The sequence below is a fragment of the Methylomarinovum tepidoasis genome, from assembly GCF_030294985.1.
Classification (GTDB): Bacteria; Pseudomonadota; Gammaproteobacteria; order Methylococcales; family Methylothermaceae; genus Methylohalobius; species Methylohalobius tepidoasis.
Genome location: NZ_AP024718.1, coordinates 899,174 through 940,000 on the forward strand (window position 1 = coordinate 899,174; position 40,827 = coordinate 940,000).

The following is a 40,827-nucleotide window of genomic DNA, read 5'->3' on the forward strand; positions in this document are numbered from 1 at the left end:
CAACTGAGCTACCTGGCCAAACAGAAAGCAAGTATTAAACTAGGCCGTTGGGGTGCTGTCAAGTCCGATCGATGGTTTCCGGAGGTGGTGTGTAGCCTTCGGGTGTGGCGGTGCCGCCCCCGAAAAGGAACTTTTCCCGCTCTCGGGCCAGGAATTCCTTGGATTCCGGTTCGAATACCACCAGCCGATGCTCGTTGATGATCATGGTCTGGATCTGCAGCCATTCTTCCCAGGCCTGTTTGGAGATGTTCTCGTAGATGCGCTGGCCTTCCGGGCCCGGGAACGGGGGGGCGTCCAGTCCTTCGGCTTCGATCCCGAGTTTGGCGCATTTGACCTTGCGTGGCATGGTGAAAATCCTGTCGATTGAAGCGAATTCGATTATGTTAGCATGCCGCTGGGCCCAATTCGGTGATCAGGTTCCGAACCGGGGCAGGCAGGGCCAGATCCAGCGCTTCACGCGGGTGAAGCCAGCTTCCCGGGTGATCGTGACATTGGGTGAGCGAATTTGCGTTCGCGATGACCGGGCGGTAGTGCAACCGGAAGTGGGTGAACGTATGGCGCCGGGGGGGAAGCAGAGCCAGGGATTCGGGGGTGATGCCCAGACGATGGCAATGGTGCGTCAACGCATCGGAATCCGGCCATTCGGGGAAGGCCCAAAGACCGCCCCATACCCCGGCAGGTGGGCGTCGTTCCAGATAAATTCGCAGCTGGCCGTCGCGCAGGATCAGCCAGTAAGCGGTGCGTTGCGGCAGTTGGCGTTTGGGCCGGGGGATGGGGAGGCGGGTTTCGATACCGGCCTTTCTGACCTGACAGAAAAGCTCGAACGGGCATGCGTTGCAGCGGGGCCGGGTGCGCGTACAGACCGTGGCGCCAAAGTCCATCAGCGCCTGGGTATAGTCGGCAGCCCGGTATCCGGGCAGATGGGTTTCGCTGAGCCGCCAAAGACGGCGCTGGGTGGCGCTGTCTCCGGGCCAGGTGTCGATGCGGTGGAGGCGGCACCAAAGGCGCCTGACGTTGCCGTCGAGGATCGGGGCCGGCTGTTCGAAACCGAGGCTCAGAATCGCCCCGGCCGTCGAGCGGCCGATGCCGGGCAGCGCGGCTAGCGCCTGCGGATCGGCCGGCAGTTCGCCGCCATGCCTTTCGACGATCTGCCGGGCAGCGAGGTGGAGGTTGCGGGCGCGGGCGTAATAGCCCAGCCCGGACCAGAGGCCCAGTACCTCGTCGAGCGGCGCGTCCGCCAGGTCTTGGACATGGGCGAAACGGGTGGTGAAGCGCTCGAAATATGGAATGACGGTTGCTACCTGGGTCTGCTGCAGCATGATTTCCGAGATCCAGACCCGGTAAGGGGTGCGGGGATGCTGCCAGGGCAGATCCTTGCGTCCATGGCGGTCGAACCAGTCCAGCAGGCGGGTGGCGAATTCGGCCGGGGTCATGGTCCGAACAGCCCCTTCAGTAGCTGACCGGCGCCCGGTCCCAGTTTTTTCTCCAGTTTTTCACCAAGCTTCCGTTCCAGTTTGGTTTTGGTTTTCTGGATCTTTTCCTGGAATTTCTCCTGCGCCATCTGAACCAGGTCGAGGCGGTATTTTGGTTTGGCCAGGGGGCCCTCGATGCGGACGATGATGGGCAGGTTGCGGGCGATCTTGCCGAGTTTGCTGCCGGGTTTGCGGTTGCCGCTGGTGTGCAGAGCGCGGATGCGGTAATCCAGCCATTCGCGGACCAGGTCCACGGTGCCTGTGCCGGTGATCTTCAGCTTCGGATTGTCGATCAGCAGGCGCTCCGTTTGGATGATGCCGTCATCCACGTTGGCGAGAAAGTCCAGGGTGACGAAATCCAGCTGCTGAAGCGTTTCCGCCACCTGGGGGGACTCGCCCCGGGCCTGCCACCAGGCCAGCCCCTGTTCGAGCATCTGCAACAGTTCGATGTTGGCGAGACGGCCATCCTGCACCTGTAGGGCGATCCGGCCGTCGAGGCTCTGTTTCAGGTCCGTCGCCGTCTGGCCGTCTGCCTGGAGATCGAGATTCAGGGCCGCTGTTCCGATCAGAGGCGGCTGCTTGGCGAGATAGTCCTGCAGCAAGTCGCCGATTTTCACCCGCTCCAGTTGCGAAGTCAGGGTAAGATGCGGGGTTTTCCCCCGGGCGTTTATCTGCATCCGCCCCTGATAGCGTCCCTGATAAAGCTGTAGCGAGGGTGTGAGCGTCGTGATCCCGTGGTCGCCCTTGAGCTTGAGGCGCACGTTTTGCATTTGCAGGCGTTGGACTTTGAGGCGGTCTATCCGTACCACCCCGTCCACGCGCTGGGCGGCCAGGGCCGCCAGCGGCAACGGTTTTTCCTGGGCCGCTTTGGGGGCGGCGGCGGTCTTCCCGGCCGCTTCATCCGGTGCCGGCTTGGGAAGATAACGGTCCGCGTCCAGGGCGTCGGCCTTGAAGTCGAAGCGCACGGACGGTCGGGCGAAATTCGTCACTTTGAGCCAACCACCGATGGTGGTGTCGTCGAGTTTGGCCTGGAAGGCGTCGATGGCCATGTTCTGGCGGTCGGCCTGCAGTTTGAAGGCCAGTTGCAGCTGCTGCATCGCGTTGGGGTCGGCGGGAGTGACGGCGATGGCCAGTGCCGTCAGCGTTTCCTTAAGCGGCGCTTCCAGTTGGAAGCTGCCCTGGAATTTCGGCGCGTCCACGATGGCGTCGCCTTTAAGTTCTCCCCGGAGCTGTGCCTTGGCGGCGGAAAGCAGCAGATCCCTGGCTTCGAGGGTCTGCCGGGTCAGGTCGGCGGTGATTGCCGCGGCGGTCAGTTCGGCACGAAGCTGTTTGCCGGGCAGGGACTCCCCTTCGGTGTGGGAGTGGACTTCCAGTCGCGCCAGCTCGAAACGTTGCAAATCGGCGCTGACGGTGAGCCGGGTTTCCAGCGCCAGGGTTTCCTTGAGATGTGCTTGCGGCAATGTCAGCACGAAGCCGAGCGCGAGATCGGCAGGACGGCCGAATTCGAAATCTCCAAGATCCAGATTGACATGCGCCAGCTGGATTTTCTTGCCGCCTTGCCGATCCTCCCAGAAGATCTCCCCATCCTTGATCGTCAGGCCGCCGATGACCAGGGCTGGAAGCGGTTGCGGCCGGGCGCTTTTTTCCGCCGGGGCGGGCGGCTGGTTTTCGCCGGTAGAGAATTCCCAGTTCCCCCGTCCACGGGCGTCCTTGACCAGATGGATGCGGGGGGCTGCAAGAACGATGCGGTCCAGTTCCACCCGTTTGTGCAGCAGAGGAAGCAGCCTGACCCGGATCTCCGCCCCCTCGACCCGGAGCATGGGTTCATCCCCGAAACCGGGCGGATTGGCGAGCGCCAATGGGCCGGTTTGGATTCCCAGCCAGGGAAAGACGGACAGATGCAGTTCGCCTTCGATGGTCAGGGTGCGGCCGGTTTTTTCTTCGACCACCCTGGCGATGTCGTCGCGGTACGCATTGGGATCGACGAAAAGGATCAGTCCAGCGACGGCCACGATGATCACGAGTATCAGACCGGCGAGGACATACAGCAAATATCTCATGTTCCCTTCTCCTGCGGCGGGGATTCCAACGGAGGACATCATCGGTCCGCCCGGCTGAATTCCACCTGAAACTGCCCTATCATGTACGGGCTTATCATAACAGGCAAGAGAGGAGGCAGGTTATGCTCGGAGGACTCGTCGCCCTGGCGATCGCCATCTGGTTCTACCGCACCGCGGTGGAGATCGACGACCCCAAACCCTTCATGTGGGCGGCCAATGGCGTCATCGTCTATTACCTCGTCGTTTTCATCTGGTGGTTTCTGGTACTAAAACCAGCCAGCGAGGCGCTGCATCATCAGAGCCAAGCCATGCTGGCGGCCATCAAGTACGGCGGCATTCTGCTGGGACTGGGGGTCGCCTGGTTCGTCCGCAGCCGCTGGGTGGCCAGCCAGCGCAAGCAGGATTCGGAAGAATGAAAAAAGGCTGCCGAACGCCTGTTCGGCAGCCTTCCCTAAGGCGATGTGCAGGGATCAGAGTTCCTGCGCGTGCTTGGCCAGATATTCGGCCACACCCTGGGGGTCAGGCTTCATGCCTTCCTGGCCCGGTTTCCAGTTGGCCGGGCATACTTCGCCGTGCTGTTCGAAGAATTGCAGGGCATCGACCATCCGGATCAGCTCGTCCATGTTGCGCCCCAGAGGCAGATCGTTGATCACCTGATGGCGCACGATGCCTTCCTTGTCCACCAGGAAGCTGCCGCGATAGGCTACGTGGGCCCCTTCGGCCTCCACGTCATAGGCACGCACTACTTCATGGCCGATATCCGCCGCCAGGGTATAGCGCACCGGACCGATGCCGCCCTTCTCCACCGGGGTATTGCGCCAGGCGTTGTGGGTGAACTGGGAGTCGATGGAAATGGCGATCACTTCGGTGTTGCGCTTGGCGAACTGGTCCACACGGTGATCGAGGGCGATCAGTTCGCTGGGGCAGACGAAGGTGAAATCGAGCGGATAGAACACCAGAACGGCGTATTTGCCTTTGGTGGCTTCGGAAAAGTTGAATTCGTCAACAATCTGGCCGTCGGCCAGGACTGCCGGAACGGTGAAGTCAGGTGCCGGTTTGCCTACGAGTACGCTCATCGCAATCCCTCCAGATAGTTTTGGTTTCTTGTTGCAGGGTCCCTTCGTTACAGGGACGAACGGCTTGATTTTACACTAATTTAGTCTGAAATTCGCCGCTTTGCATATCAGATTTTTCTGATGTTTGCGCGCATCCAGCGATTTTTGTAAGATTATTCTGACAGCAGGCGACGTAAGTCGCCTGTCGTCCACAACAACAATAACCACTTAACTTTCAGGTTGGAAGATCATGGCTGAACATAAGCATATCACCGAGCCCGATCCGTTCGGGTATCAGGTGCGAATCGTACGCCGGGGGGTGGAACGGAGTCGTTATTTCTCCCACAAGCTGTGGGGTGGGAAGCGGAAATCCCTGCAGGCCGCCATCCGCTGGCGGGATCAGATGCTGGTGATCCTCAAAGGCAGCCGCACCCGCTTCATGAAGACCCCGCGCAATAAGATTTCCACCGGGGTGACGGGGGTGTCGCGGACGATCAAGTACGACAAGCGCAAGGACAAGAGCTACTTGTGTTACACCGTTTTCTGGATCAAGGACGGCAAACCGCGCAACAAGACTTTTCAGGTTGGAAACGTCAAGAGCGTGACTGCGGACCAGGAGCTGCACGCCTACCGGACCGCGGTGGCGTTCCGTAAGGCCTACGAATATGCGATCGACCACGACTATCCGTTCGACGACACGCTGTTCCGCAACTGGAAGCGGATCCGACTTTACGAGCCGCCGGAAGAAGGTGTGGTGCGAAACGATCGTTCTGCTTCATCGGGGGTGACGGTGCAATTCGCCAGCGCCTGACACTGGCGCACCCATGCCGCGGAACCGGCAGGTGGCAAAAGAAAAGCCCCGGCACCTGCAAATGGTGCCGGGGCTTTCTTGAAGCCTTTCGGATTCCGGTCAGGGAATCAGTCGGTCCACACAGCCTGGTCTTCGCCGACGCGGGCGACCGCCTGGTCGTAAACCTCACCGCACAGCGGCTTGCCAATCAGATTCAGGAAGCTGGCAAACACCTGAAGCAGCAGCCCCAGAATCGCCAGCGCAAACCACCCAAACACCACAAATCCGTAGTGCAGCGGCGCCACAAACAGCTCTTCCATGAACCAGAAAGTGTGACCCCATTCGTTCAGACCCACGTTCGGCAGAATCATGAACGGCCCCACCACCGAAATCAGATACGGCAGCGACAGACCCTTCTTCTGGTAATTCCAGTACGGAAGACGGGTGTGCGCATAAATAAACGCCGCAAAGCCAGTGATGATGTAGATCGGGTAGCTCAGATAGAACTCGATAATGTGGCTCGGCGTGAAGTCCGTGTCACGAACGATGGTCTGATGCCAGGTGCCGTCCTGTTCGGTGAAGTAGCTCGCACCCCAGTAAATCGCCCACGCATAGGCCACCAGCCAGACAAGATGGGTGAAATTGCGGCGCAGCTCTTCTCGCGTCCCGGCAATCGCTTCCACATTGCGGTCACGGGTCCGCCACAGATAGCCCCACAGCACCGAGGCCGTAATAACCTCAGCCACAATCTCGATGTACAGGAAGTTCATCCAGTAAGTCTCAAATTCCGGCGCAAAAGAGTCCAGACCGGCACTCCAGCCATAAACCCCTTCGTACCACCGGACCCAGGCGTAAAACACCGAGTAAATCAGAATCGCAAATGCCAGCCAGCGCACGTTCAGAAGCGGTTTTTCCTGGGCAGTTGCTACTGCTTGAGTTGTTGCAGCCATCTCTTACCTCCTTTGGGAAGTCTTGTCGGATCGACGACTCTGTGACCATCGATTTTCGAGAAAGTTCCCGAAAACGTCACGGGTCGAAATCTTCCGGCGGGGAGGACTGGTTGTCTTCGGTGGGCGGACCGGGGATATAGCGCTTTTCCGTCGCCCATTCCCCCAGGTCGATCAACTTGCAGCGCCGGCTGCAAAACGGCCGGTAAGGATTGTCGCGGCGCCATTCCACTGGTTTGCGGCAAATCGGACAGGGAACGTGCATAGCTCAGAAAAGGCAGCGGGTGAGTTGGAAGGGAATATCGGTCTCGGTTTGACACGGGCGCTCCTCGAACGCCGGTTCCATGAAGCGGATGGTGAACCGGTGCTTGCCGCCGCTGATTTCCGCGAAGACCGGCAGTTCCTCGTCAAGGGTGACGCGCAGCATCTGATACGGCAGGGATCGGTCCAGATTTTGCTGGAAAAAACCCGCCTGGGCCAGCTCGGCGGTCGGCAGGGTGCTGTGGCGGATGGTATCGAGCACGAAACCGAGGGCGTCCTGAATGGGACTGAAAGGGGCGATCCAGGCGCTGAGGTCGGCCTGGCGCCGGCTGGCTGGTTGCTGCAGCCAGTAGTGGTAGCCGGGGAGATCGAAGTTACAGGTCCCCCCGGGGATGGCGCTGCGCTGGGCGATGCTTTTGAACAGGCCGTTGCTGTTCAGCTGGGCGCTCAGTTTGCCGTTGATACCTTGCAGCCGTTTGCTGAGGGTGTCGATCTGTGCCACCACTGCCTGCAGCTTGTCGCGGTCGATTCCCTGACTGCGGGCGATGCGGGCCAGCACCTTGTAATGGCGTTCCAATTCCTTGAGCAGTTCGGAGCGGATATCGTTGCGGCTGAAGATGGCGAGGATGTCCAGCAGACCGTCCACCGCTGCCCGGCTGTCGTATTCGGAACCGCCACGGGCGAAATGGTGCACGTGTCGAAACAGTTGCTCCAGACGGATGAAGGTCCGCATCCGCTCGTTCAGGGGAAATTCGTAGGTGATATGGCCGTTCAACGTGACAGCGATCCGCTTGGGTATGGAAGGTGGATGGAAAAAAATTATTGTAGAGCCTTTTCCGGGCCGGTGCAGCAAACTTAGAGGTTGAAGTTTTCGCCCAGGTACACTTCCCGCACCTGGGGGTGGGCCAGAATCTGTTCCGGGGTGCCGGTGGTGAGAACCCGGCCCTGATTGATGATGTAGGCCCGCTGGCAGATCCCCAGGGTTTCGCGCACGTTGTGGTCGGTGATGAGTACGCCGATGCCGCGTTCGCTCAGATGGCGGACGATTTTTTGAATGTCGAGGATGGAAATGGGATCGACGCCGGCGAATGGTTCGTCCAGCAGCACGAAACGCGGTTCCAGCGCCAGGGCCCGGGCGATCTCCAGACGGCGGCGTTCGCCGCCGGAAAGGCTGGCGGCCTGCTGCGGGGCCAGAGGGCTCAGGCCGAATTCCTGCAGCAGCTCGGCGGCGATGAGTTCCCGCTGCCCCGGCGTCAGTTCGGGGCGCAGTTCCAGCACCCCCAGGAGGTTGTCCATCACGCTGAGACGGCGGAAGACCGAAGCCTCCTGGGGCAGATAGCCGATGCCGAGGTGGGCGCGGACGTGAATCGGCAGGGCGGTGATGTCCTGGCCATCGAGGCGGATCTTTCCGTCGCTGGGGGCGATCAGGCCGACGATCATGTAGAAGGTGGTGGTCTTGCCGGCGCCGTTGGGTCCCAGCAGGCCGACGATTTCCCCGCTTTTGAGGGTCAGCGACACGCCGTCCACCACAGTGCGACGACGGTAACGTTTGACCAGCCGTTCGGCTTCGAGCAGCGCCGCCATGTCAGTCCTTTTTCGGTTTGAGCAGGATCTTGACCCGCTTGGTGTCCGAGGTGGGTTCGCCGGCCCTGATCAGGCCCTTGATCTGGTCGTATTCGATGCGGTCGCTGGCGTATTTGTTGCCATCCTGCCAAACCACGGCATCGCCGATGAGGACGATCAGCTCCTTGTCCAGATAGTATTCGGCCTTTTTAGCGGTGCCGTGGATCTCCTCGTCGGGTTTGGGTTTCCGCCAGAAGCGGACCGGCTTGCCGTAGGCGATCACTTTCTGGACCTCACCGCCCGGGCTGTAGGCGACCAGTTTGTCGGCCTCGACCCGCAGGCTGCCCTGAATCAGGATCACCTTGCCGGTGTAGGTGCTGGTGTCGGTCTTTTCGTCGTAATGGGCGCTGTTGGCCTCGATGTAGACCGGCTTTTCCGAATCGTCCTCCAGCGCCGGCGCCAGGTTCGGCGCCAGCAGGGCAAGGCAGAGCAGCAGCCGCTTCATCGCAAATACTCCCCGATGGCCGCATCCAGGGTATGCTGTGCCGCCATGACGAGATCGCACACCTCTCGGGCCGCGCCCTGGCCGCCTGGCAGCTCGGTGACCCAATGAACGTGACGTTTGACCAGCGGGTGGGCGTCGGCCACGGCGATGGCCAGATGCACCCGGGTCAGCAGCGGCAGATCGAGCACGTCGTCGCCGACGCAGGCCATCGCTTCCGGGGCGATGCCGGTGGCCTGCTGCAGGGATTGCAGCGCCAAGCGCTTGTCCTCGTAGCCTTGATAGACGTGCTCTATCCCTAGACTCTCGCAGCGCAGCGCTACCGAGCGGGAGGTGCGGCCGGAGATCACCGCCGTCGCCACGCCGCTGCGGCGCAGCAGTTTGAGCCCGTGGCCGTCGCGGGCGTGAAAGCCCTTGTATTCCCGGCCTTCGTGGTCGAAGAACAACCGGCCGTCGGTGAGGACGCCATCGACGTCGAAGATCACCAGACGCACCCGGCTGGCCCGTTCCAGAATCTCGTCTCGCATCAGAACACTCCCGCGCGCAGCAGATCGTGCATGTTCAAGGCCCCCACCAGGCGGTTGTCGTCATCGACCACCAGCAGGGCGTTGATCTTACGGTCCTCCATCAGCTTGACCGCCTCGGCGGCGAGCATCCCCGGCGAGGCGGTGGCGCATCCTCGGGTCATGACCTCGCGAATGGGGGTGGTGTGGATGTCGCAGTCGCCTCGCTCGAACAGCCGCCGCAGGTCGCCGTCGGTGAAGATGCCCTGCACACGGCCGTCCCCGTCCACCACAGCGGTCATGCCCAGCTTCTTGGCGGTCATTTCCAGCAGCGCCTGATCGAGGGTGGCGGTTTCGGGCACCCTGGGGATGGCGTCGCCGGTGTGCATGATGTCATCGATCTTCAGCAGCAGCCGCCTTCCCAGGCTGCCGGCTGGATGGGAGCGGGCGAAATCCTCCCGGGTGAAACCGCGGGCTTCCAGCAAAGCGACCGCAAGGGCGTCGCCCATCGCCAGGGCCGCAGTGGTGCTGGCGGTCGGCGCCAAGCCCAGCGGACAGGCTTCCTGCGCGACGCTGACGTCGATGTGGACGGTGGCCTGGCGCGCCAGGGTGGAATCGGGGCGGCCGGTCATGGCGATCAGCGGTACCCCGAGGCGTTTGATCAGGGGAATGATGAAGACCAGCTCGTCGGTTTCGCCAGAGTTGGACAGTGCCAGGACCACGTCCTTGGGCGTGATCATTCCCAGGTCGCCGTGGCTGGCCTCGCCGGGATGGACGAAGAAGGCCGGGGTGCCGGTACTGGCCAGGGTGGCGGCGATCTTGCCGCAGATATGGCCGGATTTTCCCATGCCGGTCACCACCACCCGCCCTTCACAGCGCAGCATCAGCTGACAGGCGCGGGCGAAGTTGGCGTCGATGCGCGTCGCCAGGCGGGCGACCGCTTCCGCCTCCAGGCGGATGACTTCCAGTCCCAGTTGACACAGGCGCTGGCGTTCGTTTTCGGTCATGGATGCAGGCTTCGATAGAGCGTGAACTGGTAGGTGCAGAAACCGGCCAGCAGCACCAGGCCACCGAGGCGGCCGATCTGCGGGGAGCGGCGCCAGCCGTTGCCCAGGAGCAGCAGGGCGACGGTGAAGCCGAGCATCCAGGGGAAATCCCGCCGGATCACGACCGCTTCCAGACGGCCCGGGTGGATCAGGCCGGGCATGGCGAACACCGCCAACATGTTGAACATGTTGGAACCGACGATATTGCCGATGGCCAGATCGTCCTCTTGTTTGAGCACGCTGGCAAGGGATGCGGCCAGTTCCGGCAGGCTGGTTCCCAGGGCGACGATGGTCAGGCCGATGATCAAATCGCTGATGCCGAAGGTGTGAGCGATGCCGCTGGCCGACCACACCAGCAGCCTGGAGCTGAGCACCAGTCCGAACAGCCCGAAACCGAACCAGAACCAGGCCTGGCCGGTGGGAAGGGGGGGCGGGATTTCGTTTTCCACCTCCAGGGCCAGCGGGTCGGCGGCCGGTGCCTGGCGCGCAATCCATCCCAGCCAGCCCAGGAAGGCGATCAGGGCGGCCAGCAACAGCCCCCCTTCGAGACGGCTCAGTTCCTGGTCGTAGCTGAGGCCGAAGGCCGTCAGGCAGGCGGCGAGGAGCATGGGGATCTCCCGTTTCAAGGTGCGCGAATGCACCGCCACCGGCGCCAGCAGGGCGGTGCAGCCCAGAATCAGGCCGATGTTGGCGATGTTGGAGCCGATGGCGTTGCCCACCGCCAGGCCGGTGTTGCCGCGCCAGGCCGCCACCGAGGATACCAGGATCTCCGGCGCCGAGGTCCCGAAGCCGACGATGGTCAGGCCGATGATGAGAGATGGCACCCCCAGATTGCGGGCGATGCTCGCGGCTCCGATCACGAAACGGTCGGCGCAGTAAACCAGGGCGATGAGGCCGACGACAAGGGCGTCGGCATAGATCCACAAGTCGGTCGTCATAAGCCGGTCATTATAACCAGTTGCCTTTTCCTCCGTGGGAATTAAGATGACCGCACCATGACCGCAGGATTCCAGCCATGACCAATCCCCTGTTGGAAACTTACGAATTTCCGCCCTTTTCCCGCATCCGGCCCGAGCATGTGGAGCCGGCCATCACCCGCATTCTCCACGACAACCGCCAGCAGGTGGCGCGCCTGCTCCAGCACGGCGGTCCCTACACCTGGGACAATCTCATCCGTCCCCTGGAAGATCTGGACGACCGCCTCGACAAGGCGTGGTCGCCGGTGCGCCATCTCAACGCCGTGGTCAACAGCGAGGCGCTCCGGCAGGCCTACAACGCCTGTCTGCCGAAGCTGAGCGACTACGCCACCGACCTGGGCCAGAACGAAGCCCTTTACCAGGCCCACCAGGCCATCGCCGACAGTGAGGAATTCCAGCGCTTGGACCCGGCCCAGCGAAAGATCGTCCAGGACGCCCTGCGCGACTTTCGCCTGGCCGGCGTCGCTCTGTCTTCGGAGCGCAAGGCGCGCTTCAAGGCCATCGAGCAGCGCCTGTCGAAACTGGCGAGCCACTTCGAGGAGAACGTTCTCGACGCCACCAATGCTTGGACCAAACACATCACCGACGAAGCCCGTCTCCAGGGGCTGCCGGAAACCGCCAGAACGGTCGCCCGTCAGGCCGCCGCCGCTCGGGGGCTGGACGGCTGGCTCCTGACCTTGGAGTTTCCCTGCTACGCTGCGGTGATGACCTTCGCCGACGACCGCAACCTGCGCCGGGAGCTGTACGAGGCTTACGTCACCCGCGCCTCCGACCAGGGTCCCCACGCCGGCCGCTGGGACAATACCGAAGTGATGGAGGAGATCCTGCGTCTGCGTCATGAAAAAGCCCGGCTTTTGGGGTATGCCAACTTCGCCGAGCTGTCGCTGGCCACCAAGATGGCGGAAACCCCGCAACAGGTGCTGGATTTCCTCTGCGAGCTGGCGGCCCGCTCCAGACCTGTGGCCGAGCGCGATCTGGCCGAATTGCGCCGCTTCGCCCGCGATCATCACGGCATCGACGAAGTGCAGGCGTGGGACCTGATGTACTATTCGGAAAAGCTGCGCCAGCACAAGTTCCGGCTGTCCCAGGAGGAGGTCAAGCAATACTTCCCCGCCACCCGGGTGGTGCCCGGGCTGTTCCGGGTGGTCGAGCGCTTGTACGGACTGGACATCCGGGCGCTGGAAGGGATCGACGTCTGGCATCCGGACGTGCGCTGTTACGAAATCCGCGACGCCCGGGGCGAGGTCCGCGGCCGTTTTTATCTCGATCTCTACGCCCGCCCCAAGAAACGTGGCGGGGCCTGGATGGACGAGTGCGTCGCCCGCCGCCGGCTCCAGGGCCAGGTGCAGGTGCCCATCGCCTTCCTCACCTGCAACTTCACCCCGCCGGCCGGAAACGATCCCGCCCTCTTGACCCACGACGAAGTCCTGACCCTGTTCCACGAGTTCGGCCACGGCCTCCACCACCTGCTCACCCAGGTGGACTACAGTGGCGTTTCCGGCATCCGCGGGGTGGAATGGGACGCGGTGGAACTGCCGAGCCAGTTCATGGAGAACTTTTGCTGGCAGCGCGAAACCCTCGATCTGATTGCGGGCCACTACCGCAGCGGTGAGCCCCTGCCGGAGGCGCTGTTCCAGAAGATGCTCGCGGCCAAGAATTTCCAGGCCGGCATGATGATGGTGCGCCAGCTGGAGTTCGCTCTGTTCGATTTCCGCATCCACATGGAATACGATCCGGCCCGGGGCGGGCGCATCTACGAGATTCTGGAAGAAGTGCGCGATCAGGTGGCGGTGTTCAGGCCGCCGGCCTTCAACCGCTTCGCCCACAGTTTCTCTCACATCTTCGGCGGCGGTTACGCGGCCGGCTACTACAGTTACAAGTGGGCCGAAGTGCTGTCGGCGGATGCCTTCTCCCGCTTCGAGGAGGAGGGCATCTTCGACCCGGCCACCGGGCGGGCCTTCCTCCAGCACATCCTGGAAGTGGGCGGCAGCCGCCCGGCGCTGGAATCCTTCAAGGCCTTCCGCGGGCGCGAGCCGAAGATCGACGCGTTGCTGCGCCACAGCGGCATCAGCACCGAGGCGTGATTAAGCGTTACCCTGCTGCTGGCCGTCGCCTGTCAGCAGGGTTTTGACTTCCGCTTCAGGCACGTCGTACCAGTGGCGATAGGCTTCGGCCACGGCGTAGACCCAGCCGCTGCGGACGTTGGGACAGTAGATCCTGTCCACCAGTGGGGCGATGCGCCGCAATGCCTGCCGGTGGGCGGTGGGGACGGCGACGATGATTTTGCCGGCTCCCAGCTTCTTCAGTGCCCTGATGGCCACTTCCATGGTGTAGCCGCTGGCCAGGCCGTCGTCCACGAGAATGACGGTGCGGCCGCGCACCTCCGGCATTCCCGTTTCCCCCAGGAAGTTCCGGTAACGGCGGGCTACCTTGGCCTTGGCCCGGGCCAGACCTTCGGCGACTTCCGCCTCGCTTAGCCCCAGCCGTTCGACGGCCTCGGGGTTGATAAGCTCGGTGTCGTCGAAGGCGACGGCACCGAAGCCCACTTCGGTGTTCCACGAAGGCGTCGCTTTGCTGGTTACCAACAGCGACAGAGGCGCCTTCAGCTGCCGGGCGATGACCGCCGCTACCGGCACGCCGCCGGCAGGGATGGCGAGAACGATAGGTTTTTCCTCTGCCAGCTCGGCGAGCATCTCCGCCAGCACCTCGCCGGCTTCGGTGCGGTTCTCGAAGACGCCGACGGTGTCGCGCAGCTCCGGCTGGTCGATGACGTTGGCGGGCAGATCGGTCACGGCCGGTTCATTGCTTTCTTTGGGTGGTGGGTTGGGCCATGCGCCGCTCCGGCAGGTATTCCACCGTTGGCATGCGCTTGACCGGCTGTGGGTACAAGCTCATGAGCTGCAGGAACTCCTCCGGCATGTCGGTGTTGACCGGCAGCCCCATCCGTTTGGCCTCGTCGGCGGTGATAGGATAGTCGTGGGTCCAGGTGCCGGTGGAGAGAAGCTCGGCCAGTTCGCGGGCCTTGTTTTCCGGGAACTTGGGCCGGAGCAGTTCGTAGACCGCCTCGCGTACCTGACGGATGGCCTTTTCCGACTGGTCGGCAAGGATCAGGGTCTGATCGTCGACCTCGTTGACGTCCTTTTGCGATACCGCCTTGATGATGGAGGCGGCGGCGTACTGGCCCAGCTGGGGATCGACCGGGCCGAGGACGGCGTGCTCGCACAGGATGATTTCGTCGGCGGCCAGGGCGATCAGGGTGCCGCCGGACATGGCGTAATGAGGCACGATGACCCGCACCCGGCCTTTGTGGCGGGCGATGGCGCGGGCGATCTGGAGGGCGGCGAGCACCAGGCCGCCGGGGGTGTGGAGCACCAGATCGATAGGCACTTCCGGATCGGTCAGATGGATGGCGCGGATGACCTCCTCGGAATCGTTGACGTCGATGTAACGCACCACGGGGAAGCCGAGGAAGTTCATGGATTCCTGGCGGTGGATCATGAGGATCACCCGGCTGCCGCGCTTGGCCTCGATGCGTGAGAGTAGGCGGGCCCGACTGGCCTCCAGCATGCGCTGGTGAATGACCGGCTGCAGCGCCGACAGAATGAAGAACAGCCAGAACAGGGAAGCGAAATCCATCACGAGTCTCCTTTGAGTTTTTCTTTGGGTTCGTCCAGCGCCACGTCCCAGGCGTTCTCGAAGGCAAATTCATCCTTGTAGAAGTGTTGACGCCGGTTGGGATCGAGAAACGGCTTGCACAAAATCATGCCGGCGATGAAACCGCCGATGTGGGCCCACCAGGCCACCCCGCCCACCTGTTCCGGCCCCAACAGGGCGGCGACGCCGGAGAACAGCTGGGAAAAGAACCAGATCAGGATGAAGGTGGCCGCCGGCAAGGCGACGAAGAGCGGGTAGAAGAACAGCGGAATCAGGGTGATGATGTGCGCACGCGGATAGAGCAGGAGATAGGCGCCCATCACCCCGGCGATGGCGCCGGAGGCGCCCACGGTGGGCACGGTAGAATCCAGGTTGGTGGCCCAGTGGACAATGCCGGCGATGACGCCGCACAACAGATAGAAGATCAGGAACCGCCACGGACCCATGCGGTCTTCCACATTGTCGCCGAAGATCCACAGGGCCCACATGTTGCTGATGAGATGGAGCCAGCCGCCGTGGAGGAACAGGCAGGTCAGGAAGGGCCAGTAATTGTCCACCGGCAGGCCCAGAATCATGGCCCATTCGGGATGGGTGTAGCGGGCCGGGACGATGCCGAACCAGTAGAACATCGCCTGCAGCTGTTCCGGCGGCAGCGCCAGTTCGAACAGGAAGACCGCACAGTTGGCGCCGATCAACGCCCAGGTCATCAGCGGCGGTGAATGGCTGGGAATGGTGTCGCGTATCGGAAACATGGACGTGCCCCCTTATTTGTCGTTTGCCTGCCATTGTAAAGCAGACCGTCTTATTTCTTGGCCTATAATTTCGACCTTCGTGACATTCGAGCGGAGCATCATGTCCGACTATCGCCGCGCCCCTCTGACACCCCCTTCCCCGGCCAACGCCTGGCTGGCGGAGCACACCGAACGGCTGCGGTGCAGTTTCCATCACTGGACCGGGCGCGATCTGGTCGATCCGGCGCTGGATCCGGTAGCGGCGGCGCGCTGGCTGTACCAGGCCCCTTTCGCCCTGGTGTCCCACGATGACCAGGCCGATCCTTGCTTCAATTATGCCAATCTCACCGCCCAGCGTCTGTTCGAACGCCGCTGGGAGGAATTTGTCGGCCTGCCATCACGCCTTTCCGCCGAGGCGCCTCTGCGGGAGGAACGCCGGCGTTTGCTGGAGCAGGTGTCGCGCCACGGTTACATCGACGACTATCGCGGCGTCCGCATCAGCCGCAGCGGCCGCCGTTTCCTCATCGAGCAGGCGACGGTCTGGAACGTGCTCGACATCCAGGGGCGGCTCATCGGTCAGGCCGCCTGCTTTTCCCGTTGGCGCTGGCTCGGGATGCCATGACGGGTGGGGCTGGTTGATTTCGCCTAGGTTTGCACCTAAGCTGCGCAGTCATGAAAAAAACGATAACGGAATCCCGGAGGAGAGGCTTATGCAAGAAGGACTGGTCGATATCAAACTGGTTATCTTTCAATCGCTGGTGGTGCTGTCCCTGCTGTTGATCCTGGTTGGGGTGGTCCGGCCCCAGTGGTTTCTGGGCTGGATGAAAAATCCCAGGCCGGCCTATATGTTCGCCGCCGGTTCGCTGCTGTTTCTGGTCAGCTACTTCTTCTACAGTCTGCGCATCGGCAACCCTTGGCAGGTCGCCGCCATTCACGCGGTGGTGCTGTTCTCGGTGATTTTCCTGCTCTTCGGATTGATCAGTCCCCGCTGGGTCTTCGGCACCGACAGGCTGGACCGCCTGTGGGTGATGGCGATCGCGGCAGCGCTGTTCATGGGCTTCATGACCCTGCTGGGAATCTACTACGGCCCCAAGAACAAGCGCCAGATGCCGCCTCCCGACCGCAAACCGGCGGTTGTGGCGCCGCAAGCGAACGACTCCCCCGCAGCGCCCGCACCGGCCGACGAGGCGCCGGCGCCATGAAACGTGCGCTGATCCTCGCCCTGATGCTGGGGCTGTCCGCCTGTTCCCTCGATCCCCTGTTCATGCCGGGGCCGGCGGTGCAGCCGCAACCGGGTTACCCGGTCCCGCCGGCCCCTCCCGCGCCCCAGGCCCGCAAACCCGCCGCACCGCCGCCGGCTGCCGCCGCGCCTCCGCCGCCAGTTCACGCCGAAGCGCCCCCGCCGGCCGTGGTGGCGCTCGTGGAACAGGCCCGGCAGGACCGCCGCCGCGGGGATCTGGAACGGGCCGCCGGGCGTTTGGAACGGGCTTTGAGAATTCAGCCGGACGACGCCCGGCTGTGGTACGAGCTGGCCGTGGTGCGGCTGGAGCAGGGCCAGCCGCGTCTGGCCGAGGAACTGGCCAAGAAATCCCTGCAGCTGGCGCGGGGCGATATCGAATTGCAACAGCGCGACTGGCGCCTGATCGCCGAGGCCCGCCGCCGCAGCAGGGATGCCATCGGGGCGCGCGAGGCCGAGCGCCGCGCCGCCGGTTATTGATTGTCGAAGCAGGCGAACCATTGCCCCGCCCCGCCGGGGCCGGCGGGATCGTAATGCAAGGCGCGCAGGATCAGGTGGCCGGCCGGTCCCAGTTCCGGACCCGGCACCATGGTGCGGAACGCCTCCCCACCCATGAGCTGATGGGTGATGGTCTGATACAGACGCTGCAGGTGGCCACTGCGCACCACGGTGTCGAGCATGGCAGGACCGGCGATCAGATAGATGCTGTGAAAACCCAGTTCCCCCAGAATGGGGATCAGGCGGCGTCCTTCCACCAGGGTGTCACGGCCGGCGAAGATGACCGGATACCCCTCCTTGCGCCAGGCGGTCACCTTGTCGGGATCGGCCCCTTCCCCGGTGAAGATGAACACCTGCTGGCGGTGCGCCCGGACCGAGTCGGGAATGACGAAATCCAGGCTGGCGCTGGCGATAGCGATGGCCGGCTGCGGCGCCAATCCCTGCTGCCGGCGCCACGGGAGCAGATCCGCCCCGCTGGGATGGGCGCCGATCTGGAGGATGTTGCCCAGCCTCCCTTCCGCGAGGGCCCGCAGATAGCCGCCGTGGGTGATGAGGCAGTCGGCCTGGGCCTCCAGCTCCAGAAACAGGCGAAAATCAGCCGGGGTGGTCAGGGTTTTGGGCAGATAGGTTTGGCCTGTGTGCAGATCTTCCAGGGCGATGCGGCCGTCGAGGCTGGCGAGGAAATTGGCATAGACGAAGGGCTTTTGCGGCGATCCCAAAGCGAAGACCCGGTGCTGTAGATACAGCCCAGGCAGCGGGACTTCCGCAAAGGGTGCAGGATAGAGACGAAAAATTTGTTTTTGCATATCGGCCACGTAATAATTGGGGAAATCTGCCGTCTGCGGCGCGCTGCGACGGTTTCCGGTCAACAAGAACAAGAGTCCGTCCGATGGAAAAACCCTACATCCTTCACATGCTCACCACGGAGAAGAATCTCAGCCCCTTCGACGTCAACATGGCCCAGGATGCCGGCTGGCAGGTGACCATGCCGTACCTGCAGGTGGAAGAAGGCGAGGTTCAGGGCCTGATCCAGGATGCGATCTTCTCCCGTGGACCCAAAGGCGTCAAGCGCACCGCCGCCTTCATCGGCGGGCGCGATCCCGAGGCGGCGATGAAGATGCTCGGGATCGCCCGCACCTCGATGGTGCCGCCTTTCGAGATTTCGGTCCTGGCCGATCCCTCCGGCGCTTTCACCACCGCCGCCGCCATGGTTGCCGCCGCCGAGCGTGAACTTAAGGACAAGTTCGACACCACCCTGAGCGGCCGCAAGGTGTTGATTCTCGCCGGCACCGGTCCCGTGGGCCAGATCGCCGCGGTCCTGTGCGCCAAGGCCGGCTGCGACGTGAGCATTCTCGGCCGCCAGCAGGAAAAGTCCGAGCGCATCGCGAAACTGTGCAACGAGTTCTTCGGTCAGAGCCAGACCCGCATCAAGGGGCTGGGCAACGACAAACTGCCGGAGCTGCTGCCGGAGGCCGAGGTCATCTTCGCCACCGGAGCGGCCGGCATTCAGCTGCTGACCGCCGAGCAGGTCGCGGCCGCCACGAAGCTGATGGTCGCCGCCGACGTCAATGCGGTGCCGCCGCCGGGAATCGCCGGCATCGATCCGCAGGCCGACGGCGCGCCGATCGAGGATTCCCCTTCGGGGGCGGTAGGCATCGGGGCGCTTGCCATCGGCAACGTCAAATACCAGACCCACGCCCGTCTGCTCGGGCAGATGCGTGAAACCGAAAAGCCGGTCTATCTCGCCTTCGACGAGGCCTTCGCCACGGCCCGGGAAATCGTGCAAGCCGAACGAGGATAATTCCGATGACCACGCGCACCGTACTCCACATGCTCAGCCCCCGGCCCCAGGTGAGCCCGTTCGACATCAACATGGCGGTCGATGCCGGTTTCGACATGATCTTCCCCCACGCCAGCGTCGAACCGGACCAGGTTTACGGGCTGACCCAGGACATCATCTTTTCCCGCGGACCTTCCGGGGTGAAACGGACCGCCATCTTCATCGGCGGCCGCGACATCGGCCTCGCCCTCGACATGATGGAAACCGCCAAAAAGGCGATGGTGCCGCCCTTCGAGGTCTCCGTCCTGGCCGATCCGTCCGGGGCTTTCACCACCGCCACGGCGCTGGTGGCGGCGGTGGAAAAGCAGCTCAAGGAAAAGCACGGGCTGGAAATGCAAGGCTGCCGCGCCATCGTCTTCGGCGGCACCGGGCCGGTGGGGATTTCCACCGGCGTCATCGCCGCCCTGGCGGGGGCCGACGTCACCATCGTCGATCACCTGAGCCTGGATACGGCGATGCAGATCGCCTCGGAATACAGCCGCCGCTGCGGCTGCAACATCAAGGGCACCTTCGCCAGCTCCGGGGCCAGCAAAGCCTGGCTGGTGGCGCGGGCGGACATCATCTTCAACACCACCAAGGCCGGAATCCAGGTTCTCGACGAGGAGATCCTCGAAGACGCCCGCCGCCTCAAGGTGGTCGGCGACGTCAACGCGGTGCCGCCGGCAGGGATCGCCGGCGTCAAACCCCGCGACATGGGGACGCCGCTGAGCACCGCCCCCAACAGTCCCGGCGCGGTGGCGGTGGGGCCGCTGGCGGTCGGCAACCTCAAGTACAAGATTCAGAACGCCATGCTGCGCGACCTGCTGCAGACCGAGAAACCGGTCTACTTCGACTTTCACGAGGCATTCAACCGCGCCCGCAAGTGGGTGTGAACCCGCTACACCAGCAGTACCGGGCAGCGCGCCACCTGCGGTAACCGCGCGGCCCGGGGTTGACTGCGGGGGCAGACGACGGCGCTGCATTCCCGGCCGGCGAGGAAGTCGGCCAGCTGTTCGGGAGGAACCGGCACCACCGCTTCCGGCAGTTCGGGATGCTGCTGGAGCGGGGCGACGACCCTCAGCGGACAGCCTTCGGCGGCGGCCAGTTCCCGGGCCAGCCGCAAAGCCCGTTTCCCCGCCTCGCTGCCGTCGTACCAGACCCAGACCGGCGGCTGGGTCTGGGCGGTGGATGATGCCGGGGTGGCGAGCACCAGCAGGTCGCTGTCCCGGCTCCAGGCCAGGGCGGTCTCCGGATAGCGGCCGGTTTCGATCCGCAGCCGTCCCGGCTGGGCGTGGCGGGACAGCCAGCGTTCGATTTCCCGACGGCGCTGTTGCCACCAGTGCCGCAGCCTTTGGGCGTCGAAAGGTTGCAGGTTGGCCGACAGGCGGTCGATTTCCCGCACCCAGGGCAATTCGGCGGCCCGCTGCAGGTCCACGCTTTCGATGAGGAGCACCGTCAGCTCGCGGCGCTGGATCAGCGCCAGGCGGGCGCCGATCTCCAAAGCCCGGTACTGACGGCAGCTCAGGTCGATGGCGACGATGATCCGGCTCATGCCTCTTTGCCCCCGCGATTGTCCTGATCCTTGCTCTTGGCGAAGCGGCGCCGCAGTTCGGCGAATTCCTGGAGCTGCCGCTCCACCCGGCCGTTGACCGTCTCGGGTGGGAAGCGGCCGTCGGGACCGCGTTCCCCGGCGGGTACGCCGAGCAGCAGCTCCAGGGCCTGATCCACGGTGGCGACGGCGTGGATGCGGAATTTGCCGTCACGGGCCGCTGTCACCACGTCCTGGCGCAGCATCAGGTTCTGGACGTTGGCCTGGGGGATGACGACCCCCTGGGTGCCGGTCAGCCCCTTGCGACGGCAGACGTCGAAAAAGCCTTCGATCTTCTCGTTGACTCCGCCGATGGGCTGGACCTTGCCATGCTGGCTGACCGAGCCGGTCACCGCCAGATCCTGGCGCAGCGGCAGATCGGCCAACACCGACAACAGCGCGCACAGTTCTGCCAGCGAGGCGCTGTCGCCCTCCACCGGTCCGTAGGACTGTTCGAACACCAGGCTGGCGGCCACGGACAGGGGTTGGATCCGGGCGTAGCGGGCGGCCATGAAGTTGGCCAGGATCATCACCCCTTTGGAATGGATCGCGCCACCCAGCTCGGTTTCGCGCTCGATGTCGATGACTTTGCCGTCGCCGAGACGGGCGGTGGCGGTGATCCGCGACGGGCGGCCGAAGCTGAAGTCCCCGAGAGAAATCACCGACAGGCCGTTGATCTGGCCCACCTGGCTGCCTTCGGTGTCGATCAGCAGCACGTCGCGCTCGATCAGTTCCTGGATGCGCTCGCGCAAGCGGCTGTTGCGGTCGATGCGGGCGTCGATGGCCGCCTCCACGTCGGCTTGGGTGATGTGCCCGCGGCCGGCCTGGCGGGCGCGGAAGTCGGCTTCCTTGAGCAGATCGGTGACGCCGCGCAGATGGACGCTGACCTTGTGGGCGTCTCCCACCTCGCGCGCTCCCTGCTCCACCATGCGGATGACCGCGTCGCGCGCCAGCGGCAGCAGTTTCTCCTTGCGTGCCAGGGTGGCGAGCACGCGGGCATAGAGCCGGTGGGTTTCCGGGCTGCGGGGCAGATCCTCCTCGAAATCGGCGGCGACCTTGAACAGGTCGCGGAATTCGGGGTCAAGGGCGTCGAGCAGGTAGTAGAGCAGGTGGTCGCCGAGCAGGATCACCCGCACGTTGAGCGGGATCGGCTCCGGCTCCAGAGGCACGGTGCTGATCAGGCTCAGGGTGCGTTCCAGCGATTCGATCCGGATCTCGCCGGCCTGAAGGGTGCGTTTGAGGGTGTCCCAGGCGTGGGGCTGAAGCAAGACCTTGCGGGCGTCGAGGATGAGGAAGCCGCCGTTGGCCCGGTGCAGGGCGCCGGGTTTGATCATGGAGAAGTCGGTCACCAGAGTGCCCATAAAGGCGCGGTAGTCGATACGGCCGATCAGGTTGGTATGGTTGGGGAGCGCTTCGTGGACCACTGGAGCGCCGCGGGTTTCGCTGTGATCCACCAGCAGGTGGACCCGGTAGTGCTTGAGGCGTTCCTCGGCCCGGTTGATAAGAAAGGGTAGCGGGATGGGCGGGGCCGGCTGGGGCAGGAAGTCCTCCAGATGATCGACGATGTCCTGCTGGATCGCCTCCAGGTGGGTCAGCACGCCCTCGAACTCCCGGTACTTCTCCCGCAGGTCCTCGATCAGATGGCCGACGGCGTTCTGGGTGACCTGGCGGTTGAGCTGGCGCAGCTTCTCACGCATTTCCTTGCGCCAGGCGGGGAACTGGCGCACTACCTTTTGCAGTTCCTGCTGCAGTTCGGCGACCGTGGATTCGATCTGCTTCTGTACCTCCGGTGGCAGCTGATTGAAGACTTGCGGCGGCATCACCTGGCCTTCATGGGTCAGGGGGGCGAAGGCGAATCCGGTGGGGGTTTCCAGCAGGGCGATGCCCTTCTCCCGGGCCTTCTGACGCAGTTCCTCGATGGCCTTGGCTTCGCGCTCGCGGGCGGACTGCTCCAATTCCTCCACCCGGGCGCGGTATTCCTCACCCTCGAAGGCGGCCGGAATGGCGGTGCGCAGCTCGTCGATCAGTTCCTGGATGTCCTGCTGCAACCGGCGGCCGTGCCCGGCGGGCAATCGCAGCCGTTTGGGTTTGAACGGGTCCTTGAAGTTGTGCAGGTAGCACCAGTCCGGAGGCGCCGGCCGCCGGGCGGCCCGCTGGTTCACCACGTCCGTGACCGCGGTCTGCTTGCCGACGCCGGTGGGACCGAGAACGAAGACGTTGAAGCCGGGATCGGCCATGTCCACGCCGAAATCCAGCGCCTCCATGGCGCGGTGCTGATCGAACACCAGGGGAACGTCGGGCAGTTCCTCGGTGGTGGAGAAGGGGAAGTCGGCCGGGTCGCAGGCACGGTAAAGCTGATCGGGTGAAAGCGGTTCGTGCGGATCCATGGGCGCTCCTCCGTAATGTTTTCCCTGGCATTGTAGGTTTGCGCCGCCGGTCGGGCAAACGCTATGCTGAGGTTCGGGCATTTTCCGGGAGACGCCATGGAAGACTATCTGATCCTGTTCCGCAATCTGCTGATCGCCCTGGCGCTGGGGTTTCTCATCGGCCTGGAGCGGGGCTGGTCCAAGCGCGAACTGGAGCCGGGGCGGCGCATCGCCGGCATCCGCACCTTCGGTCTCATCGCCCTGCTCGGCGCCCTGACGATGCTGCTGGCGCACGAGTCCAGCCTGTGGGTGATCACCCTGGCTTTTGCCGGTCTGGGGGTGCTGATCGCCGCGGTCACCCACGTGGAGGCCCAGAAGACCGGGGAATATGGGATCACCACCGAGGTGGCGGTCTTCATCGCTTTCGTCCTGGGGGCGCTGACGATGACGCCGCACATCAAACTGGCCGCCGCCGCTGCGGTCATCGCCACCATCGTTCTCGGCACCAAGCCGGTGCTGCATGCCTGGATCCGGCGGCTGTCGCCGGAGGAGCTGCAGGCGGTCCTCAAGCTGCTGCTGATCTCGGTGGTGCTGCTGCCGATTCTGCCGAACCGGACCTTCGATCCCTGGAACGCCCTCAACCCCTACGAGATCTGGTGGATGGTGGTGCTGATCTCGGCGATCTCCTTTCTGGGCTATTTCGCCATCAAGATCGCCGGTCCCGGCCGGGGCGTCCTGCTGACCGGCCTGCTGGGCGGGCTGGTTTCCTCCACCGCCGTGACCTTGAACCTGTCGCGACTGGCCCGCCTGCAGCCGGGAAGCGAGCGCTTGCTGGCGGGCGGCATCGTCATCGCCTCCACCACCATGTTCGTGCGCATCCTGGTCATCACCCTGCTGCTGCGGCCCCCGTTGACGCAGCTTCTGGCCGCGCCGCTGCTGGCCATGGCCGTGGCCGGTTATCTGGCATCCTGGCAATTGGTGCACCGGCGGGCAGGGCAGGCAGGGGTCTCCGGTGCCCAGATCGGGCTGCACAATCCCTTCGAGCTGGACACCGCCTTGGGATTCGGCCTCTTTCTCGCCTTCATCCTGTGGTTGACCCAGGTGCTGCGCCAGTGGATCGGTGCGGCCGGGGTCTATCTGACAGCGGCGCTGTCGGGGTTGACCGACGTGGACGCCATCACCCTGTCGCTGACACGGCTGGCGGAGGATCCGGCGCTGCTGGCGGTGGCGGTGCGGGGGATCCTGCTGGCGGCGGTGGTCAACACCCTGGTGAAAGGCGGCATGGCGGCGGTCATCGGCGGCTGGCGGCTCGGAACGGCCGTCGGCGGCGTGTTCCTGGGGCAGATCGCCGTCGGCATCGGGATATTGCTGTGGCAGGAATGGGCTTACAATTGACCGCAGGCCATTTTTTGAGGAGATGCGCCATGAGCTTGCCCAAACGCGACAATGTCCGCCATACCTACGGGGAATACCGCCGCTGGCGGGACGATGTCCGCTACGAGCTGATCGACGGCGTGGCCTACGCCATGGCCCCGGCGCCTTCCCGGATTCATCAGGAAGTGCTCGGCGAGCTGTTCCGCCAGGTGGCCAACGCCCTGGTGGGCCATCCCTGCCGGGCGTTCATCGCCCCCTTCGACGTGCGTCTGCCGAAGGGGAACGAGGCCGACGACGAGATCGACACCGTGGTGCAGCCGGATCTGTCGGTGGTCTGCGATCCCGGCAAGCTGGACGCGCGCGGCTGCCGCGGGGCGCCGGACTGGATCGTGGAGGTGCTGTCACCGGCCACCGCCGGCCACGATCACATCCTAAAACGCGTCGTTTACGAACGCGCCGGGGTGCGGGAATACTGGCTGGTGCATCCGGTGGACCGGATCGTGACCATCTACCGCCTGGAAGACGGGCGCTATGGCGTTCCCGAGGTGCGCGAGCTGCAGGGCCGGCAGCAGGTCGCAGCGGTCGAGGGGGTGGAAATCGACTGGGAATCGTTTGCGGCGTTTTCGGGCGATTGAAACCCTGAATGGATCACCAACAGTCAGCGACCGTGACACCACTGGCGGCATCCTGAATGCCCTTCTGACCAATGTGGTCGAAAGTGAGCTTGCCGCATTTGTCGTTGGCCTGGTCGTTCTGGGGGGCGGCCTGCAGGGTGAAAGCGGTGGCGGTAAGGGTAGTGGCAGAGAGGGTGTAATAGCCCTCGTCAGTGCCGGTGTAGGCAGTGGCGAGCTTGGTATTGTCACTGTCGTCCACCGCCGGGCAACTGGTGTCGTTGTAGGCGTTGTACTCGGTGTAACAGCGCTCCAACACCTGGGCGGTTTTCAGCAGCGCTGCGATCGCGTCGGATCTTCGGCTCTTGCGCACCTGCTCAAGATAGCTGGGGTAGGCGATCGCCGCCAGGATGGCGGCAATCGCGACGGCGATCATCAGTTCGATGAGGGTGAAGCCTTTGGTTTTCATGGTCACTCCGTAATGATTTGTCGCCAGGACAGACGGCCAGTTTTTGCAGAACCTGCCTTCTCCGTCAATGGTTGAACATTGCCCGAAGAACCACTGATATATTTCTTTTCTTTGTTGTCGTCCATTGAGACAATCCCAGGAGAGGAAGGAATCCCCACTGTGGATTGAATTCCAGATACAGGAACAGCATCATCGGCATCCACAGTACCATCCCCGTTGACATCCCATATCGCCTGAACAAGATCATCGTTGCCAAAGCCGCCGTTGCCATTGAGGTCAAAGGGCGAAGAGGGTAGGCGCGTACCCTGCACCGCATCCAGTTCCATGATCCACCCGCTGCCTCCGGCGCTACAGGGATCCTCCGAAGGCACCAATGTGGTGAAAATCACCCGGTTGCCGCGCAGGATCGGCTCGGTGACGACCCGTTCTCCTTGGTTGTCGGTGTTGCCGCCCTGGGTATTGATCAGATCGAGGTACCAGCCCAGTTGGGTGTTCCAGTCGATCTCCCCACCGCCATCAGCAGCATCATCGTTGATCCCGCTAGTCAGGCGAAGATTTAAGCCGAAATCGCTGACCTCAGCCAGGATTTTCCTCGGTTGCAGGTCATTGCGGTCGAAACTGGTCAAACTGCTTTCATCCTTATCCCAGATGGCATAGAGACTCTGGGTCAATTGGGCGAGCGAAGAATTGTCGCCGTTTTCAAAATACTTTCCGGTACCAAAAAACACCAGGTAGCCACTGCCACTGGGATGTCTGGCCACCCGGGGTCTTGCGGTGATCGGCTGGCGGTTGGAGTCCGTGCAGGGAGCTGTACTGCAGGCGGTAAACAATGGCTGGGCCTGACTCCCGCTCTTGTAGGCGACATCCCATTGGCCAGGATCAGAATCGGTCAGATCGAACTTCCAAAGATTGCCGTAGAGATCGCCGCCGTAGACGTAATCGGCGACAGCATCGCCGTCGACATCTACGGGAGCGACCGTGGCCAGACCGTTGGGTTTGCCGCCGCTGGCCGAATCGCTCGTCCCGACTCCGGTGTCGATCTTTCTGATCAGGGCGCCATCCGACAACCGGACCACGTAGAGCACGGCATTGCCGCTGGTGGAGGCATGGCTGTCCGCCTCAGTATTATCATATCCGTTGCCGAAAACAGCGGCCCAGTCGCCATTGTACAGGCGGACGACGTTGGGACGGCTGAAGGTGTAGCCCAAATCAGTATCGTTATTATCGGTGAATTCCCAGAGCACGTGGGTAGCGCCGTTGCTTTCGGTATCCCATGCCGCGGGATCCGTGACATCGAGGGCGTAAATGCCCTGTCCCCCACCCCGCAATCCGGCAACCAGAACGGTGTGCCAGGCGCTTCCATAGAAGGCATCGACCACCGTGGGGGGAGCGTCCACCGTGTATTGGTGAACATAATTCGGATCGGTGAGCGCTTGGAGACGGTTGTACACCACCTTGGGAACGTAGGCGAACTTTTCCTCTCCCGTGGCGGCGTCGAAGGCGTGCAGCATGCCGTCGTTGGCGCCGACGTAGATCATGGGATTGCGGCTCGCGTGGCTCGTCCTGAAACTGGAATACGGATAGGCCGTGCCCTCCATGTCATCGGGATAAGGGAAGGAAGGTGGTCCCACGTAGACCGGGGCCGAGTGGACGATGTCTCCCAACAGACCGCTGCGATTGCGGAAAGTGCCGCCATTCTTGCTCTCCTGGCTCTGGTCCCCGCGCAGGTAATCCAGGACCGGACTGGTGGAATTGCTGGCATTGCTCGGATCCAGCAGGTTCTTTTGGTCGATACTGAGATTGCTCCACCGGAAAGGGGTGCCTGAGATTCCATTATAGGAGACGATTACCCGAGTCGAGGGAATCGAGGCTTGCCAGCCGTTGGCGTCTGGGATCATCAGGCCGTTGGCATCGGTGGTATAAGCCAGGGAACCATCCGCCTCGATCTTGAACGCCAGCAGATTCCCGGACCAGTCACTGCTGTCAAAGCGGGCCAAGTACAGTTTGCTGTTGCTTTGCAGGCTGGTGGAGTTGACAGCCACGGCGGCGGCGGAACCGCCCACGACCTTGCTGAACACGCTTTGCAGGGCCTGGGCCAAGGCTAGGCCGTCCTCGGCGGCATAGGCGGTCCCTCCGGCATTGTCCGCCGTGTCCTGCAGGATGGGACGGATGGTACCGCCGGCGAATCCGACGGTGTCGATCCGAAGGTATTGATCGCCGCTGATGTCGGAACGAAGATCCCTTGAAGGGTTCCCGGCCTTGCCCGTGGCGGCGTCGATGCAGGATCCCTGGGATGTGTTGCAATAGGCCCAATAAGCCACGTCGTCCAGGTTGTTGTGCCCCCAGGCGTCCAGATCCATACTGGCACAGTCCTTGTCTTTGTTGGAACTGCTCGTACAGTTGGATGCTGTCTTGCCATCGCCGTCGTAATCCACCAGTGCGGCAGGAATATCCGCATCCTTGTAGGGAAAACCGTCCGTGAAGATCAGGACGTTGGCGCTGGTGCACTCCATGATCTTTCCGTGAACCGGATGGTAATAGGGATCCCGTTCAGGATGGGAAGTGTCCGCCAGGTCGAAATCTTCGAATCCGGAGACCACAGCCGGATAATAGGGGGCGTCCTGCTCGAAGTATTGGATGACTTCCCAGAGGTTTTCTGCAATCGGTGTGGTGCCCCAGACCAGGGGATAGTGCTCGATGGCGTCTACGATTTGCTCTATGGGAGTGCCGATATAACCGCTCAGTTCCCGGTAGCCCTGTTGGTCGGCTGGCAGGGCCGGGTCGGTGGGCTTTTTAACGAATGGATTCTTGGGGATCTTGAACTTCAAAGTTCCGCCCTGAATCTTGTTGCCGTTGTAGATGTCGCTGCGGTTGGGATCGTAGCGGTAGAACGAAACCCCAAGTCTGACCTTGTCCTTGACCTGCTGGAGGATGCCTTCTTTCAGGGTGGGGACGACCACAGCGATGTTGTAGGCCGAACTGGTTCCGGAAAGCGCCAGATAGCCCACGGTTTCGTTTGTATGGTTCCTTTCGGACTCGCAGGATTGCTCCTCTTCGACGAAAAGGGTCGCCCCGGTGGAATTTACGGATTTGGTGCGCAATACCGCGGTGTCCGGACCATTGACGGAATTCAAGGTAGCCAGCAGGGCTGGGGTACCAGAAAAGCCAGCGCCGATGTTGAAGGAAAAGGTTTTGTTGGCGCTGGAGACGTTGTATACACGACCAGCATCCAGATGGATTGGACGGCTGGCATCGTTGAACTGCCCTTGCTGGATGGCTACGTAGGCGACTGTCTCTGTCGCATGGGAATCGCCATCTTCCTGTTCTTCCAGAGCGAGCTGGAAACCTGAAGCCGTGACGTCCTTGACGCGGACGGCGATGGTATCCGTTTCGTTGTAAGTGATCACGGTGGCGATGATTACTGGTGTGGCAGAGAAAGTGGATGGAAAGGTGACGCTGGCGAAACTGCCTGCCGATCCTCCACCGCAGCGGGTGTAATAAGTTTTGTTGGTGTTTTTCGTGTCGGCGACGATTTTGAGCCCGCCGGCCAGAGTATGACTTCCCGGCTCGACAACCAGATAAGGTATGGTCTCGGTGGTGTGGTTGCCGTCCTTGTAAGGCCATTCCTGGAACACGATGTCGAAACCGGTGGCATCGACGTTTTTGATCCGTACCGTTCCCGGATCACCGCCATTATAGGATGGCGCCCCGGCAACCACCACCGGCGTGGTACTGTAACTATGCTGGAAAGTGACGTGGGTCCAGCTGGAAGATTTAATGTTCTTGGCAGCATCGACGGTGGTTTTGACCATAGCCTCGCCGTATTCTCCGATGACCGAGTTGCTGCTGTCGTACAGAAAACCGCTCAGTCCTCCCCGAACCAGAATTTTCGCGTAAGGATCATAGGAAGACCTTATCGCTCCGGAATCGGCGGGGGAATCCAGGGTGATCGTGGCACCGTCTGGAATAGGGGAATACTGGCTGCTGTTTGCGTAACTGCCGGTGATGGTGCGATCGGAACGCTCGTTGTTTCCCAAGATCTTGTATTGCAGAGAGCCGTTGCCGAGATAGTCGAAACCAGCGCGATTTTCGACCTTACCGCCGACGAGGACCATTCTGGAAGCGTCTATCCGTCTGGTGGTGAGCCAGTTCAGGAAATTGCCACTCCAACAGGTCGTGTCCGATGCGGAGGGGGTGCAGGAGGATTCCACGAAAGCCCCTGACACGTTGGCAGAAATGGGGACACCGTAAGCCGAAGTGTCGACCGGTATGGATGGATCGTATTGGTAATTTTTGCTGCTGTCGAAGATGCCGTAATAGCTTTTTGCCGGATCGAAATTGGCGAGAGTCAACCCGCTTCCCTCGTACATGGGATCCTTCATGCTGCCGGAGTTGTCCAGCATGACCATCACGATCGGCTCGACCTGGTTCGCCAGGAACAACGGTTTCTGGGCAATGTCGAGATCGGCCGCGGGTACGGTTGCCGAATAGAACGTGGCTAGCGAGAAACCCGCCGCAAACCAAAAGTGCAGAACTGTTGATGACCAGCGTTTCATCGGATCAGAACCTCTTGGCGTAAATGCTTTGCAGAACGATTTTTGCCGTAGCTGTGCCACCGGTCCCCTGGCTGGTAATCCGATACAGGACTCGTCCCGAACTGTCCTGCGGCAGGCCGATGGTCAGACTGGAGCCGTCTTTCAGGAAGGCGACGCGTTCAATGACCCGAACGGGATCGGATTGAACGACCCCGAGCCCGGGGACAGCCTGACCATAGGCAAAGGGATTCGTCGTGTTTTCCTCCCACCAGGGGGACACGGTAAACAGGTCTTCCAACTCTGCCGTCTTCCATACTTTGTCTATGAAATCGTCCTCGGCTGCGAAAGCCGGTTCCACCGTCAACGTCGACAACCAACCCTCACCATTCCGCAGTGCCATTTCGGCAGCCTGAAAAGCCAAATCGTGATCCCGAAAGTTGCCGGCCATCTTTTCTTCCAGCAGATTGGTCTGCATGGCGGCGACTCCGAGCACGGTCATCACCAGTAGCATCATCAGGCTGACGATCAGGGCGGCGCCGGTCTGAAAGTTTTTGCAGGTTTTCATCCCGTTCCTCATGGCAGGCGGTTGCGCAGGCCGACGGTGGTGGTGAACACCCGCCGCAGGCGGCGGTCCGCCGGCGTCACGGTGGCGCCTTTGAAGGTGTAGGGTTGGGGGGCGGTGGTAATATTGTCCTCGGATTGCAGCAGCAGGCTGATGCGGACGCTGACGACCTGATTCCAATCCGCAACCCTCGTGCTTCGGTCGTAACGGTCGGCGGTACCGTCGCCGTTATTATCGATACCGTAAGTGATTTGGATGTTCTCAACCCCCTGCAGTAAAGGTTGAGCATTGTAGCCCACGACCTGAGCGCCATCCTGCTGAAAGATCTCAGATCCACATTTCAGAACCGTATCGCTGATGAAGAAGCGCTGGTTGATGATTTGGCCGGAAGATGCCGTGCTGCCGGCGCAGGTCTGGATCGTGCCGTCATCGTTGCCAAGATATCGGATCGTAATGTTGTCTATGGCACCGTCCGTGCCGCTGATTATTTGACCGGCGGTGGAAAATGCAGCATTCAGCGTCCCGCCATCAAGTACAGGAAAAGCTTCTGTGGTGCTTTGTGTCACGTCTTGGCGATATCCGGCCATACGTAACTGACGGCCTAAAATTTCCATGGCGAAGCGAGCGTTTTCCTGGATTCTGGCCGAAGCATCGGCGACGCGGTAGGTTTGCTTGTTGGCGGCATAGATCTGAATCCCCCCGGCAGTGAGAATCAGGCCGGCGACCAGAGCCACCATGATCTCGACCAGGGAAACGCCGTCTTGTTTGAGAGAACCGTTCATGGTTGGAAGGTGGTCATGAAATGTTTGATGACTGGATCGCCGGCGCTGTCGAACTCGTCCACCCACCAGATTTTGACGGCATAGACAGCGCCGGCACCATCACAAGCGTATTCGGTGGCTCCAACAATGCCGTCACCGTCGGTGTCGCCACCATCGTTTGGCGTGGCATCCAGACATACCGTTCCAACGCCACTGGGTAGGTTGGAGGCCAACGTATTGCGCCAGGTAGCAAGGTCGAACTGAGCCATCTCCGTAGGCGTACAGTTTTCCACGGCCGTGCCGTTCCATTCACACTGCTTGGTGGTGGTGCCTGCAGGAGGATCGATGTAATTGCCGGTGGCGTCGAGATAGGCCGCCCGGTTGGCGCGCATCCGGTCGGTGATGTCGTAGGCCAGCAGGGTGGCCTGGGTACGCAGGTTGGCGCTGTGGCTGTTGTGGAGGCCGAAGGTTTGTAGCTTGGCCAAACCCAGCAGGCCGATGGCCAGCACCAGGACGGCGACGAGGATTTCGAGAAGCGTGAAACCGGTTTCCTGTTTCATGGACAGCTGACTCCGGTATCGAGACGGATCTTGCCGGTAGAGGACAGAACCAGGTCTTTTCCCACGTTGCCGCTGCGGTCGTCGCAGATCGTGATCGTCCCGGCCTGGAAGCCGCCGCCAGTGAGCTGGCTCCGGCCGCTGGCCACATAGGAAATGTAGTCGGCGACATTGGTGTTGCCGGTCATGGTGAGCTGCCCTTCAATAGCCTCCTGCACCCGCAGCAAGGTTTCGCTGGCGCTGTCATAGGCCGCATCGTTATCCTCATCGGTGAAAACGATCCAGCCTTGCTCCCAGTTGCCGCTGGTGGCGCAGCTTGCCCCGTCAGCGCTTTTGCAGACGGTCACCCGCACCCCCCGCTTGATCGCCTCGCTGCGGGCCAGGTTGAGGGCGCCGACCAGTTCGTTGGCGGCGGTGGTCAGGCGGTTGTTCTTGACCAGCGCCTGAAAGCTCGGCACCCCCACCGTCAGCACGATAGCAGCCATGGCCACGGTGACCATCAGTTCGATGAGGGTGAAGCCTGTGGCTCTGGAAAACATGAAACATCCGCCGATCCGGTTCAGGGTAATATGAAGCATAGTTCATCCACGCGGAAGTTGAATGTGAGTCGTCTCACGAATCCGTTGATTCATTTGGTGCTCCTGACGCTGCTGTTGGCGGGGCTGCCTCTGGCCGGGGTGTGGTGGGGCGGCGGGACTCCGTCGGACTATCTCCGTTTCCCGCCGCGGCCGCCGGCACCGCCCGAAACATCGTTTTCCTGGCCTGTTTTCCTGCTCCTGACGGTACTGGAGGCCGGTCTTTACGGGATGCTGGTAGGGTTATTGCGGTACTGCCTCCCTCCTTCGCGAAGGATTCGACCGTTCCCGGGCTGGGGCTGGGCGGCGCTGGCCTGGCTGGCGGTCGCCTGGTGGCTGGCCTGGACCCGGCCGGACTGGCTGGGGTCGCTGCGGGACTGGACCTTCACGCCGCTGTGGCTGGGTTACATCGCCGTGGTCAACGCCCTGTGTCTGTGCTGGCGCGGCTGGTGCCTGTTGACCCATCGTCCCCGCTTCTTGCTGGGTTTGTTTCCGCTGAGCGCCCTGTTCTGGTGGTACTTCGAATATCTCAACGGTTTCGTCGGCAACTGGCGGTACCTGGGAGTGGAGAATCTGGGCGCCTGGGCGTATTTCTGGCACGCTACCCTGCCGTTCTCCACCGTGCTGCCGGCGGTGGTCAGCACCACGGTGCTGCTCGGGGCTTTCTTCGGCCCTGCCTGTGGGCTGCCGCCCCTGCGGCTGTATCGTCCCCGCCGCTGGGCCTGGGCGGGGCTTGGTCTTGCCGGTCTGACCCTGGTCGGCATCGGGGTGTGGCCGCAGGGATCGTTCGCGGCGTTGTGGCTGGCGCCGCTGGTGCTGTTCGTCTCCCTCCAGGTGTTGCTGGGCGAGCGGAGCTATTTCCATCCCCTGCGCGAAGGGCGCTGGGAGATCGTTGCCGTGCCGATGCTGGCCGCACTGGTCTGCGGTTTCTTCTGGGAGATGTGGAACTACTGGAGCTGGCCCAAATGGGTCTATCACGTGCCCTGGGTGGGCCGGTTCAGGATCTTCGAGATGCCGGCGCTGGGCTATGCCGGTTATCTGCCCTTCGGATTGGAGTGCATGGTGGTGGCGGACTGGTGGGCCCGGCATTGTGGACAGTCTGAGCCACTTGACCTAGACTAGACTAGTCAGACTAGTTTGAATGTACCCTATGAAAATCCGAAACCGATGGCAGCTGCAAACCGCCAAGGCCAAATTGAGCGCCTTGGTTCAGCGGGCCCGCAAGGAGGGGCCCCAGGAAATCACCGTCCGCGGCGAAGGGGCGGTCGTGGTGCTTTCCCATGAGGATTACGAGCGGTTGTTGAAGCGCAAGCCGTCGCTGGTCGAATTCCTGCGCCAGTCGCCACTGCGAGAGGTTGATCTGACAATCGAACGTGACAAAACGCCGCCACGGGACATCGATCTGTGAGTTATCTGCTCGACACCAATGTCGTGTGCGAAGTCGTCAAACCCAATCCAGCGCCCCAGGTGATCGGCTGGCTGGAACAGGTGCCCGACGTGGCGCTGCATTTGAGCGTGCTCAGCGTGGGGGAGATTCGCAAAGGCGTGGAAAAGCTGGCGGACGGCCCGAAAAAGGAGCGACTGCGATTGTGGTTGGAAATGGAGCTGCCCGCATGGTTCGAGGACCGGTTGTTGAGCGTCGATCACGGGGTGGCGGAACGTTGGGGACAGCTTTTGGCCGGGTCCAGGCGGACTCTGCCGGCTGTCGACAGCCTGTTGGCGGCGACGGCGTTGCACCATGAGTTGCGTCTGGTAACGCGCAACGCGCGGGATTTCGAGATTCCGGAATTGATCGTGGTCAATCCGTGGTCAACCCAGTGATCCAGGCGGACATGACCTCGACGATCTCCTCCCAGACTTCCGTTTCCGTTCGGCCGGAGCGTTTGGGCACCTTGAAAGAGTGATCGCCGCCTTTGATGACGTGGAGGGTGGCCGGTGCCTTCAGGGTTTTCAGGACGTCGCGCAGGCGGGCGAGGTCGCAGAGGCGGTCGCGGTCGCCCTGGATGAACAGCATGGGGCAGGGGATGCGGGACAGGTGGTCGGCGCGCAGCTTCTCCGGCTTGCCCGGCGGGTGCAGAGGATAGCCGAGAAAGATGAGGCCGTCGCAGGGCTCGCCTTCGGCCGCCAGCAGCGAGGCGATGCGCCCGCCCATGCTCTTGCCGGCCAGAAAGCGTTGGCGCGGGGCCAGTTCCCGGTCCCGGCGCAGCGCTGCGATGACCGCTTTCCAGGTCGCCTGCAGCAGCGGCGCCCGGTCCGGCGCCTTGCGTCCCGCCTCCATGTAGGGGAAGTTGAATTTGACCGTCAGCAGCCCCCGCGTCGCTATCTGTTCGTGGACGAAGGTGATAAACGGATGGTGCATGCCGGCCCCGGCGCCGTGGGCCAGGATCAGGCCGCGGTGGCGGTCATAGCCGTCCGGGACCGCCCACACGCTGGTGACGGCCTTGTCGTCGGTGACTTGGATTTTGCGTTCGAACAAGTTCATGGTTTCTCCGCCAGCAGGATGGCCCGGCGCGGGGCGGGGTACCCCTCGACGGTACGGCCGGGATCGTTCGGATCGAGGAAGTCGGCCAGGGACTGGAACCGCATCCAGTCAGTGGCGCGTTGTTCCTGCGGGGTGGTGCGGCTGACGTCGATGCAGCGGATACGGTCGAAGCCGGCCCGCGCCAGCCAGCCTTTCAGGGTCGCCACGCTGGGAATGAACCAGACGTTGCGCATCCTGGCGTAACGGTCCCGGGGCACCAGCGCCTCGCCTTCTTTCCCTTCGATCACCAGGGTTTCCAGCACCAGCTCGCCACCGCGGCGCAGGCAGTCCTTGAGGGCGAACAGGTGGTCGAAGGGCGAGCGGCGGTGGTAGAGGACCCCCATGGAGAACACGGTGTCGAAGGCCTGCAGCTTCGGCGGCAGGCCCTCCAGGGCCAGGGGAAGGATGTCCGCCGCCAGATCGCCGGCAAGATGCTTGAGGGCCAGGAACTGGAACACGTAACGCAGGGTCGGGTCGATGCCGATCACCCGGGCCGCGCCCGCCCCCAGCATCCGCAGGGCGTAGTAGCCGTTGCCGGCGCCGACGTCGAGGACCAGGCGGCCTGCCAGCGGGGAAATGGCGTGCTCCAGCCGGGCCCATTTGAAATCGGAACGCCATTCGGCGTCGATGTGGATGCCGAACACCTCGAACGGTCCCTTGCGCCAGGGGTGCAGCCGGCGCAGGGCGGCTTCCAGGGCCGTGCGGGTTTCGGCATCGCAGTCCGTCGGGGCGCCGATGCTCACGGTCGGGGCGGCGAGTGCCAGCGACGATGGCGCAGGGCGGGGCAGCTCCGCCAGCAGCCGCTGCCACTGGCGCAGATCGCCGTGCCGCTGCGGCGCCAGAGCGTCGGCCAGCTGCCGGGACAGCGTTCGTCCCCAGGGGCGCAGGGAGGCGGGCAGGACGTCCAGGAGCGGCTGATAACTTTCCAAGGGGTTCACGGATGGGGGACGGCCAGTTGTTCGACGCGGTTCTTGCCGGCCCGTTTGGCCCGGTAGAGGGCCTGGTCGGCGCGATTGATGAGGGACTCCAGATCGGTATCTGCCGCCGTCCGGCCGCTGACGCCGATACTGACGGTGATGGAAAACGGCTCATCGTCACCCAGCGGTGTTTCTTCCACCGCTTTCAGTAACTTGTCGGCGGTGGCCAGGGCGCCGGTTACGGTGGTGTTGGGCAGCAGCATGACGAATTCCTCACCGCCCATCCGCCCGACCAGATCGCTGTCGCGGCAGTGCTCGCGCAACAGGTGGGCGACGGCCTGGATCGCCCGGTCCCCCTGGGCGTGGCCGTAACGGTCGTTGACTTGCTTGAAGTCGTCGATGTCGAGCACCAGGGTCGAGAGCGGCTGGTCGTAGCGGCGGCTCTGGGTGAACAGGTTCCGGGCCAGGGCCATGAAATGGCCCCGGTTGTTCAGGCGGCTGAGGGCGTCGGTGGTGGCGAGGAAGTCGAGCCGGTCCTGTTGGCGGATGATATGGCGGAAGGCGGTGAACATGGCGAGGCTGAGGAGGAGCCACAGGGAGAGGCTGACGGCGGTGTTCGCCAGCCACGGTCTCAGGACCGCGTCGGTGCCTAGACGGGCCTGGACGCAGAGGGGCGTGCCGGGGACGGCAGTGGTGGTTCCGAGCGTGTCGTCGATGCCGAACCAGGCGCTGGGATGTTCCCAGCGGGGCCGGGAAATCCCTCCCACGGTGAAATAGACTTCCCCGGTGCTGCTCTCCAGCTGGATCTGCAGGTTGTCGAGGGCGGGTTCGGCATAGGCGCGGGGCAGGGTCTGCAGATCCAGGATGGCAACGAGGGTGTGGCGCAGGCGGCCGTCCGGCTCCCGGAAGGCGCGGCTGACGGCGAAGAAACGCTGCCCCTGGTGGACTTTGGACCATTGCGGTGGGCCCACGAACCATTGGCTGGCGGGGTCCTGCAGGTGGGCGGTGACGTAGCTGCGGTCGGTGACCGAGGGGGGCGTGCCGGTGCCGGTCCAGTGGCGGATGCGGCCCTGGGTATCCACGACCAGCAGATCCATGAAGTCGGTCTCGCGCCGCTGACGGTCCTTCAGCGCCGCTTCGACGATCGTTCGGGCCTGCGGGGAATCGCCGAGCACGGTCAGGAGATCCTCGATCCCCAGGAACATCTGCTCGATACCGTAGAAACGCCGTTCCAGATCGTGGGCGACGTAGTGGGCGGTCAGGCGGCTGCGCTCCCGGGCCTGGGTCAGAGTCAGATGATACTCGTCCAGGACGTGGACCAGCAGCAGGGCGCTGAGTTCAACCAGTATCGTGCCGCCGAGCGCTTTGATGCTCAAATGGCGGACGAGATTCGGCGGCATGACGGCAGCTTCATGATGACCTTGGTGTGAAGCTTAACACAGCCATCGGGGGATCAGCGCCAGGGCGCCGGATCGAAGTGGCGGCGCAGGTATCGGAGTTTGTCGCGGAAGCCTTCGGCATCGCCGTAATCGACGAACAGAGGATAGCGGCTGTGGACGGTGCGGGGATGGTGGGCGTGACGGATGGGGCACCAGTACTGCTCGGTGCGGCCGGCGATTTCCTGAACGTAGGCGATCAGGCCGTTGAAATAGCCGCAGTAGACGCAATTGAGCTTCTCCAGCGGGTTGAGATAGGGAAGGTAATGACGGTCGATGACGATGTAGTCCGCCCGCTTCACTCTGGGGATGCCCCAGACCGGGAAACAGATGGCCTGGTAGGTGCTGACCCAGGCATCCAGGATCACCGCCGGCACGATGCACGAATAGATCACCGGCGCGGTGAGCACGTGCTTAATCTCGGCCCCGAACAGGTAGGCGGCGAATTCCCCCAGCCCCGGTTTGAGAGCGGTGCGCCGCTCCCGGTCGAAGATCACCTTGCCACGCTCCAGGCGGTAGGCGAAACGGTGCTGGGCCTGCTGCAGCTCGCGGCGGATCTCCTGCTGCAGGGCGTCGAGGCGTTGGTACAGTTGATCGAGGGGGGGACTCAAAAGGAGGGACCTCAGTCGTCGGTTACCGCCACTGTAAAGGCTGGAGGCGGTTTTGTCGATGCCGGCAGGGCAATCGCATGAACGCTACGTTCATCCGAATAGCTGAGTCCGATAGTAGGCACTGGTGCTCAGGGAGAAAACCTCATAATCTGCAAGTCAATTTCATGAGGTATATTCATGCGATTGCCCTGGGTCAGGATGTATCTTCTTGTTCTTGCAGAATTCGGGTGACGATCCGGTTCAAGTTCTGGGCCTGCTGCGTCAGCCGGCGGCGCAGATCGTCGTTTGCACGCTGCAGTTGCACCAGCTCGTGGGCGATGTTGAGGGCGGCCATCAGCAGCACCCGTTCGTTGCCGATGAGTTGGGAGTGGCTCTGGATCTGCCGCATCTCCCGGTCGAGGCGGGCGGCGGCGGCAAGCAGGGCGTCGCGTTCGTCCGCGGCGCAGCGGAGACGATATTCCCGGCCGAGGATCTTGACGCTGATCAGATCTTCGCCACTCATGTCCGGCTCAAGGCCTGCAGCCGTTCCAGCATGGCTTCGACCCGCTGCCGCGCCGCCCGGGTGCGTTGGTCGAATTGCTCGCGCTCGGCCAGCAGCCGGTCGCGTTCGGCCCGCAGGGCGCGGTTTTCCGCCCGCAGCTGCTGGCACAGTGTGGCCAGTTGGTCGAGCTGTGCGGCCAGACGGGCCAATTCCTGTTCCGGATCGGATACCGATGTCACGGGCGGGCCGGTTTCAAGCGATTAAAGACTAATGCTAGCATAAGACATCGCAACGATTGAGTGGAGACATGACCAAAGCCGATGCCTATACCGAATTCGACGCCGCCCTGGCGGCCGCCGGCCATCCGTGTTCCGCGGCCGAGGCTCACGGCCTTTGGAGCGGCTTGCTCTGCGGCGACGTGAACACCCCGGCGGACCGGGCCATTGCCGCTCTGGACGACGAACCGGCTGTCGAGGCCGGTGTGGCCGGGCGGCTTCGACCCTTGTTTGTGGCCACCCGCAAGGCGCTTGAAGACGACAGTCTCCGTTTCCAGCCCCTGCTGCCCGATGACGAAACCCCGCTGCCGGACCGGGCGCAGGCGCTGGCGCAGTGGTGTCAGGGTTTTCTTTACGGCTTGGGGCTCAGTAGGCGGCAATCGTGGCCGGCGCAGATCCAGGAGATCCTGCGCGACTTTCAGGCCATCGCCCAGCTGAATCCGGATGCGGAAGGCGAGGAGGACGAGCGGGCCTTCGCCGAGCTGGTGGAGTATCTGCGCGTCGGCGCCCAGCTGATCTTTACCGAAGGGGCGCTGAGGTATGAGCGGGAGGCCGGGAATGAATCCTGAGGTATTCGCCCGCCGCCGGGCCGCTTATCTGGCGCGTCTGGGGGCCGACGAGGTCGCCGTGTTCGCCTCCGCCCTGTCCCGTCCCCGCAGTCGTGACGTGGACTACCCCTATCGCCAGGACAGCGATTTCTACTATCTGACCGGCTTCCCTGAGCCTGATGCGGTGGCGGTGTTTCTGCCCGGCCGCAAAAAGGGGCAGTACGTGCTGTTCTGTCGTGAATACGATCCGCACAAGGCCATTTGGGAGGGCCGCCATGCCGGCCTCAAGGGGGCGCGCAAGCAGTACGGCGCCGATCAGTCCTTCGCCATCGAGCAGCTCGACGAGGTGATGCCCGAGCTGTTGGCCAACCGCACCCGGCTGCATTATGCCCTGGGGCGGGAGGCCGGTTTCGATCGCAAGCTGGCGGGCTGGCTCCAGGCGGTCAAGGCCCAGGCGCGCAAGGGCGTGCGGGCGCCAGAGGAGATCGTCGATCCCGACCGCGACCTGCACGAGATGCGCCTTGTCAAAGGAGATGAAGAGATCGCGGCGTTGCGACGGGCGATGGAGATCTCGGCCCGGGCCCATGTGCGGGCCATGCAGGTCTGCCGGCCGGGGTTGTACGAGTATCAGATCGAAGCGGAGCTGGTGCACGAATTCATGCGCGGCGGCGCCCGCTCGCCGGCTTATCCCTGCATCGTCGCCGGCGGCGACAATGCCTGTATCCTCCATTACACCGACAACGACGCCCAGCTGCGCGACGGTGATCTGCTCCTCATCGACGCCGGTGCCGAATACGACTGTTATGCCGCCGACATCACCCGGACCTTCCCAGTCAATGGCCGCTTCAGTTCCCCTCAGCGGGCCCTCTACGAACTGGTGCTCGAGGCCCAGCTGGCGGCGATCGACAAGGTCCGGCCCGGCAACCATTGGAACGAGCCCCACGAGGCGGCGGTGAAGGTGCTCACCAAAGGGCTGGTGAAGCTGGGGCTGCTCGAAGGCCGCCCCTCGCGGCTGATCAAGAAGAAGGCCTACAAGGACTTCTACATGCACCGCACCGGCCACTGGCTCGGCATGGACGTGCACGACGTCGGCCACTATAAGGTCGGGGACGAATGGCGCGAACTGCAGCCGGGCATGGTGCTGACCGTAGAGCCGGGCCTATATATAAGCAGGGATTGCAAGCAGGTCAACAAACGCTGGCGCGGCATCGGCATCCGCATCGAGGATGACGTGCTGGTGACGGAGGATGGTTGCGAGGTGCTGACCGCGGCGGTACCGAAAACGGTGGAAGCCATCGAGGCGGTGATGGAGGCGGCCCGTGACTGAGGAATACGACGTCGTCATCGTCGGTGGCGGTCTGGCCGGCGCCAGCCTGGCCCTGGCGCTGCAGCCGACGGGATTGAAGGTGGCGCTGGTGGAAAGCCAGACCCCGGAGGCGAAATGGAATTCCCCCGCTGGGGATCGGGCCCTGGCGCTGGCGCTGGGATCGGTGGAGATCTTCCAGGAACTGAACATTTGGCCTCG

General features: G+C 63.0%; 46 protein-coding genes and 1 tRNA gene (2 of these 47 only partly in view). 16 read left to right on the forward strand and 31 right to left on the reverse strand.

Going from position 1 to position 40,827, the window contains the following annotated elements; translation table 11 throughout:
* From MIN45_RS04570 to MIN45_RS04585, 4 genes are all read right to left on the reverse strand, one after another.
* Positions 1–18: transfer RNA gene (locus tag MIN45_RS04570), tRNA-Phe, on the reverse strand (it extends 58 nt beyond the left edge of the window).
* Between the two features lie 40 nt (positions 19–58).
* Positions 59–346 (reverse strand): oxidative damage protection protein, encoded by a 288-nt coding sequence (locus tag MIN45_RS04575; RefSeq protein ID WP_286293653.1) that lies wholly within the window; start codon positions 344–346, stop codon positions 59–61.
* Positions 347–383: 37 nt separating this feature from the next.
* Positions 384–1,433, reverse strand: a complete 1,050-nt coding sequence (gene mutY, locus MIN45_RS04580; protein ID WP_286293655.1) for an A/G-specific adenine glycosylase — start codon at positions 1,431–1,433, stop codon at positions 384–386.
* Entirely contained in the window at positions 1,430–3,532 is a 2,103-nt protein-coding gene (locus tag MIN45_RS04585) for an AsmA family protein (RefSeq protein ID WP_286293656.1), read from the reverse strand. The genes mutY and MIN45_RS04585 overlap by 4 nt, the downstream gene beginning before the upstream one ends.
* A 122-nt stretch (positions 3,533–3,654) precedes the next feature.
* Between MIN45_RS04585 and MIN45_RS04590 the strand changes: the two genes are divergently transcribed.
* Positions 3,655–3,948 (forward strand): hypothetical protein, encoded by a 294-nt coding sequence (locus MIN45_RS04590; RefSeq protein WP_286293657.1) that lies wholly within the window; start codon positions 3,655–3,657, stop codon positions 3,946–3,948.
* Positions 3,949–4,002: 54 nt separating this feature from the next.
* On the opposite strand, the gene MIN45_RS04595 is transcribed toward MIN45_RS04590, so the two are convergent.
* Positions 4,003–4,608: a peroxiredoxin gene (locus tag MIN45_RS04595; protein ID WP_286293659.1), complete on the reverse strand. Its 606-nt coding sequence runs from the start codon at positions 4,606–4,608 to the stop codon at positions 4,003–4,005.
* A gap of 229 nt (positions 4,609–4,837) precedes the next feature.
* Between MIN45_RS04595 and MIN45_RS04600 the strand changes: the two genes are divergently transcribed.
* Positions 4,838–5,398: a hypothetical protein gene (locus MIN45_RS04600; protein ID WP_286293660.1), complete on the forward strand. Its 561-nt coding sequence runs from the start codon at positions 4,838–4,840 to the stop codon at positions 5,396–5,398.
* A gap of 107 nt (positions 5,399–5,505) precedes the next feature.
* On the opposite strand, the gene amoC is transcribed toward MIN45_RS04600, so the two are convergent.
* The 8 genes from amoC to MIN45_RS04640 form a co-directional block, all read right to left on the reverse strand.
* Entirely contained in the window at positions 5,506–6,327 is an 822-nt protein-coding gene (gene amoC / locus MIN45_RS04605) for a bacterial ammonia monooxygenase, subunit AmoC (RefSeq protein WP_286293661.1), read from the reverse strand.
* Between the two features lie 76 nt (positions 6,328–6,403).
* Entirely contained in the window at positions 6,404–6,589 is a 186-nt protein-coding gene (gene yacG / locus MIN45_RS04610; RefSeq protein WP_286293662.1) for a DNA gyrase inhibitor YacG, read from the reverse strand.
* A 3-nt stretch (positions 6,590–6,592) separates the two neighbouring features.
* Positions 6,593–7,360, reverse strand: a complete 768-nt coding sequence (zapD, locus tag MIN45_RS04615) for a cell division protein ZapD (RefSeq protein WP_286293663.1) — start codon at positions 7,358–7,360, stop codon at positions 6,593–6,595.
* An 80-nt stretch (positions 7,361–7,440) separates the two neighbouring features.
* Positions 7,441–8,169 (reverse strand): LPS export ABC transporter ATP-binding protein, encoded by a 729-nt coding sequence (gene lptB, locus MIN45_RS04620; RefSeq protein WP_286293664.1) that lies wholly within the window; start codon positions 8,167–8,169, stop codon positions 7,441–7,443.
* Between the two features lies 1 nt (position 8,170).
* Positions 8,171–8,653, reverse strand: a complete 483-nt coding sequence (gene lptA, locus MIN45_RS04625) for a lipopolysaccharide transport periplasmic protein LptA (RefSeq protein WP_286293667.1) — start codon at positions 8,651–8,653, stop codon at positions 8,171–8,173.
* Entirely contained in the window at positions 8,650–9,177 is a 528-nt protein-coding gene (locus tag MIN45_RS04630; protein ID WP_286293669.1) for a KdsC family phosphatase, read from the reverse strand. Before MIN45_RS04630 ends, lptA begins: the two co-directional genes overlap by 4 nt.
* On the reverse strand, positions 9,177–10,160 hold the full coding sequence (locus tag MIN45_RS04635; protein ID WP_286293671.1) for a KpsF/GutQ family sugar-phosphate isomerase: 984 nt from the start codon (positions 10,158–10,160) through the stop codon (positions 9,177–9,179). The genes MIN45_RS04630 and MIN45_RS04635 overlap by 1 nt, the downstream gene beginning before the upstream one ends.
* Positions 10,157–11,137 carry a calcium/sodium antiporter gene (locus tag MIN45_RS04640; RefSeq protein WP_286293672.1) on the reverse strand — a complete coding sequence of 327 codons (981 nt, stop codon included), beginning with the start codon at positions 11,135–11,137 and terminating at the stop codon, positions 10,157–10,159. The genes MIN45_RS04635 and MIN45_RS04640 overlap by 4 nt, the downstream gene beginning before the upstream one ends.
* 77 nt (positions 11,138–11,214) lie before the next feature.
* On the opposite strand from MIN45_RS04640, the gene prlC reads away from it, so the two are divergent.
* Complete coding sequence (gene prlC / locus MIN45_RS04645; protein ID WP_286293674.1) at positions 11,215–13,260, forward strand: oligopeptidase A; 2,046 nt, start codon at positions 11,215–11,217, stop codon at positions 13,258–13,260.
* Here prlC and MIN45_RS04650 read toward each other — a convergent pair whose 3' ends face one another.
* Genes MIN45_RS04650 through MIN45_RS04660 form a run of 3 tightly spaced genes read right to left on the reverse strand, consistent with a single transcriptional unit; the run spans position 13,261 to position 15,582 of the window.
* Positions 13,261–13,968: a phosphoribosyltransferase gene (locus MIN45_RS04650; protein ID WP_286293676.1), complete on the reverse strand. Its 708-nt coding sequence runs from the start codon at positions 13,966–13,968 to the stop codon at positions 13,261–13,263.
* Positions 13,969–13,975: 7 nt separating this feature from the next.
* Positions 13,976–14,812 carry an SDH family Clp fold serine proteinase gene (locus MIN45_RS04655; protein WP_286293677.1) on the reverse strand — a complete coding sequence of 279 codons (837 nt, stop codon included), beginning with the start codon at positions 14,810–14,812 and terminating at the stop codon, positions 13,976–13,978.
* Positions 14,812–15,582: a rhomboid family intramembrane serine protease gene (locus tag MIN45_RS04660; RefSeq protein ID WP_286293679.1), complete on the reverse strand. Its 771-nt coding sequence runs from the start codon at positions 15,580–15,582 to the stop codon at positions 14,812–14,814. The genes MIN45_RS04655 and MIN45_RS04660 overlap by 1 nt, the downstream gene beginning before the upstream one ends.
* Before the next feature lie 100 nt (positions 15,583–15,682).
* On the opposite strand from MIN45_RS04660, the gene MIN45_RS04665 reads away from it, so the two are divergent.
* The 3 genes from MIN45_RS04665 (at position 15,683) to MIN45_RS04675 (ending at position 17,278) form a co-directional block, all read left to right on the forward strand.
* Positions 15,683–16,183 (forward strand): MEKHLA domain-containing protein, encoded by a 501-nt coding sequence (locus MIN45_RS04665; protein WP_286293680.1) that lies wholly within the window; start codon positions 15,683–15,685, stop codon positions 16,181–16,183.
* A gap of 88 nt (positions 16,184–16,271) precedes the next feature.
* Positions 16,272–16,763 (forward strand): hypothetical protein, encoded by a 492-nt coding sequence (locus MIN45_RS04670; protein WP_286293681.1) that lies wholly within the window; start codon positions 16,272–16,274, stop codon positions 16,761–16,763.
* Positions 16,760–17,278 (forward strand): tetratricopeptide repeat protein, encoded by a 519-nt coding sequence (locus MIN45_RS04675; protein WP_286293684.1) that lies wholly within the window; start codon positions 16,760–16,762, stop codon positions 17,276–17,278. The genes MIN45_RS04670 and MIN45_RS04675 overlap by 4 nt, the downstream gene beginning before the upstream one ends.
* Here MIN45_RS04675 and MIN45_RS04680 read toward each other — a convergent pair.
* A complete protein-coding gene (locus MIN45_RS04680; protein WP_286293686.1) occupies positions 17,272–18,102 on the reverse strand; it encodes a RibD family protein in 831 nt (276 codons plus the stop codon). The genes MIN45_RS04675 and MIN45_RS04680 overlap by 7 nt on opposite strands.
* 83 nt (positions 18,103–18,185) lie before the next feature.
* Between MIN45_RS04680 and MIN45_RS04685 the strand changes: the two genes are divergently transcribed.
* Together MIN45_RS04685 and MIN45_RS04690 are read left to right on the forward strand one after the other, a co-directional pair.
* Entirely contained in the window at positions 18,186–19,097 is a 912-nt protein-coding gene (locus tag MIN45_RS04685) for an NAD(P)-dependent methylenetetrahydromethanopterin dehydrogenase (RefSeq protein WP_286293688.1), read from the forward strand.
* A gap of 5 nt (positions 19,098–19,102) precedes the next feature.
* Entirely contained in the window at positions 19,103–20,008 is a 906-nt protein-coding gene (locus MIN45_RS04690; RefSeq protein WP_286293689.1) for an NAD(P)-dependent methylenetetrahydromethanopterin dehydrogenase, read from the forward strand.
* Between the two features lie 5 nt (positions 20,009–20,013).
* On the opposite strand, the gene MIN45_RS04695 is transcribed toward MIN45_RS04690, so the two are convergent.
* Entirely contained in the window at positions 20,014–20,667 is a 654-nt protein-coding gene (locus tag MIN45_RS04695; protein WP_286293691.1) for a hypothetical protein, read from the reverse strand.
* Complete coding sequence (locus tag MIN45_RS04700) at positions 20,664–23,090, reverse strand: Lon protease family protein (protein ID WP_286293693.1); 2,427 nt, start codon at positions 23,088–23,090, stop codon at positions 20,664–20,666. Before MIN45_RS04700 ends, MIN45_RS04695 begins: the two co-directional genes overlap by 4 nt.
* 96 nt (positions 23,091–23,186) lie before the next feature.
* On the opposite strand from MIN45_RS04700, the gene MIN45_RS04705 reads away from it, so the two are divergent.
* Both MIN45_RS04705 and MIN45_RS04710 read left to right on the forward strand, forming a co-directional pair.
* Positions 23,187–24,464: an MgtC/SapB family protein gene (locus MIN45_RS04705; RefSeq protein WP_286293694.1), complete on the forward strand. Its 1,278-nt coding sequence runs from the start codon at positions 23,187–23,189 to the stop codon at positions 24,462–24,464.
* A gap of 29 nt (positions 24,465–24,493) precedes the next feature.
* Positions 24,494–25,078 carry a Uma2 family endonuclease gene (locus MIN45_RS04710; RefSeq protein ID WP_286293695.1) on the forward strand — a complete coding sequence of 195 codons (585 nt, stop codon included), beginning with the start codon at positions 24,494–24,496 and terminating at the stop codon, positions 25,076–25,078.
* A gap of 13 nt (positions 25,079–25,091) precedes the next feature.
* Here the strand turns inward: MIN45_RS04710 and MIN45_RS04715 are convergent, their stop codons facing one another.
* The 6 genes from MIN45_RS04715 to MIN45_RS04740 are packed head-to-tail and all read right to left on the reverse strand — an operon-like array spanning position 25,092 to position 32,477.
* On the reverse strand, positions 25,092–25,523 hold the full coding sequence (locus MIN45_RS04715) for a type IV pilin protein (protein ID WP_286293697.1): 432 nt from the start codon (positions 25,521–25,523) through the stop codon (positions 25,092–25,094).
* Positions 25,524–25,525: 2 nt separating this feature from the next.
* Positions 25,526–30,079 carry a PilC/PilY family type IV pilus protein gene (locus MIN45_RS04720; RefSeq protein WP_286293698.1) on the reverse strand — a complete coding sequence of 1,518 codons (4,554 nt, stop codon included), beginning with the start codon at positions 30,077–30,079 and terminating at the stop codon, positions 25,526–25,528.
* A 4-nt stretch (positions 30,080–30,083) separates the two neighbouring features.
* On the reverse strand, positions 30,084–30,623 hold the full coding sequence (locus MIN45_RS04725; protein ID WP_286293699.1) for a pilus assembly PilX family protein: 540 nt from the start codon (positions 30,621–30,623) through the stop codon (positions 30,084–30,086).
* A gap of 8 nt (positions 30,624–30,631) precedes the next feature.
* Positions 30,632–31,402 (reverse strand): PilW family protein, encoded by a 771-nt coding sequence (locus tag MIN45_RS04730; RefSeq protein ID WP_286293700.1) that lies wholly within the window; start codon positions 31,400–31,402, stop codon positions 30,632–30,634.
* Positions 31,399–31,941 carry a type IV pilus modification protein PilV gene (pilV, locus tag MIN45_RS04735; protein ID WP_286293701.1) on the reverse strand — a complete coding sequence of 181 codons (543 nt, stop codon included), beginning with the start codon at positions 31,939–31,941 and terminating at the stop codon, positions 31,399–31,401. The genes MIN45_RS04730 and pilV overlap by 4 nt, the downstream gene beginning before the upstream one ends.
* Positions 31,938–32,477, reverse strand: a complete 540-nt coding sequence (locus tag MIN45_RS04740; protein WP_286293702.1) for a GspH/FimT family pseudopilin — start codon at positions 32,475–32,477, stop codon at positions 31,938–31,940. Before MIN45_RS04740 ends, pilV begins: the two co-directional genes overlap by 4 nt.
* Before the next feature lie 63 nt (positions 32,478–32,540).
* Between MIN45_RS04740 and MIN45_RS04745 the strand changes: the two genes are divergently transcribed.
* From MIN45_RS04745 to MIN45_RS04755, 3 genes are read left to right on the forward strand one after another with little or no spacing between them, the layout of a single operon-like run.
* Positions 32,541–33,635 (forward strand): hypothetical protein, encoded by a 1,095-nt coding sequence (locus MIN45_RS04745; protein ID WP_286293703.1) that lies wholly within the window; start codon positions 32,541–32,543, stop codon positions 33,633–33,635.
* 28 nt (positions 33,636–33,663) lie between these two features.
* The gene (locus tag MIN45_RS04750) at positions 33,664–33,921 is read left to right on the forward strand and encodes a type II toxin-antitoxin system Phd/YefM family antitoxin (RefSeq protein WP_286293704.1); all 258 of its coding nucleotides are present in this window, start codon (positions 33,664–33,666) and stop codon (positions 33,919–33,921) included.
* Positions 33,918–34,334 carry a type II toxin-antitoxin system VapC family toxin gene (locus tag MIN45_RS04755; protein ID WP_286293705.1) on the forward strand — a complete coding sequence of 139 codons (417 nt, stop codon included), beginning with the start codon at positions 33,918–33,920 and terminating at the stop codon, positions 34,332–34,334. The genes MIN45_RS04750 and MIN45_RS04755 overlap by 4 nt, the downstream gene beginning before the upstream one ends.
* On the opposite strand, the gene MIN45_RS04760 is transcribed toward MIN45_RS04755, so the two are convergent.
* The 6 genes from MIN45_RS04760 to MIN45_RS04785 all read right to left on the reverse strand — a co-directional run bounded on the left by MIN45_RS04760 (position 34,312) and on the right by MIN45_RS04785 (position 38,718).
* A complete protein-coding gene (locus MIN45_RS04760) occupies positions 34,312–34,995 on the reverse strand; it encodes an alpha/beta hydrolase family protein (protein ID WP_286293706.1) in 684 nt (227 codons plus the stop codon). The genes MIN45_RS04755 and MIN45_RS04760 overlap by 23 nt on opposite strands.
* A complete protein-coding gene (gene cmoB / locus MIN45_RS04765; protein WP_422732672.1) occupies positions 34,992–35,963 on the reverse strand; it encodes a tRNA 5-methoxyuridine(34)/uridine 5-oxyacetic acid(34) synthase CmoB in 972 nt (323 codons plus the stop codon). Before cmoB ends, MIN45_RS04760 begins: the two co-directional genes overlap by 4 nt.
* A gap of 5 nt (positions 35,964–35,968) precedes the next feature.
* Positions 35,969–37,351 (reverse strand): GGDEF domain-containing protein, encoded by a 1,383-nt coding sequence (locus tag MIN45_RS04770; RefSeq protein WP_286293708.1) that lies wholly within the window; start codon positions 37,349–37,351, stop codon positions 35,969–35,971.
* A gap of 53 nt (positions 37,352–37,404) precedes the next feature.
* Positions 37,405–37,998 carry a hypothetical protein gene (locus MIN45_RS04775; protein ID WP_286293709.1) on the reverse strand — a complete coding sequence of 198 codons (594 nt, stop codon included), beginning with the start codon at positions 37,996–37,998 and terminating at the stop codon, positions 37,405–37,407.
* A gap of 193 nt (positions 37,999–38,191) precedes the next feature.
* Positions 38,192–38,500, reverse strand: a complete 309-nt coding sequence (locus MIN45_RS04780) for a cell division protein ZapA (protein ID WP_286293710.1) — start codon at positions 38,498–38,500, stop codon at positions 38,192–38,194.
* Complete coding sequence (locus tag MIN45_RS04785; RefSeq protein ID WP_286293711.1) at positions 38,497–38,718, reverse strand: TIGR02449 family protein; 222 nt, start codon at positions 38,716–38,718, stop codon at positions 38,497–38,499. The genes MIN45_RS04780 and MIN45_RS04785 overlap by 4 nt, the downstream gene beginning before the upstream one ends.
* Positions 38,719–38,786: 68 nt before the next feature.
* Here MIN45_RS04785 and MIN45_RS04790 point away from each other — a divergent pair, with 68 nt between their 5' ends.
* The 3 genes in view from MIN45_RS04790 to ubiH are tightly spaced (each overlapping or abutting the next) and all read left to right on the forward strand, a layout consistent with a single transcriptional unit that may run on beyond the window.
* Complete coding sequence (locus MIN45_RS04790; RefSeq protein ID WP_286293712.1) at positions 38,787–39,323, forward strand: UPF0149 family protein; 537 nt, start codon at positions 38,787–38,789, stop codon at positions 39,321–39,323.
* On the forward strand, positions 39,313–40,629 hold the full coding sequence (gene pepP / locus MIN45_RS04795; protein WP_286293713.1) for a Xaa-Pro aminopeptidase: 1,317 nt from the start codon (positions 39,313–39,315) through the stop codon (positions 40,627–40,629). Before MIN45_RS04790 ends, pepP begins: the two co-directional genes overlap by 11 nt.
* Positions 40,622–40,827, forward strand: the 5' portion of a protein-coding gene (gene ubiH, locus MIN45_RS04800; protein WP_286293714.1) for a 2-octaprenyl-6-methoxyphenyl hydroxylase. 1,003 nt of this gene lie beyond the right edge of the window; only the first 206 of its 1,209 coding nucleotides appear in the window; its start codon is at positions 40,622–40,624; the stop codon falls past the right edge of the window. Before pepP ends, ubiH begins: the two co-directional genes overlap by 8 nt.

Excerpts from the sequence above, each read along its gene's own strand:
- MIN45_RS04575 (WP_286293653.1), bottom strand. The coding sequence starts at position 346 with ATGCCACGCAAGGTCAAATGCGCCAAACTCGGGATCGAAGCCGAAGGA.
- mutY (WP_286293655.1), bottom strand. The coding sequence starts at position 1,433 with ATGACCCCGGCCGAATTCGCCACCCGCCTGCTGGACTGGTTCGACCGC.
- MIN45_RS04585 (WP_286293656.1), bottom strand. The coding sequence starts at position 3,532 with ATGAGATATTTGCTGTATGTCCTCGCCGGTCTGATACTCGTGATCATC.
- MIN45_RS04590 (WP_286293657.1), top strand. The coding sequence starts at position 3,655 with ATGCTCGGAGGACTCGTCGCCCTGGCGATCGCCATCTGGTTCTACCGC.
- MIN45_RS04595 (WP_286293659.1), bottom strand. The coding sequence starts at position 4,608 with ATGAGCGTACTCGTAGGCAAACCGGCACCTGACTTCACCGTTCCGGCA.
- MIN45_RS04600 (WP_286293660.1), top strand. The coding sequence starts at position 4,838 with ATGGCTGAACATAAGCATATCACCGAGCCCGATCCGTTCGGGTATCAG.
- amoC (WP_286293661.1), bottom strand. The coding sequence starts at position 6,327 with ATGGCTGCAACAACTCAAGCAGTAGCAACTGCCCAGGAAAAACCGCTT.
- yacG (WP_286293662.1), bottom strand. The coding sequence starts at position 6,589 with ATGCACGTTCCCTGTCCGATTTGCCGCAAACCAGTGGAATGGCGCCGC.
- lptB (WP_286293664.1), bottom strand. The coding sequence starts at position 8,169 with ATGGCGGCGCTGCTCGAAGCCGAACGGCTGGTCAAACGTTACCGTCGT.
- lptA (WP_286293667.1), bottom strand. The coding sequence starts at position 8,653 with ATGAAGCGGCTGCTGCTCTGCCTTGCCCTGCTGGCGCCGAACCTGGCG.
- MIN45_RS04630 (WP_286293669.1), bottom strand. The coding sequence starts at position 9,177 with ATGCGAGACGAGATTCTGGAACGGGCCAGCCGGGTGCGTCTGGTGATC.
- MIN45_RS04635 (WP_286293671.1), bottom strand. The coding sequence starts at position 10,160 with ATGACCGAAAACGAACGCCAGCGCCTGTGTCAACTGGGACTGGAAGTC.
- MIN45_RS04640 (WP_286293672.1), bottom strand. The coding sequence starts at position 11,137 with ATGACGACCGACTTGTGGATCTATGCCGACGCCCTTGTCGTCGGCCTC.
- prlC (WP_286293674.1), top strand. The coding sequence starts at position 11,215 with ATGACCAATCCCCTGTTGGAAACTTACGAATTTCCGCCCTTTTCCCGC.
- MIN45_RS04655 (WP_286293677.1), bottom strand. The coding sequence starts at position 14,812 with ATGGATTTCGCTTCCCTGTTCTGGCTGTTCTTCATTCTGTCGGCGCTG.
- MIN45_RS04660 (WP_286293679.1), bottom strand. The coding sequence starts at position 15,582 with ATGTTTCCGATACGCGACACCATTCCCAGCCATTCACCGCCGCTGATG.
- MIN45_RS04665 (WP_286293680.1), top strand. The coding sequence starts at position 15,683 with ATGTCCGACTATCGCCGCGCCCCTCTGACACCCCCTTCCCCGGCCAAC.
- MIN45_RS04670 (WP_286293681.1), top strand. The coding sequence starts at position 16,272 with ATGCAAGAAGGACTGGTCGATATCAAACTGGTTATCTTTCAATCGCTG.
- MIN45_RS04675 (WP_286293684.1), top strand. The coding sequence starts at position 16,760 with ATGAAACGTGCGCTGATCCTCGCCCTGATGCTGGGGCTGTCCGCCTGT.
- MIN45_RS04680 (WP_286293686.1), bottom strand. The coding sequence starts at position 18,102 with ATGCAAAAACAAATTTTTCGTCTCTATCCTGCACCCTTTGCGGAAGTC.
- MIN45_RS04685 (WP_286293688.1), top strand. The coding sequence starts at position 18,186 with ATGGAAAAACCCTACATCCTTCACATGCTCACCACGGAGAAGAATCTC.
- MIN45_RS04690 (WP_286293689.1), top strand. The coding sequence starts at position 19,103 with ATGACCACGCGCACCGTACTCCACATGCTCAGCCCCCGGCCCCAGGTG.
- MIN45_RS04695 (WP_286293691.1), bottom strand. The coding sequence starts at position 20,667 with ATGAGCCGGATCATCGTCGCCATCGACCTGAGCTGCCGTCAGTACCGG.
- MIN45_RS04700 (WP_286293693.1), bottom strand. The coding sequence starts at position 23,090 with ATGGATCCGCACGAACCGCTTTCACCCGATCAGCTTTACCGTGCCTGC.
- MIN45_RS04705 (WP_286293694.1), top strand. The coding sequence starts at position 23,187 with ATGGAAGACTATCTGATCCTGTTCCGCAATCTGCTGATCGCCCTGGCG.
- MIN45_RS04710 (WP_286293695.1), top strand. The coding sequence starts at position 24,494 with ATGAGCTTGCCCAAACGCGACAATGTCCGCCATACCTACGGGGAATAC.
- MIN45_RS04715 (WP_286293697.1), bottom strand. The coding sequence starts at position 25,523 with ATGAAAACCAAAGGCTTCACCCTCATCGAACTGATGATCGCCGTCGCG.
- MIN45_RS04720 (WP_286293698.1), bottom strand. The coding sequence starts at position 30,079 with ATGAAACGCTGGTCATCAACAGTTCTGCACTTTTGGTTTGCGGCGGGT.
- MIN45_RS04725 (WP_286293699.1), bottom strand. The coding sequence starts at position 30,623 with ATGAAAACCTGCAAAAACTTTCAGACCGGCGCCGCCCTGATCGTCAGC.
- MIN45_RS04730 (WP_286293700.1), bottom strand. The coding sequence starts at position 31,402 with ATGAACGGTTCTCTCAAACAAGACGGCGTTTCCCTGGTCGAGATCATG.
- pilV (WP_286293701.1), bottom strand. The coding sequence starts at position 31,941 with ATGAAACAGGAAACCGGTTTCACGCTTCTCGAAATCCTCGTCGCCGTC.
- MIN45_RS04740 (WP_286293702.1), bottom strand. The coding sequence starts at position 32,477 with ATGTTTTCCAGAGCCACAGGCTTCACCCTCATCGAACTGATGGTCACC.
- MIN45_RS04750 (WP_286293704.1), top strand. The coding sequence starts at position 33,664 with ATGAAAATCCGAAACCGATGGCAGCTGCAAACCGCCAAGGCCAAATTG.
- MIN45_RS04760 (WP_286293706.1), bottom strand. The coding sequence starts at position 34,995 with ATGAACTTGTTCGAACGCAAAATCCAAGTCACCGACGACAAGGCCGTC.
- MIN45_RS04770 (WP_286293708.1), bottom strand. The coding sequence starts at position 37,351 with ATGCCGCCGAATCTCGTCCGCCATTTGAGCATCAAAGCGCTCGGCGGC.
- MIN45_RS04780 (WP_286293710.1), bottom strand. The coding sequence starts at position 38,500 with ATGAGTGGCGAAGATCTGATCAGCGTCAAGATCCTCGGCCGGGAATAT.
- MIN45_RS04790 (WP_286293712.1), top strand. The coding sequence starts at position 38,787 with ATGACCAAAGCCGATGCCTATACCGAATTCGACGCCGCCCTGGCGGCC.
- pepP (WP_286293713.1), top strand. The coding sequence starts at position 39,313 with ATGAATCCTGAGGTATTCGCCCGCCGCCGGGCCGCTTATCTGGCGCGT.